This is a genomic window from Pseudomonas fluorescens, from assembly GCF_000730425.1.
GTDB lineage: Bacteria > Pseudomonadota > Gammaproteobacteria > Pseudomonadales > Pseudomonadaceae > Aquipseudomonas > Aquipseudomonas fluorescens_X.
In genome coordinates, this window is record NZ_CP008896.1 from 968,995 (window position 1) to 1,026,665 (window position 57,671).

At 61.1% G+C, this 57,671-nt stretch carries 46 protein-coding genes and 2 riboswitches (2 of these 48 only partly in view); of the genes, 20 read left to right on the forward strand and 26 right to left on the reverse strand.

What is annotated here, in order from left to right:
* The 3 genes in view from HZ99_RS03995 to gnd are tightly spaced (each overlapping or abutting the next) and all read right to left on the reverse strand, a layout consistent with a single transcriptional unit that may run on beyond the window.
* A protein-coding gene (locus HZ99_RS03995) for a Cof-type HAD-IIB family hydrolase (protein ID WP_038441502.1) crosses the window boundary here: on the reverse strand, positions 1-765 show its 5' portion. Its footprint begins 60 nt before the window's first position; 765 of the gene's 825 nt are visible here — the first part of the coding sequence; its start codon is at positions 763-765; its stop codon lies off the left edge, out of view.
* Positions 762-2,285 (reverse strand): glucose-6-phosphate dehydrogenase, encoded by a 1,524-nt coding sequence (gene zwf, locus HZ99_RS04000; RefSeq protein ID WP_038441503.1) that lies wholly within the window; start codon positions 2,283-2,285, stop codon positions 762-764. Before zwf ends, HZ99_RS03995 begins: the two co-directional genes overlap by 4 nt.
* Entirely contained in the window at positions 2,282-3,262 is a 981-nt protein-coding gene (gene gnd / locus HZ99_RS04005; RefSeq protein WP_038441504.1) for a phosphogluconate dehydrogenase (NAD(+)-dependent, decarboxylating), read from the reverse strand. Before gnd ends, zwf begins: the two co-directional genes overlap by 4 nt.
* Positions 3,263-3,540: 278 nt before the next feature.
* On the opposite strand from gnd, the gene HZ99_RS28885 reads away from it, so the two are divergent.
* Together HZ99_RS28885 and HZ99_RS04010 are read left to right on the forward strand one after the other, a co-directional pair.
* A complete protein-coding gene (locus tag HZ99_RS28885) occupies positions 3,541-3,690 on the forward strand; it encodes a DUF6026 family protein (protein ID WP_220273128.1) in 150 nt (49 codons plus the stop codon).
* Positions 3,691-3,878: 188 nt separating this feature from the next.
* Complete coding sequence (locus tag HZ99_RS04010; protein WP_038441505.1) at positions 3,879-5,624, forward strand: phosphoethanolamine transferase CptA; 1,746 nt, start codon at positions 3,879-3,881, stop codon at positions 5,622-5,624.
* 129 nt (positions 5,625-5,753) lie between these two features.
* On the opposite strand, the gene HZ99_RS04015 is transcribed toward HZ99_RS04010, so the two are convergent.
* On the reverse strand, positions 5,754-6,674 hold the full coding sequence (locus HZ99_RS04015) for a LysR family transcriptional regulator (protein ID WP_038441506.1): 921 nt from the start codon (positions 6,672-6,674) through the stop codon (positions 5,754-5,756).
* A gap of 179 nt (positions 6,675-6,853) precedes the next feature.
* On the opposite strand from HZ99_RS04015, the gene HZ99_RS04020 reads away from it, so the two are divergent.
* From HZ99_RS04020 to HZ99_RS04040, 5 genes are all read left to right on the forward strand, one after another.
* On the forward strand, positions 6,854-8,347 hold the full coding sequence (locus HZ99_RS04020; RefSeq protein WP_051903033.1) for an alginate export family protein: 1,494 nt from the start codon (positions 6,854-6,856) through the stop codon (positions 8,345-8,347).
* 152 nt (positions 8,348-8,499) lie between these two features.
* Positions 8,500-9,183: a hydrolase gene (locus HZ99_RS04025; protein ID WP_038441507.1), complete on the forward strand. Its 684-nt coding sequence runs from the start codon at positions 8,500-8,502 to the stop codon at positions 9,181-9,183.
* Between the two features lie 87 nt (positions 9,184-9,270).
* Positions 9,271-9,519 carry a XapX domain-containing protein gene (locus HZ99_RS04030; RefSeq protein WP_038441508.1) on the forward strand — a complete coding sequence of 83 codons (249 nt, stop codon included), beginning with the start codon at positions 9,271-9,273 and terminating at the stop codon, positions 9,517-9,519.
* Positions 9,520-9,587: 68 nt separating this feature from the next.
* Positions 9,588-11,483: an amidohydrolase gene (locus tag HZ99_RS04035; RefSeq protein ID WP_038441509.1), complete on the forward strand. Its 1,896-nt coding sequence runs from the start codon at positions 9,588-9,590 to the stop codon at positions 11,481-11,483.
* Between the two features lie 165 nt (positions 11,484-11,648).
* Positions 11,649-11,870, forward strand: coding sequence for a hypothetical protein (locus tag HZ99_RS04040; protein ID WP_038441510.1), 222 nt, complete (start codon positions 11,649-11,651; stop codon positions 11,868-11,870).
* A gap of 98 nt (positions 11,871-11,968) precedes the next feature.
* On the opposite strand, the gene HZ99_RS04045 is transcribed toward HZ99_RS04040, so the two are convergent.
* The 8 genes from HZ99_RS04045 to HZ99_RS04080 form a co-directional block, all read right to left on the reverse strand.
* Positions 11,969-12,460, reverse strand: coding sequence for a GNAT family N-acetyltransferase (locus HZ99_RS04045; RefSeq protein ID WP_038441511.1), 492 nt, complete (start codon positions 12,458-12,460; stop codon positions 11,969-11,971).
* Between the two features lie 151 nt (positions 12,461-12,611).
* Positions 12,612-13,718 (reverse strand): cell division protein ZapE, encoded by a 1,107-nt coding sequence (gene zapE, locus HZ99_RS04050; protein ID WP_038441512.1) that lies wholly within the window; start codon positions 13,716-13,718, stop codon positions 12,612-12,614.
* The gene (pepN, locus tag HZ99_RS04055; protein WP_038441513.1) at positions 13,715-16,372 is read right to left on the reverse strand and encodes an aminopeptidase N; all 2,658 of its coding nucleotides are present in this window, start codon (positions 16,370-16,372) and stop codon (positions 13,715-13,717) included. The genes zapE and pepN overlap by 4 nt, the downstream gene beginning before the upstream one ends.
* Positions 16,373-16,385: 13 nt before the next feature.
* Complete coding sequence (locus tag HZ99_RS04060) at positions 16,386-17,216, reverse strand: DUF2797 domain-containing protein (protein WP_038441514.1); 831 nt, start codon at positions 17,214-17,216, stop codon at positions 16,386-16,388.
* Positions 17,213-17,473 (reverse strand): YeaC family protein, encoded by a 261-nt coding sequence (locus tag HZ99_RS04065; RefSeq protein WP_029291449.1) that lies wholly within the window; start codon positions 17,471-17,473, stop codon positions 17,213-17,215. The genes HZ99_RS04060 and HZ99_RS04065 overlap by 4 nt, the downstream gene beginning before the upstream one ends.
* A gap of 30 nt (positions 17,474-17,503) precedes the next feature.
* Positions 17,504-18,373 (reverse strand): rhomboid family intramembrane serine protease, encoded by an 870-nt coding sequence (locus HZ99_RS04070; RefSeq protein WP_038441515.1) that lies wholly within the window; start codon positions 18,371-18,373, stop codon positions 17,504-17,506.
* Complete coding sequence (locus HZ99_RS04075; protein WP_162473194.1) at positions 18,370-19,344, reverse strand: metallophosphoesterase; 975 nt, start codon at positions 19,342-19,344, stop codon at positions 18,370-18,372. The genes HZ99_RS04070 and HZ99_RS04075 overlap by 4 nt, the downstream gene beginning before the upstream one ends.
* Positions 19,341-20,231: an NAD(+) kinase gene (locus HZ99_RS04080; protein ID WP_010210870.1), complete on the reverse strand. Its 891-nt coding sequence runs from the start codon at positions 20,229-20,231 to the stop codon at positions 19,341-19,343. The genes HZ99_RS04075 and HZ99_RS04080 overlap by 4 nt, the downstream gene beginning before the upstream one ends.
* Before the next feature lie 154 nt (positions 20,232-20,385).
* Between HZ99_RS04080 and HZ99_RS04085 the strand changes: the two genes are divergently transcribed.
* Positions 20,386-21,333: a DUF1853 family protein gene (locus tag HZ99_RS04085; RefSeq protein ID WP_038441517.1), complete on the forward strand. Its 948-nt coding sequence runs from the start codon at positions 20,386-20,388 to the stop codon at positions 21,331-21,333.
* A gap of 112 nt (positions 21,334-21,445) precedes the next feature.
* Here the strand turns inward: HZ99_RS04085 and HZ99_RS04090 are convergent, their stop codons facing one another.
* From HZ99_RS04090 to cobW, 4 genes are read right to left on the reverse strand one after another with little or no spacing between them, the layout of a single operon-like run.
* A complete protein-coding gene (locus HZ99_RS04090) occupies positions 21,446-22,048 on the reverse strand; it encodes a vWA domain-containing protein (protein ID WP_038441518.1) in 603 nt (200 codons plus the stop codon).
* A gap of 53 nt (positions 22,049-22,101) precedes the next feature.
* On the reverse strand, positions 22,102-23,100 hold the full coding sequence (locus tag HZ99_RS04095; RefSeq protein WP_038441519.1) for an ATP-binding protein: 999 nt from the start codon (positions 23,098-23,100) through the stop codon (positions 22,102-22,104).
* On the reverse strand, positions 23,100-26,861 hold the full coding sequence (gene cobN, locus HZ99_RS04100) for a cobaltochelatase subunit CobN (RefSeq protein WP_038441520.1): 3,762 nt from the start codon (positions 26,859-26,861) through the stop codon (positions 23,100-23,102). Before cobN ends, HZ99_RS04095 begins: the two co-directional genes overlap by 1 nt.
* A 3-nt stretch (positions 26,862-26,864) precedes the next feature.
* On the reverse strand, positions 26,865-27,926 hold the full coding sequence (gene cobW / locus HZ99_RS04105) for a cobalamin biosynthesis protein CobW (RefSeq protein WP_038441521.1): 1,062 nt from the start codon (positions 27,924-27,926) through the stop codon (positions 26,865-26,867).
* Between the two features lie 92 nt (positions 27,927-28,018).
* Positions 28,019-28,221, reverse strand: a riboswitch (cobalamin riboswitch).
* Between the two features lie 72 nt (positions 28,222-28,293).
* A riboswitch (cobalamin riboswitch) is annotated at positions 28,294-28,499 on the forward strand.
* 96 nt (positions 28,500-28,595) lie between these two features.
* Between cobW and HZ99_RS04110 the strand changes: the two genes are divergently transcribed.
* The 4 genes from HZ99_RS04110 to cobM all read left to right on the forward strand — a co-directional run bounded on the left by HZ99_RS04110 (position 28,596) and on the right by cobM (position 30,702).
* On the forward strand, positions 28,596-28,784 hold the full coding sequence (locus HZ99_RS04110; RefSeq protein ID WP_027606475.1) for a CbtB domain-containing protein: 189 nt from the start codon (positions 28,596-28,598) through the stop codon (positions 28,782-28,784).
* 11 nt (positions 28,785-28,795) lie between these two features.
* Entirely contained in the window at positions 28,796-29,497 is a 702-nt protein-coding gene (locus HZ99_RS04115; RefSeq protein ID WP_038441522.1) for a CbtA family protein, read from the forward strand.
* Positions 29,494-29,886, forward strand: coding sequence for a cobalamin biosynthesis protein (locus tag HZ99_RS04120; protein WP_038441523.1), 393 nt, complete (start codon positions 29,494-29,496; stop codon positions 29,884-29,886). The genes HZ99_RS04115 and HZ99_RS04120 overlap by 4 nt, the downstream gene beginning before the upstream one ends.
* Positions 29,887-29,955: 69 nt before the next feature.
* On the forward strand, positions 29,956-30,702 hold the full coding sequence (gene cobM / locus HZ99_RS04125; RefSeq protein ID WP_038441524.1) for a precorrin-4 C(11)-methyltransferase: 747 nt from the start codon (positions 29,956-29,958) through the stop codon (positions 30,700-30,702).
* A gap of 173 nt (positions 30,703-30,875) precedes the next feature.
* Here the strand turns inward: cobM and nfuA are convergent, their stop codons facing one another.
* On the reverse strand, positions 30,876-31,460 hold the full coding sequence (nfuA, locus tag HZ99_RS04130; RefSeq protein ID WP_003190728.1) for a Fe-S biogenesis protein NfuA: 585 nt from the start codon (positions 31,458-31,460) through the stop codon (positions 30,876-30,878).
* 164 nt (positions 31,461-31,624) lie between these two features.
* The gene (locus HZ99_RS04135) at positions 31,625-33,931 is read right to left on the reverse strand and encodes a fatty acid cis/trans isomerase (RefSeq protein WP_038441525.1); all 2,307 of its coding nucleotides are present in this window, start codon (positions 33,929-33,931) and stop codon (positions 31,625-31,627) included.
* Positions 33,932-34,096: 165 nt separating this feature from the next.
* Between HZ99_RS04135 and metH the strand changes: the two genes are divergently transcribed.
* Positions 34,097-37,807 carry a methionine synthase gene (gene metH / locus HZ99_RS04140; RefSeq protein WP_038441526.1) on the forward strand — a complete coding sequence of 1,237 codons (3,711 nt, stop codon included), beginning with the start codon at positions 34,097-34,099 and terminating at the stop codon, positions 37,805-37,807.
* Positions 37,808-37,932: 125 nt separating this feature from the next.
* Here the strand turns inward: metH and HZ99_RS27360 are convergent, their stop codons facing one another.
* On the reverse strand, positions 37,933-44,976 hold the full coding sequence (locus tag HZ99_RS27360; protein ID WP_144243150.1) for an NEL-type E3 ubiquitin ligase domain-containing protein: 7,044 nt from the start codon (positions 44,974-44,976) through the stop codon (positions 37,933-37,935).
* Between the two features lie 136 nt (positions 44,977-45,112).
* Here HZ99_RS27360 and HZ99_RS04155 point away from each other — a divergent pair, with 136 nt between their 5' ends.
* Positions 45,113-45,328 carry a DUF2970 domain-containing protein gene (locus HZ99_RS04155; RefSeq protein ID WP_038441527.1) on the forward strand — a complete coding sequence of 72 codons (216 nt, stop codon included), beginning with the start codon at positions 45,113-45,115 and terminating at the stop codon, positions 45,326-45,328.
* A 6-nt stretch (positions 45,329-45,334) separates the two neighbouring features.
* Here the strand turns inward: HZ99_RS04155 and HZ99_RS04160 are convergent, their stop codons facing one another.
* Positions 45,335-46,414, reverse strand: a complete 1,080-nt coding sequence (locus HZ99_RS04160) for an ABC transporter substrate-binding protein (RefSeq protein ID WP_038441528.1) — start codon at positions 46,412-46,414, stop codon at positions 45,335-45,337.
* Positions 46,415-46,867: 453 nt separating this feature from the next.
* Here HZ99_RS04160 and HZ99_RS04165 point away from each other — a divergent pair, with 453 nt between their 5' ends.
* Both HZ99_RS04165 and HZ99_RS04170 read left to right on the forward strand, forming a co-directional pair.
* Entirely contained in the window at positions 46,868-48,526 is a 1,659-nt protein-coding gene (locus HZ99_RS04165; protein ID WP_038441529.1) for a nitrite/sulfite reductase, read from the forward strand.
* On the forward strand, positions 48,510-49,004 hold the full coding sequence (locus HZ99_RS04170) for a DUF934 domain-containing protein (RefSeq protein ID WP_038441530.1): 495 nt from the start codon (positions 48,510-48,512) through the stop codon (positions 49,002-49,004). The genes HZ99_RS04165 and HZ99_RS04170 overlap by 17 nt, the downstream gene beginning before the upstream one ends.
* Positions 49,005-49,206: 202 nt before the next feature.
* On the opposite strand, the gene HZ99_RS04175 is transcribed toward HZ99_RS04170, so the two are convergent.
* Positions 49,207-49,764 carry an NADPH-dependent FMN reductase gene (locus HZ99_RS04175; protein WP_038441531.1) on the reverse strand — a complete coding sequence of 186 codons (558 nt, stop codon included), beginning with the start codon at positions 49,762-49,764 and terminating at the stop codon, positions 49,207-49,209.
* A 217-nt stretch (positions 49,765-49,981) separates the two neighbouring features.
* On the opposite strand from HZ99_RS04175, the gene HZ99_RS04180 reads away from it, so the two are divergent.
* Positions 49,982-50,206: a hypothetical protein gene (locus HZ99_RS04180; protein ID WP_038441532.1), complete on the forward strand. Its 225-nt coding sequence runs from the start codon at positions 49,982-49,984 to the stop codon at positions 50,204-50,206.
* Positions 50,207-50,298: 92 nt separating this feature from the next.
* Positions 50,299-51,189 (forward strand): LysR substrate-binding domain-containing protein, encoded by an 891-nt coding sequence (locus tag HZ99_RS04185; RefSeq protein ID WP_038441533.1) that lies wholly within the window; start codon positions 50,299-50,301, stop codon positions 51,187-51,189.
* 54 nt (positions 51,190-51,243) lie between these two features.
* Here HZ99_RS04185 and HZ99_RS04190 read toward each other — a convergent pair whose 3' ends face one another.
* From HZ99_RS04190 to dnaQ, 3 genes are all read right to left on the reverse strand, one after another.
* A complete protein-coding gene (locus tag HZ99_RS04190) occupies positions 51,244-51,807 on the reverse strand; it encodes a GNAT family N-acetyltransferase (RefSeq protein ID WP_080727657.1) in 564 nt (187 codons plus the stop codon).
* Between the two features lie 8 nt (positions 51,808-51,815).
* Positions 51,816-54,071 carry an Orn/Lys/Arg decarboxylase N-terminal domain-containing protein gene (locus HZ99_RS04195; protein WP_038441535.1) on the reverse strand — a complete coding sequence of 752 codons (2,256 nt, stop codon included), beginning with the start codon at positions 54,069-54,071 and terminating at the stop codon, positions 51,816-51,818.
* A gap of 209 nt (positions 54,072-54,280) precedes the next feature.
* Positions 54,281-55,021 carry a DNA polymerase III subunit epsilon gene (gene dnaQ / locus HZ99_RS04200; RefSeq protein WP_181883255.1) on the reverse strand — a complete coding sequence of 247 codons (741 nt, stop codon included), beginning with the start codon at positions 55,019-55,021 and terminating at the stop codon, positions 54,281-54,283.
* Positions 55,022-55,219: 198 nt separating this feature from the next.
* Here dnaQ and HZ99_RS04205 point away from each other — a divergent pair, with 198 nt between their 5' ends.
* A complete protein-coding gene (locus HZ99_RS04205) occupies positions 55,220-55,525 on the forward strand; it encodes a DUF2388 domain-containing protein (RefSeq protein WP_038441537.1) in 306 nt (101 codons plus the stop codon).
* Between the two features lie 19 nt (positions 55,526-55,544).
* Positions 55,545-56,486 carry a glycerophosphodiester phosphodiesterase family protein gene (locus tag HZ99_RS04210; RefSeq protein ID WP_080727658.1) on the forward strand — a complete coding sequence of 314 codons (942 nt, stop codon included), beginning with the start codon at positions 55,545-55,547 and terminating at the stop codon, positions 56,484-56,486.
* Between the two features lie 3 nt (positions 56,487-56,489).
* Here HZ99_RS04210 and rnhA read toward each other — a convergent pair whose 3' ends face one another.
* Entirely contained in the window at positions 56,490-56,942 is a 453-nt protein-coding gene (gene rnhA / locus HZ99_RS04215; protein ID WP_029291380.1) for a ribonuclease HI, read from the reverse strand.
* A gap of 85 nt (positions 56,943-57,027) precedes the next feature.
* Positions 57,028-57,671 carry the 3' portion of a class I SAM-dependent methyltransferase gene (locus HZ99_RS04220; protein ID WP_038441538.1) on the reverse strand. It continues 115 nt past the right edge of the window, so the window shows 644 of its 759 coding nt (coding positions 116-759); its start codon lies off the right edge, out of view — the gene reads right to left on this strand; its stop codon occupies positions 57,028-57,030.

A 57,671-nucleotide genomic window follows, 5' to 3' on the forward strand; every position in this document is an offset into this window, starting at 1 on the left:
GGCGGTGACCACATCGGCCTGGCGCTTGACCGCTTCTTCGGCCTGCCCCATGGCAATCGACAACCCGGCCACCTGAAACATCGCCGGGTCATTGCCGCCATCGCCGATGGCCGCCGTCTGCTCCAGCGCCACCCCCAGATGAGCGGCCAGGGTTTTCAGGGCATCGCCCTTGTTGGCCTGCATCGCGGTGATATCGAGATAGACCGGCTGCGAACGCGATACCTGAGCCAAACCTGCGACCTTGGGCTGCAACTGGGCTTCCAGTTCGACCAGCAACTGGGTATTGGCGCTGGCGGCGACGATTTTGTCGATCCGCCCCAGAAAGGGCTCGAAACTCTCCACCACCACCGGGGCATAACCCAGGCCATGCTGCTCCCGAGGCACCATGGGGCCCTTGGGGTCACGCAGCAGCCAATCGCCATCGGCAAACACCCAGACTTCCACCTCCGGTTGTTCGCACAGCAGCGCCAAAGCGATCAGCGCCGCCTCTGCCGGCAAGTGGTGTGCGACCAGGATGCTGCCATCCGGGTTGACCAGGGTGCCGCCATTGAACCCCGCCGTGGGCACGTCGACGCCCAGGGCTTCGATCTGCTGCAACATGGCCCTGGGCGGTCGCCCGGTGGCCAGGCTGAAAAACACCCCGGCCTCACGCAGCGCCCGCACGGCATCAATGGTGCGTTGGCTCAGACTGTGATCGGGCAACAACAAGGTGCCGTCCATATCACTCAACAAAAAACGGATGGGTTGAATCGCTTCTTCACTCATCCGAGGCGATGCCAGGCGCGACCATCACGGGCCAGCAACTCGTCTGCCGCTGCCGGGCCGTCTTCGCCGGCCTTGTAGGCCTGGATCCCGTCGTCTTCCTTCCAGACATCGAGGAACGGCTGCACCGCACGCCAGCCATTTTCGATGTTGTCGGCACGCTGGAACAGCGTCTGGTCACCCGTCAGGCAGTCGTAGATCAGGGTTTCGTAGCCGGTGGACGGCTGCATCTCGAAGAAGTCCTTGTAGGCAAAGCCCAGCTGGATGTTAGCCATGTCCAGGGTCGGCCCGGGCTTTTTCGCCAGCAGGTCGAACCACATGCCTTCATTGGGCTGGATCTGGATCTTCAGGTACGTCGGCTTGAGCTCGTCGACGTCGGTGTCGCGAAACTGCGCATAGGGCGCCGGCTTGAAGCAGATAACGATCTCGGTGTCGCGCACACTCATGCGCTTGCCGGTACGCAGGTAGAACGGCACGCCGACCCAGCGCCAGTTATCGATCATCACCTTGAGCGCCACGAAGGTCTCGGTGCTGCTGTCCGGTGCCACGTTGGCCTCTTGCCGATACCCAGGCAGCGCCTTGCCGCCGATCTCGCCGGTGGTGTACTGGCCACGCACCGAGTTGGCCCGTGCGTCCTCCAGGGACCAGGGGCGCACGGCACCAATCACCTTGGCTTTCTCGCCACGCACCGCGTCGGCGCCAAAGGCGGCCGGCGGCTCCATGGCAATCATCGCCAGTAACTGGAACAGGTGATTGGGCACCATGTCCCGCAGGGTACCGGTGTTCTCGAAGAAGCTGCCGCGGGTTTCCACACCGACGGTTTCCGCGGCGGTGATCTGCACGTGGTCAATGTAGTGGTTGTTCCAGAACGCTTCGAACAACACATTGGAGAAACGGCTGATCAGGATGTTCTGTACCGTTTCCTTGCCCAGGTAATGGTCAATGCGGTAGATCTGCTTCTCGCTCATGACTTTGAGCAGGCACGCGTTCAGCGCCTCGGCGGTCGCCAGGTCGGAACCGAACGGCTTTTCGATCACCACGCGGCGGAACGCCTCAGGGCTTTCCTCCAGCAGGTTGGCCCGGCCCAGGCGCTGCACCACTTCACTGAAGAAGCGTGGCGCGGTAGCCAGGTAGAACACTGCGTTGCCGGTGCCGCTGTCAGCGATTTTGCTGGCGATGTCGGCATAAGTGCCCTCATCGAGAAAATCGCCCTGCACGTAGCTGATGCCCTTGGCCAACTGGGCCCACAACTGTGGGTCCAGTGCATGTTCGGCATTACCCTTGACCTTGCTCGCAGCTTCGGTGCGGATGAAGTCTTCGAGTTTCTTGGCGAAGTCAGCATCGCTGATAGCGTTGTGATCCACTCCGACAATCCGCAGCCCCTCACCCAGCAGGCCATCGCGACTGAGGTTGTACAGCGCCGGCATCAGCAGACGCTTGACCAGGTCGCCATGGGCGCCGAACAGGAACAAGGTAGTGGGTGGCGCAGGTTCGGCCTTGGGTTTCTTGCCGTTAGCCGTCATTTTTTGGAAGTCTCCACATGGCCGCCGAAGCCGAAGCGCATGGCCGACAGCAGCTTGTCACCGTAAGTGCTCTGCTGGCGCGAGCGGAACCGCGCGAACAACGAGTTGGACAGCACCGGCACCGGCACCGATTGCTCCATGGCTGCTTCGATAGTCCAGCGCCCTTCGCCACTGTCGGCCACGGAACCGGAGTAACCGTCGAGCTTGGGGTCGGTTGCCAGGGCATCGGCCGTCAGGTCCAGCAACCAGGAAGAGACGACGCTGCCGCGACGCCAGACCTCGGCGATATCCGCCACATTGAGGTCGAAACGCTGTTCTTCCGGCAGGTTCTCCGAGTTCTTGGTCTTGAGGATGTCAAACCCTTCGGCAAAGGCCTGCATCATCCCGTACTCGATGCCGTTGTGGATCATCTTCACAAAATGCCCGGAACCGGCAGGGCCCGCATGGATATAGCCACGCTCGGCACGATCGTCAGTGGCGGTACGGTCCTTGGTGCGCGGGATATCGCCCAGTCCCGGCGCCAGGGTGGCGAAGATCGGGTCCAGGTGCTTGACGGTCTCGGCGTCGCCACCAATCATCATGCAGTAGCCACGCTCCAGGCCCCAAACGCCACCAGAGGTCCCGACGTCGATGTAGTGCAGGCCTTTTTCCGCCAGGGCCTTGCCGCGACGCACGTCGTCCTTATAGAACGTGTTGCCACCGTCGATGATCACATCGCCTGGCTCCATCAGCTCGCTCAGGTCGTTGATCGTGGTTTCGGTGGGCTCGCCCGCCGGCAGCATGACCCAGACGGCCCGCGGCTTTTGCAGGCCTGCAACCAGGGCGGCCAGATCGGCAACGCCGGTCGCGCCCTCTTCGCTCAAGCCTTTGACGAATGCTTCATTGCGGTCGTAGACCACGGTGGTATGCCCATTGAGCATCAAGCGGCGCGCAATATTCCCGCCCATGCGGCCTAGTCCGATAATCCCCAGTTGCATGTATTGATGCTCCCAACTACAAATAAAAAATGTGTGACACAGTTTATAGCGCAATGACGAATTAGTCCGGCGCCAATCGCACTAGTTTCATCAGAAAAAGAGGCCATCGTTTCACCATCATTGGCTGAAAAGTCACAACGACCATAAAAAATAAAAAAGTTCCCTTGAGCAAAAAAAGAAATCAGAATCGCCCCCGACTCCTGCCAGGGCTTCGATTCAAACACTCTGGCACCGCGATACACCGGCTATTTGCGAGGTAAGCAATGCGCACTGCCCAGATGACACGCCCGCCACAGACCCTTTACGTCACCATCCGCCGCGACGAGTTGCGCCAATTGAAAGACGAACGTGAGCAGTTGCAACAGGAAGTCATCCGCTTGCGTGCGCAATTGCAGGCCCAGCTAACAAACCAAGCCATTACCTGCTGATCCGTTGCAGGAGCCGGCTAGCCGGCGATGAAGGCCGTGGGATCGACGCCGGACTTGTAGGCCTTATCGCCGGCAAGCCGGCTCCTACAGATCCAACTCACAAACTTTTCACCAGCCCTTCCTGATAATCCCCCGCCAGAACGCCGCCCCAGGCATGGGCGGTGGCAATTATTGGGTTGGAGCGCTGCATGGCGATGTTCAAACGCGGCACGAAGTCTGCAAAAGGGTTTGATTGGGCCGGCCTTGGCTGGATGTTCCTGTTTTTCTGGTACTTCTCAGGAATTACCCAACTGCTGATCCAACTGACCGGCACCTCCGGCTTCAGTGGTTTCCGCCAGGCGTTCTTCATGAGCGCACTGTGGTTGGCGCCCATGCTGCTGTTCCCGCGGCGAGTCCGGCTGCTGGCTGCGTTGATCGGCGTGGTGTTATGGGCCTGTTCCATGGCCAGCCTGGGCTATTTCTTTATTTACCAGCAGGAATTTTCCCAGAGCGTCATCTTCATCATGTTCGAGTCGAACATCTCTGAAGCCGGCGAATACGCCACCCAATATTTTGCCTGGTGGATCGTGCTGGCCTTTATCGCCCACACCGCCCTGGCGATTTTCCTCTGGACCCGCGTGCGCCCAGTCTATCTGCCCAAGGGCCGGGCAATCGTCGCGGCGACGGCGATTGTGCTGGCGATTGTCGGTTATCCGCTGGTCAAGCAGATTGCTACCAATGACACCCTGGAGCAGGCCATCGATGGTTTCGAAACCCGCGTCGAACCTGCAGTGCCCTGGCAGATGATCGTCGCCTATCGGCGCTACACCCAGCAGTTGAACAACATGCAGGGCATGCTCGATAACGCCAGCAAAATCCCGCCCCTGAGCAACTTCAAAGACAGCATGGCCGGCCAACCGTCGACCCTGGTGCTGGTGATCGGCGAGTCCACCAACCGCCAGCGCATGAGCCTCTACGGCTACCCACGCAAGACCACCCCGGAGCTGGACAAGCTGCGCGACCAATTGGACGTGTTTGATAACGTCATCACCCCACGCCCCTACACCATCGAGGCGCTGCAACAAGTGCTGACCTTCGCCGACGAAGAGCACCCGGACCTGTACCTCAAGACCCCGTCCATCGTCAGCATGATGAAACAGGCCGGCTACAAGACCTTCTGGATCACCAACCAGCAGACCATGACCAAGCGCAACACCATGCTCACCACGTTCTCCGAACAGGCTGACGAGCAGGTGTACCTCAATAACAACCGCAACCAAAACGCCCGCCAATACGATGGCGACGTGCTGGAGCCGTTCTCCAAGGCCCTTGCCGACAAGGCCGAGCGCAAGCTGATCGTGGTACACCTGCTGGGTACCCACATGAGCTATCAGTACCGCTACCCACCGAGTTTCGACACCTTCACCGATCGCCAGGGCGTCCCGGCCGGCGTGCGTGACGACCAACTGCCGACCTACAACAGCTATGACAATGCGGTGCGTTACAACGACTTCGTGGTGTCGAGCCTGATCAAGGACTACGCCAAGACCGACCCCAATGGTTTCCTGCTGTACCTCTCCGACCACGGCGAGGACGTGTTCGACTCGGCGGGCCACGAAACCCTGGGCCGTAACGAAGGCAAGCCGACGGCGCCGATGTACACGATTCCCTTCATGACCTGGGCCTCGCCGAAGTGGCGCGCTACCCACGACTGGAATATGCAAGGCGACTTGCAACGCCCCTACAGCAGCTCGCAGTTGATTCACACCTGGGCTGACCTTGCCGGCTTGAGCTTCGACGAACTGGACCGCAGCCGCAGCCTGGTCAGTGACAGCTTCAAGCCGCGGCCCTTGCTGATCGGCGACCCCTACCAGCGCCCGCAGAAGGCCTTGATTGACTTCAGTTTGATCAAGCCCAAGGCCAACCCCACCCCGGCCGGCGTGGTATCGAAGTAACGGTTGAAGGCTCGGGCTCCAGGTGTGCAATGCACGGCAGTCCGAGCCTCTAATCCTTAATGAACACAAGGGGCATGCCCACCGATTTCTCCCGCATAACCGGACCCTACCACCACCTTCTCGCGGTCTTCATTCGGCACTGCGTGCCCACGGCTCTTGGGTAAACCGCTTCGCCAGGTATTCGATAAGGGCTTGTACACGCGCTGGCCGACTGCGCCCTGGAGGCGTCACGATGTGCAGTGCAATGGGCTCCACTTCCCATCCCTCCATGACAGTCTCCAGGGCTCCCGACTGCAGGTCCGACCAGACCAGGAACTCGGGCTGTAGCGCCACGCCCAGCCCAGCCAATAATGATGGCGTCAATGCCTCGGCATTGTTCACAGATAGGTTGGACAGCATGGTCTGCGTGTACGCGCCATGCCGCTTATGGTGGAAGTGCCACGTCATCCCGCTGCGTGAATACGCATATTGCATCGCCTTGTGCCTGGCGAGATCGCTCGGGTGCCGCGGTCGGCCATGCCGCTCAAAATAGGCCGGCGAACCTACCAGCAGGATCCGCACGCGGCACAGACGGCGTGCCAATAGGCTGGAATCGACAAGGTTGGCGATTCGCAGCGCCAGGTCAAACCGATCCGCCACCAGGTCCACCTGCTTGTCGTTGAATTGCACGTCCAACTCCACATCGGGATTCGTCTGCATGAAATCCGGCAGGATCGGCGCAAGTCGAGAGATCCCAAACGACATCGGCGCCGAAACCCGGATCAAGCCCCGCAGGCTATTGGACTGCTCTGTGACTTCGGCCTCGACCGCTTCTCCTTCTTCAAGAATACGAGAAGCACGCTCCAGTGCCGCATATCCACTTTGCGTCAACGTCATGTTACGAGACGTGCGATGAAACAACATGGCCTTCATGCGTGTTTCCAAGCGTTTGATAGCCTTGGAAACTGTCGCCTGGGACAAAGAAAGCTCGTCGGCCGCCCGGGCAAAAGAGCCCGCTTGCGCCACTTTGGCGAATATTGCCCAAGCTTCCAGATCAGGTAATTTTTTCATCGCAACTTCCGAAATGATTAACCTCGATAAGTGAATAACTTTACTAGTTCCGCCGCTCAAAGCGTGCCCCATAAGGCACCAAAAATGGAAAAGGTGGAATTCCACTTGTTCTATATCGACAGCCCCAAGGCCTCTGTAGCCTCCCCCGACGCCAAACTTTTTTCGCCTTGGGAAGATGTATGCGGCCTACTCCAGACAACTCCGAGACCGCCGACGAGTCCCTGCGTGCGCAATCACGATGGCCCCTGGCCTACGGCCAGACGCGCAAATGTCATAACACGTCCCTACGGCATTCCGGCCTGATCCCGCTGCTGCTGGCATCGTTCGTCACACAGGCTCAGGATGCACGCCCCGCATTCGCAAAAACCCGCTATAGCGAAGACTGGTCGTTCCTGCGTGATCCTGGGCAAAGAACCGATGCTCTGGATAGTTTGAAATTCATCGCGCTGAACGCCGATGGCAGCCATTGGCTTTCGCTGGGCGGCGAAGTGCGCTGGCACTATGACTACACCCGTAACCCGGCGTGGGGCGACGACCCACAGGACCCGCGAGGAGTACTGCTTCAGCGTTACCTGTTACATGGTGATTTGTATCTGGGCAAACGTCTGCGTCTGTTCGGACAACTCTATAGCGCCCAGGAAAGCGGCAGGGCCGGTGGCACGAACCCTATAGACGAGAACCGCCTGGATCTGCAACAGGCCTTCGCCGACATCGCGCTCAGCGATGGCAGCGATTACAAGCCGGTACTACGGGTCGGCCGCCAGGAAATGGCCTACGGTTCGTCTCGGCTTATTGACGTGCGCGAAGGCCCCAATGTGCGCCGTACCTTCGAGGGCGCTCGCCTGCTGATCCAGGCCGGAACCTGGCGCATGGATGCTATCGCCACGCGGCCGGTGCGCGCCCAGGTCGGCAATTTCGACGACCGCATCGACCGCGATCAGGCACTGTGGGGACTGTATGCCTCGCACCCGGCATCGACGCAGTTTCCATTGGGCAGTGCGTTGGACGTTTACTACCTCGGCTATCGCCGCCAGTCGGCACGCTTCGACCAAGGCATAGCCGATGAGCAGCGGCATACCCTCGGCGCACGCCTATGGGGGGCGCGTCTTGGCTGGGACTGGAATGGAGAACTCATCGCCCAGGGCGGGCGATTTGGCAAGGGCCGCATCGCCGCCTGGAGTCTATCGGCCGATACCGGCTACACCTGGTCGAACGTCAGCAGTCAGCCGCGTCTCGGGCTGTCGGTCAACGCCGCCAGCGGCGACAAGAACCCGGACGATAAGGACCTGCAATCGTTCAATGCGCTGTTTCCACGCGGCAACTACTTCTCCGAACTGGCGCTGCTGGGGCCGCGCAATTTCGTCAATCTGCATCCGAGCATCAGCTTCCAGCCGACCGCCTCAGTCACGATGACCGCAGATGTCGATTTTTTCTGGCGCTTGCAGACCCGGGATGGGGTGTATACGCCCGGTAGTGCCCTGCTGCGCAGCGCTCAGGGCAGCGACGCGCGCTTCGTCGGCACAGAACTGTCGCTCAATACCCGATGGGATATCAGTAACCGGCTGTCTTTGACAGGGATCTATTCGCACTTTTTCTCCGGACGTTTCATCCGCGAAACCGGGCCTGCAAGCGATATCGACTATGTTGAATTCACCCTGCAAGCCAAGTTCTGAGCGTCGATGACTATCGCACAGGTCCCAGCTTGTTTATGAAAGAGTGATTAAAACTACCCTGTCAAAAATGGAAAGCGTGCAATTCGATCTGCCTGATTCCGGATGAAAAACCCAAGGCCTAGACTCGGGCAATCAACGGGAGGAAAAACATCATGTCCAACAAGTACCTCGAATTGCTGACCCCACAGAACAGCCAGATCATTTTTATCGACCAGCAGCCGCAAATGGCCTTTGGCGTGCAGTCGATTGACCGTCAGGCCCTGAAGAACAATGTCGTCGCGCTGGCCAAGGGTGCCAAGGTGTTCAAGATCCCGACCACCATCACCACGGTGGAAACCGAAGGTTTTTCCGGCAATACCTACCCGGAACTGCTGGCGGTGTTCCCACAGAACAAGATCCTGGAGCGCACCTCGATGAACTCCTGGGACGATCAGAACGTGCGCGACGCGCTAGCCGCCAATGGTCGCAAAAAGGTCATCGTCTCGGGCTTGTGGACCGAAGTGTGCAATACCACGTTTGCCCTTGAGGCCATCCGAGACGGCGACTATGAAATCTACTTGGTGGCCGACGCTTGCGGTGGCACCTCCACAGAGGCTCACAAGTACGGCATCGACCGCATGGTGCAGGCTGGTGCAGTGCCTGTGACCTGGCAGCAAGTGGTATTGGAATGGCAGCGCGACTGGGCTCGCAAGGAAACCTATGACGACGTGATGGCCTTGGTCAAAGAGCATTCTGGCGCCTACGGCATGGGCGTAGACTACGCCTACACCATGGTTCACAAGGCTCCCGAGCGCGTCCAGCACGGCGAGCGTATCGGCCCCAACCCGGTCAAATAGGGCGCGGGGTTAAGACCGCCGCCCGATGTTTGATACTTGCATAGCCTCAGGTTTGCTGTGCATCTCACTCTCTGGTCGGAAGTGAATATGAAGCTCTATGCATTGTCTCTGGGTGCCGGTTTGCTCGTTGGCATCATTTACAGCCTGTTGAGTGTCCGCTCTCCTGCACCGCCGCTGGTGGCACTGGTTGGCCTGCTCGGTATCCTGATTGGCGAGCAGGTCATTCCGGTCGGCAAGCAGCTGTTGGGCAGAACGACGCTCAGTACAACCAATGAAAAGCCCCAAACCGCCGCCCCCACATTAACCCAGTTGCCCGATCGCCATGGGAAGGACTAAGCAGGCGAACACAGACAGGCCTGATCGACTTCGCCATTTCGCAGTGCCCAATCCAAGGAGCATCCACCGTGTCCAACGCCTATCCTGACGCTGTCTTTTTCAACGGCCAGATCACCACACTGGACCGCAGCAAGCCAATTGCCAGTGCCGTGGCCGTCCAGGCAGGCCGATTTTTGGCCGTCGGCGACGACCAGGAAATCCTGGCGCTGGCCGGTGATCGTACCCGGCACATCAACCTCCAACGCAAGCCTGTGCTCCCCGGCCTGTTCGACAACCATACTCACATGGTGCGCGGCGGTCTGAACTACAACCTGGAACTGCGCTGGGACGGTGTGCGCTCGCTGGCCGATGCGCTGGAGATGCTCAAACGCCAGGTTGCCATCACTCCGGCCCCACAATGGGTCCGCGTAGTGGGGGGATTCACCGAGCAGCAGTTCGTCGAAAAACGCCTGCCGACGCTCGCCGAGATCAACGCCATCGCTCCGGATACCCCGGTTTTCCTCCTGCATCTGTACGACCGCGCCCTGCTCAATGGCGCCGCACTACGCGCCACGGGCTATACCAAAGACACCCCAGCGCCCATAGGTGGCGAAATCGTCCGCGATAGCAACGGCAATCCCACCGGCCTGCTGCTGGCAAAACCGAACGCAACCATCCTTTACTCCACGCTGGCCAAGGGGCCAAAGCTGCCGCTGGAATACCAGATCAACTCAACCCGTCACTTCATGCGCGAACTCAACCGCCTGGGCGTGACCGGCGTAATCGACGCCGGCGGCGGTTCCCAGAATTACCCCGAGGACTACGAAGTCATCCAGAAGCTGGCCGATAACGACCAGATTACCGTGCGCCTGGCCTACAACCTGTTCACCCAGAAACCCAAAGAGGAGAAAGAAGACTTTCTCAACTGGACTAAGTCTGTCACCTACAAACAGGGTGACGACTATTTCCGGCATAACGGCGCAGGCGAAATGTTGGTGTACTCGGCTGCCGACTTCGAGGATTTTCGCGTCGAGCGCCCGGACATGCCTCCACAAATGGAAGGCGAGTTGGAAGAAGTCGTACGCATTCTGGCGCAGAACAAGTGGCCCTGGCGCCTGCACGCTACTTATGACGAGACCATCTCTCGGGCGCTCGACGTGTTCGAGAAGGTGAACCAGGACATCCCCTTGCAAGGTATCAACTGGTTTTTCGACCATGCCGAGACCATCTCCGAGGATTCCATCGACCGCATTGCGGCCCTGGGCGGCGGCATCGCTGTACAGCACCGCATGGCCTATCAGGGTGAATACTTCGTTGAGCGCTACGGTTCTCGGGCCGCCGAGGCGACCCCACCGATCAAGCGCATCCTGGAAAAGGGCGTCAAGGTCTCGGCCGGTACCGACGCCACCCGCGTGGCCTCGTACAACCCGTGGGTGTCGCTGTCATGGATGATCACCGGTAAGACGGTCGGTGGCCTTGGTCTTTATCCTCGGGCCAACCTGCTCGACCGCGAGACCGCGCTACGCATGTGGACCGAGAACGTCGCCTGGTTCTCCAATGAAGAAGGAAAACGCGGTCGCATTTCGGTGGGCCAGTTCGCCGATTTTATCGTGCCTAGCAAGGACTTCTTCGGTGTACCCGAGGATGAAATCTCGTTTCTGACCTCACACTTGACCGTTGTCGGCGGCCGTGTGGTCTATGCCGAGGGTGAGTTTGCCGAGCATGACGACAACCGGCTGCCGCCGGCAATGCCTGACTGGTCGCCAACCCGTACGTTCAAGGGCTATGGCGCCTGGGGCGAGCCGGACGGCGCCGGCAGGAACTCGCTGGCGCCGTTGCACGCACAGGCGGTTGCCTCCTGCAGTTGCGCCAGCGCCTGCGGCCTGCACGGGCACGACCATGCACGTGCGTGGGGCTCGAAGACGCCAGTGTCCGATCTCAAGGGGTTTTTCGGCGCCCTGGGTTGCTCCTGCTGGGCAGTATGAGAATGGTGTGACCAATAGCAAACTGGCTGACCCGTGCAGCCAGTTTGCCGCCTATTTGCTGGAGGATCACGTTAACTCCCACTTAATAAGCCTCCTACAGACTATTCCCATAAATCTGATCAGGGACAGTGCAGATACCGATCACTTTTAATGGGAATACATGCGATGAAACTTTCAACCTTGATGCTTGCCGGCCTATTGGGCCTGACCTCGACTGCGGCCCTCGCCGAAGGCGGCGCGGAGCGCGTGAAGGAATACTTTGACAGCTTCAGCTTCACCCTGAAGCCAATCAACAGCGACGCCGAACAGACTGCGGCGGTCGATGCCAAGGACAAGGAATCAGACTGCGCCGAACACGCGCGGGAAGCCAGGCAACCCAAGAGCTGATGCGCTAAGCAATACCCGGCACCATTGTGCTCCGATGGTGAAGGTCAATTTGGCGCCCGGTATCGGGCGCTTTTTTTTGCGAGCAGTACTGCATTAGCCTAGAGCGCCTTGCTCCAGAACAGCATGCGGCCATGGGCCGGGTCGAAGATTGAGTCATCGAAACCAAACTTGCGGTACGACGCCTGCGCCACCGGGTTTCCTTCCAGCACTTCCAGGGTGATCTTGCAGCAACCGCGCTGGCGGGCAATTTCCTCGACCTTTTGCAGCATTTTCTGGCTCAGGCCCAGGCCACGGAACTGTTCCATGACCACCACATCATGCACGTTGACCAGCGGTCGGCAGGCAAAGGTGGAGAAACCTTCAAAGCAGTTCACCAGGCCCGCCGGCTCCCCGCCGACAAAGGCCAGCACGCTAAATGCATGGGGACGCTTGGCCAGTTCGGCCGGCAGTTGTTCCAGCAGGTCGGCGGACAAGGCGCTGCCCCCGCCCACGGGGTCTTGTGCATAGTGATTGAGCAACAGGCCAATGGCCTCGGCCTGTACAGGGTTGCTGTAGCTGGCTTGCAATATCAGTATTTCTGCGGCTTCCATTTCCTTCCTCGATAGCAGCTAGGCAGGGATCACGTCCCCGCAAAAACTCGATTGTAAGCGGGCTGTAGGTCATAGATGAAGGAGATTAACTACATGATGGTGCATGAAAGTGCGATCAGGTTTTGGGGCGACAAAAGATGGCTCAAGGCCATTATTTACCAAAGCGCTGTAGCTGCATTTCTTGCAGGCGACTGAGGGTCCGTCGGAATGCAAACTCCAGGTAACCCTCGGTATAAAGCAAGACCAAGGGCACCTTGGCTTCGATGTACAACGGTACTTTGCGGTCGTAACACTCATCGACCAGCGCAATAAAACGTCGCACGCTGTCGTCGTGCACCGACAATTGCGGCAACTCACGATCCCCCGCATCCACGCGCTGGGCACCGTCTTCGGTGCCGCGGGCAATACGACCGGGACGCTGCTGAGCACTCAAGCCAGGGACTTCGCCGAGCAATATGGCGCTATAGCGATCACATAACTGCATGAAATCCATGGCCGCCAGCGGCTGCTCACACAAATCGGCATAGCGGCACCACAGCACCGTTTCGCAGGATTGCACCGTGGCAATACTGCGCGACCCCACGACAACCGGCACCGTGCTACAGGCTTGCCCCGCGCTTAAACGCTCAAATACCTGCGCCAGTGCCTGTGGCTCATCTACCCAGTAGCGCTGCTCAACGGTCCCCGGATGCAAGCGGTGATCTTCGCTCCCTGCTACCGCCACCACCTGCATATGGGCCTTGATCGCCTCGATGGCCGGCATGAAACGTTCGCGGTTGAAACCGTCGGCATACAACTGCTCCGGCGGCTGGTTGGACGTGCAGACCATCACCACCCCTTCGTCGAACATCACCTGGAACAGGCGTCCGAGGATGATCGCGTCACCGATGTCATTGACGAACAGTTCGTCGAAACACAACACCCGCACGTCCCCGGCCATTTCACGGGCCAGGGCCTGCAAAGGGTCGGGGGTGCCGGTCAACTGGAACAAGCGCTGGTGTACCCAGCCCATGAAGTGATGAAAGTGCTGGCGCCGCGCAGGCACCCGCACGCTCTGGTAGAACTGATCCATCAGCCAGGTCTTGCCTCGCCCCACCGGCCCCCAGAGATAAACCCCGATGACCGGCGCCGAGCCGGCTTGGTGCAACGCCTGATGGCATGCCTGCAATGCATCGACCGCCTGGCGTTGTGCCTCGTCTGCCACAAAACCATTGGCCAGGGCCTGCTGGTAGGCGGCCAGTGGGGAGTCAGCCGTCATGCGAGGCTTTTGCTGACCACCTCGAACACATCACTGGACAGCTCGCCCGAACCCCGGATGCGCTCCAGCTCAGCCTTCATCAGCGCCTGGCGGGCGCTGTCGTATTTGCGCCAGCGGGTCAGCGGCGCCAGCTGCCGCGAGGCGATCTGCGGATTGAAGGCATTGAGCTCGATGACCAAATCAGCCAGGAAGCGATAGCCCGAGCCATCGGCGGCGTGGAAGTTGATCAGGTTCTGCCCGGCGAAGGCGCCGACCAGTGCCCGCACCTTGTTCGGGTTCTTGATAGTGAACGCCGGGTGCCGCATCAGTGCCTTGACCCGTGCCAGCCCGCCCGGCAATACGCTAGCGGCCTGGACGCTGAACCATTGGTCCATGACCAGTGGGTTGTCCTTGAAGTTCTCGGCAAACACTTGCAGGGCCTTGGCCTTCTCGGCGTCGAACGGCGAGTTGACCAGTACCGCCAATGCCGTCAGACGCTCGGTCATGTTGTCGCACGCATCGAACTGCTCCAGCGTCGCAGCCAGCACCTCAGGCTTGCCGCTGAGCATCAGGTACGACAGCGCGATGTTCTGCAGGGCGCGGCGGGCAAAGTGCTCGGCCGACGCCACGTAAGGCGTGTTGCGCGACAAGTCGCGATTGGCCTGATAACGCAACCACAGGCCCTCGAACAGGTTGTCGGCCAACTGCTTGCGGGCAAACTCGCGGGCGGCGTGGATCGCGTCGACGTCAGCCACTTCGCTGATTTCGGTAAGGTAGGCCTCGCCCGGCAACGACAACATTTCGGCGACCATGGCCTGGTCCAGGCTTTCGTCGCTCAACACGCTGCGCAATGCGTTGACCAACCGCTGATCCAACACCAGGGCCTGGCCCTGCTGGTGCTGGCCGATCAGGTCCTGCAACACCTGCACCGCCAACTGCTGGCCCGCCTCCCAGCGATTGAAACCGTCGCTGTCGTGCTGCATCAGGAACATCAACTGATCACGGCTGTAGGGAAAGCTGAGCTTCACCGGCGCGGAGAAACCACGCAGCAGCGACGGCAAGGGCTGTTCGGCGATATCGACGAAGGTGAATGTCTGCTCGGCTTCAGTCACCGACAACACCCGCGAGGTACCCGACGCGGCGGCTTCACCGGCCAGGCGCAGCGGCAGGTCGGCGCCGTTGCCATCCAGCAGGCCCAGGGCCACAGGAATCACGAACGGCAGTTTTTCCACGTTGTCCGGGGTTTGCGGGCAGCTCTGGCGCAAGGTCAGGCTGTAGGTTTTGGCTGCGGCGTCGTAGGACTCGCTCACCGCAAGGCGTGGCGTACCGGCCTGGCTGTACCAGCGCTTGAACTGGGTCAGGTCGGCGCCGTTGGCATCTTCCATGGCCTTGATAAAGTCGTCGCAGGTCACGGCCTGGCCGTCGTGGCGCTCAAAGTACAGGTCACTGCCTTTACGGAAGCCATCAGCGCCAAGCAAGGTATGGATCATGCCGACCACTTCCGAGCCTTTTTCGTACACGGTCAGGGTGTAGAAGTTGGAAATCTCGATAAAGCTGTCCGGGCGCACGGCATGGGCCATGGGGCCCGCATCTTCGGCGAACTGGTGGGTGCGCAGGTAAGCCACGTCCTGGATACGCTTGACGGTGGCCGAGTTCATGTCGGCGGAGAAGTGCGAATCGCGAAATACCGTGAAGCCTTCCTTGAGCGACAGCTGGAACCAGTCGCGGCAGGTCACGCGGTTGCCCGACCAGTTGTGGAAGTATTCATGGGCAACGATGGCTTCGACCCGCTGGTGCGCGGCGTCGGTCGCGGTCTCGGCGCGGGCCAGCACGGCACTGGAGTTGAAGATATTCAGGCCCTTGTTTTCCATGGCCCCCATATTGAAGTCGTTGACGGCAACGATCATGAAGATATCCAGGTCGTATTCGCGACCGTAGACCTCTTCATCCCAGCGCATGGACTTCTTCAGGCTGTTCATGGCGTGCTGGCACTTGTCGATGTTTTCCGGCTCGACATAGATCCGCAGCGCGACGGTGCGCTGGCTCATGGTGGTAAAGGTGTCTTCGACACACCACAGGTCACCGGCCACCAGGGCGAACAGGTAGGCTGGCTTCTTGAACGGGTCTTCCCAGGTCGCCCAGTGCCGGCCGTCTTCGCCGGGGCCGCTGGCAATCGGGTTGCCGTTGGACAACAGCACTGGATAGCTGTGCTGCTCGGCGATCACCGTGGTGGTGAACACGCTCATCACGTCCGGGCGATCCAGGTAGTAGGTGATCTTGCGAAACCCTTCGGCCTCGCACTGGGTGCAGAACATGCCGCTGGACTTGTACAGGCCTTCCAGGGCGGTGTTGGTTTCCGGGTGGATGCGCACCGTGGTGTCGACGGTGAAGCTGTCACGGGTCGGCTGCACCGTCAGGTGGCTGTCGCTCAACTGGTAATCGCTGGCGCTCAGCTCCTGGTCGCCCAGGGCCACGCTCAGCAATTCCAGTTGCTGGCCGTCCAGCACCAGCGGCGGAAGGCCGGCACCGCACTCGGGGTTGCGGCGCATCACCAGCTGCGCGTGGACCAGGCTATGGTCCTCGAACAACTCGAAGGTCAGGTGGGTCTCGTCGATCAGGTACTCGGGCGCCTGATAATCCTTCAGGTAAATCATCTTCGGTTGTTCGGTGCGCATGCGTGAAATCCTTCTACTGATGCACGGCGAGCTGGTAGGCCGTGTATTTACGAATATTGATGACGCCGGTATCGAAGATCAGGTATTGGCCCTTGACCCCCAGCAGCGTGCCTTCGGCAATCGGGTTCTTGTCCAGGTTGAAGCTGACGATCTTGGCCGGATATTGCGCCACCGGGTAACGGATTTCGAGGGGTTCGATATCCGTTACCGGTTGGATGGCCTGTAGGCCAAAGCGTTCCTGCAATTGCAGCAGACCGTCGGCGCAGGAGACGAACAGCTCGTCACGCACCTGCTTGAGGTCCACCGCCGCCGCATCCCCCTTGAGCAAAGCGCGCCAGTTGGTCTTGTCAGCCACCTGGCTGCGCAACACATCCTCGACGAAGCCTGATTGCTGGCGCGTGGCCACACGCATGATCGGCAAGGCCTGGCTAGCGCCCTGGTCCAGCCAGCGCGTGGGCAACTGGGTCGCGCGGGTGATGCCGACCTTGATCCCCGACGAGTTCGCCAGGTACACCACATGGTCGGTCATGCAGAATTTTTCGCCCCAGGCCGGTTCGCGGCAGGTGCCGGCATCGAAATGGCAGCGTTCGGGGCTCATGATGCACAGGTCGCACTGGGCCAGCTTGGTCATGCACGGGTAGCAATAGCCCTGGCTGAAGCTGGTCTTGGTCTTGCGTCCGCAGTGGGTGCAGTGGATCGCACCGAGGTATTCCAGGCGCACATGAGTGCCAATCAACGGGTTGACCGGCACCTCGGTATCGCCCAGGCGAAAAGCGTATTGAACGGTCGGCGAACCCAGTTGCGCCGACATCTTGCTGACTGCACCACGGCCAATCTCAATCAATGGATGGCATCCGACTTGAACAGGATATTTTCCACCGGGGTCGACTTCGATTGGCACTCCTGCGGGCCCATATAGCCAGTGCGCTGGTCTTCCGGCAGGTTTTGCAGCTCCCAGGCGATCATCGCCTGCAACGACAGTTCACGCTGTTCGGCAGTGAGCTTGCGGCCATCGGACCATTTGCCGATTTCCACGGCGAGCTTGAGGCTTTGATAGATATCCGGGGTGATGTTTTCGATCATTTCAGCAAAAGAGGACATAAGACTCTTCCTTCAATAATGGGCAGAGATTCAAGCGTTACGTTTATGGCGGCTGTACAACCCGCCGAGCAACCCGGTGATGCAACCGGCCACCAGGCCGCCAACATGGGCCGCATTGGCGATTTCGCCGAAGCCGATCATCGAGACCAGGCCCGACAGGCACAACACCAGCCACACCAGCATCATCACCAACACGCCGCGCGGCAGGCGATAGGCCGGGTTCGGCGCGAGCATCTGGTAGATCCAGCAATGACCCAGCAGGCCGTACAGCACGCCGGACAAACCGCCAAACAGGCCCGGCCCGCCAAAGGTGTATTGCGCGAAGTTGGAAGCCAGGCTGAACAGTAACGTCAGGCCCAGCAGGTTGATGCTGCCCTGGCGCGCCTCGATACGCCGCCCCAGCTCCCAGTACCACATGCCATTCATCGCCAGGTGGAGGATGCCGAAGTGGATCAGCATCGGCGTCACCAGGCGCCACCACTGCCCCGCCGCCAGGCTATCGGCCAGAGGGGTGAAGTACAGGTATTCACCGGCCACCCGGAAGTTCAGGAACGTCAGCCAGCTCATCGCTTGCAGGTTGTCGCCCAGCATCGTGACGGCGCCGACGATCAGGCTCAGCAGCAACACACCGGCAGTCAATGGGCTGTGGCGCAATTGCTGGAGGAAACCGGGACGCGCAGTCACCTGCTCGCGGGGAATATCCAGTTGCTGGTCCGGGTCGCCGGCGGGGAATCGCTGATACAGGCTGCGCACGTCCTCGCTGATCGCGTCCGGCACCCAGAGCACCTGTTCGCCGGCCTCTTCACTGACGCGATGAGGCACCTGCATGCGTTGCAACAGCTTGACGAAGCCGCCCAGGTCCACACTCAGGGGCAAACGCAATACCGCAACGGTACTCATGAAATCACCTCGGGGCGCTCGACATCGACCCAGACGAACTTGTTCGGATCAAGGCGCGTTTCCTGGTCCAGGCGGTACGCCACCAACTTGCCGTACAGCACAGCACTGTAGTCCAGGCAGGCCAGGTTCGAGCGGATCGGCGCCGGTTTGCCGCTGCGCCAGTAATGGCCGACGAACAGCAACGGCTCGTCGACGCCATAACGCAGCAGGGAGTTCTTCTCGCTTGACGACAAAGGCGTGCGCGCCACCGGGTCGGGCAAGGCATCGGGCTGGAACACGATATCGCCGTAGGTTTTCGGGTCATCTTCCCAGAATTTGGTGCGAAAGAACGAGCGGGTCAGGCCATCGCCACCGGTCAGCGTCAACCCGTCCGGCAGGCGCATGTCGGTGCCGCGCAGCAGGCGGTCGAAGGCATTGCAGGCGAAACTGCCCGGCACCGCAGCCGCCTGCAGGAAGTGCTCGTCGATACAGCCGTCCGGGAATTGCCGGCGCAGAGGCTCGATCAGCCCACCGTCCCAGCAGGCGTGCACCACCCGGAAACGCCCGGCGTCGACAAACAACGGCATGTCATAGAACCAACCGAGGAAGTCGTGCCAGTCGCCCGGGTGATGCTCGAATTGGGTCAGGGTCTCGTGGATCAGCCGTGCGTGGCGTGGCGAATGCTCACGCACGTACTGCTTGCCGCTGCCCGGCGGCGCGAGGGTGCTCCAGCCCAGGGCGTTGAACTCATGGTTGCCCATGATGCACAGGGCCTGGCCGGCTTCGGCCATGTCATGGACGATATGCAGCGCCTCGCGAATACGTGGCCCACGGTCGATGATATCGCCCAGGAACACCGCCATGCGTGAAGGATGGCGCCAGGTGCCGCCCTGCTTGTGGTAACCCATCTGGTCGAGCAGGTGCTCAAGGGTGTGAGCGCAACCGTGCACGTCACCGATCAGGTCGTAGCTACGCGCGGGATCGAGCATCAGTCGCCTCCACCCCCCAAGCGGCTGCCCCAGCCCAGCTTGGTGCGGCACACTTCGTAGTAGTTGTGGTCCAGCGGGTGGATCAACCGCAGCTTTTGCGCCTTTTTGCTCACGGTGATGGTGTCACCGGGGGCGCAGGTAAAGTGGTTCTGCCCGTCACAGGAGACTTGCGGGTAGATCTGCATGTCTTTGGAGACCACGATTTTCAGCTCACTGTTGCCATCGACCACAATCGGCCGGCTCGACAACATATGGGGGTACATCGGCACGATCACAATGGCGTCGAGCTTGGGATGCATGATCGGCCCGCCGGCAGACAGTGCGTAGGCCGTGGACCCGGTGGGCGTGGCGACGATCAGGCCGTCGGCCTTCTGGCTGCAGACGAACTGACCGTCGATATACAGCTCGAACTCGATCATCCGCGTCGACTTGCCAGGGTGCAGCACCACGTCGTTGAGGGCATCGCCCTGGCCGATGGCTTCGCCATGGCGGCGCACTTCGGCTTGCAGCAGGAAGCGGTTTTCCACCAGGTAATGGCCGTCCAGCACCTTGGCCACTTCGACTTCCAGGTCATCAGGACGGATATCGGTGAGGAACCCCAGGCTGCCCCGGTTGATCCCCAGCACCGGCACGTTATGCCGCGCCAGGGCACGGGCCGCGCCGAGCAGGCTGCCGTCGCCACCGACCACGATCACCATGTCACACACTTCACCGAGCATTTTGCGCGACGAGGTCTGCAGGCCGTGGCCCGGCAGAATCTCCGCGATGGTGTCTTCGAGGATCACATGCAGGTGGCGCTCAAGCAGAAACTTTTTCAGCCGGCGGACCGTGTCCAGAACCTGGGTACTGCCCAGGCGACCGATGATGCCGATATTGCGAAATTGCTCCATGGGGCTCCTGCGGGGTTTGGGTCTGGCAAAAAGAACGATTATGGGCGAAAGGCCGCTTTAGACAAAATCCTTTGTCGCCGCAAGGCCCAGACGACAACGGTTCTCAACGCCCGACACCGTCACGCGGCGAGTAGGAAACAGCTATGCTCGGAGCATGAATCCGTTTCCCGACCTGCACCACTTGCCCCGTCAGCTGCGCCATCCCGAGGTGCGGGATCTGGCGTGGGTGATCCTCGCCCCGCCGATGCTGCAACAAACACCCTGGCCGCAACGTCACCCCCTGGCCGGCAGCGAGTGGGTGCAGCAGCCTGCCGCACTGGCAAAGTGGCTCCGGCAGCTGGATCAGGACAGCACTGCCCTGCAGCATTGGCTGAGCCTGGCGCGCACCCGGCGCCTGGGCCTGTATTACGAACGCCTGTGGCAATTTGCCGTGCAACACGCTCCCGGCGTGGAGCTGCTGGCGGCCAACCTGCCGATCCGCCAGGCCGGGCACACCCTGGGCGAGTTGGACATGCTGCTGCGCGACCGTGACGGCGTGCACCACCTGGAGCTGGCGATCAAGCTTTACCTGGGCCCGCAAGATGGCAACGGCCGTGATACCGCGCAATGGCTGGGCCCAGGTTGCCACGACCGCCTGGATCGCAAGTTGGCCCATCTGGCTGACCATCAACTGCCCATCTCGGCCAGAGAGCAAAGCCGGGAGGTGCTGGCGGCGTTGGATATCCAACAGTTCGACGCCCATCTGTGGCTGGGCGGTTACTTGCTGTACCCCTGGCCCGCAGAGGCTGATCCGCCCCTTGGCGCCCATCCCCAGCATTTGCGCGGGCGCTGGTTGCATCAGCGTGACTGGCCGGACTTTATCCGCAACAGTCCCGCCGGCCGCTGGCAACCCCTGCCCCGGCATGCCTGGCTCGCGCCCGCGCACTACCCGGCAGAAGACGTGTGGAGTGAAGAACAGATGCAGCGCTGGCTCGCCGACCTTGACCCGATGGCGCCGGCGCAATTATTGGTGCGCATGATTCAGAACGGCGCAGAGTGGGAGGAAGCCGAGCGGCTGTTTCTGGTGGCGGATCTTTGGCCGAATGTGCCAGGGGCAGGTTGATATATCTGGGGGCGGTTGAGGGCCTCATCGCCGGCATGCCGGCTCCTACAGTTGACCGAGCACATCCATTACTGTGGGAGCTGGCTTGCCAGCGATAGCGCCAGGCACAGCACTACAAACTATCAATATGCCAATAATCCACCCGCAACCCGACAGCCAGCTCCCGCGCCCGACCCAAGCGGATCGGCCCACGCTCAATATCCACCAGCAAGCCCTGGCACTCCAACAATGGCAGTGCGCCGATGTCTTTCAACCGGCCATCGGTAATCACCAATAACCGCTGCTGTTCAGCCGGATACCGCTTGCGCCGTGCCACCAGCCAATCCCCAGCCGCGATCAAGGCCGCCAGCAACGGTGTTCCTCCGCCCGCGCCCAGCCCATCCAACCAACGCCCCAGGTCTTTCACCGCTTTCAAGCCTTGGACCTGCCAGCTCGGCACCTGCCCGCTGGCCGTCAGCAGCGCCATGCGCGCGCGCTGTCGATAGGCGTCGTCGAACACCTGTGCCAGCAAGCCCTTGGCATCGCTCAACGCCTGATGCCGCCGCGTGGAGGCTGACGCATCGACAATCACCAGCCACAACTCATGGGCCGAACGGCTGCGCAGGTGGAAGCGCAAGTCTTCACGGGATTGCGGCCTCCCCCCCAACAAGGTACCCGGCCAGTTGACCGAGCCCTGCTGCGCGCTGCGCGACTGGCCCTGGCGGCCTCTGTCCAGTCGCCCCGCCTTGGGACGGGCATCCGCCCCCTTATCAGTTCGGGGGCGGATGCCTAGGGCTTTTTTGGCCAGGCAGGCACTTCCCGGCGAGCGCCCATGGGCAATGCAGGTGCGGGCATTTCACCCCACTGACCTTGGCCTGACGAGTTGCCTGAAGGCTGGGGCGCCTGGCCCTGATCGGGCGTGCTCGCAGGCGAGGATTGCGCCTGGCGACGATGGCGCAGGGCAAACTCGGCCACGGCCTCTATATCTTCCTCAGCGATGGCCGCAGCCCCCCGCCACGCCGCATGGGCCCGCGCCCCGCGCAACCACACCAGGTCGGCGCGCAGGCCATCGACGCCAGCGGCAAAGCAGCGCTCGGTAATCTGCGCCAAGGCCTGGTCATCCAGGGCGATGCTGTCCAGGCGTGTGCGGGCCTGGGTGCAACGCTCGCGCAACGCCGCCTGCTGGTCGGCCCACTGTGCACAAAAGGCGGCAGGGTCGCTGTCGAAATCCAGGCGCCGGCGAATGATCTGCCCACGCTCGGCCGGCACCGTCTGCCCGCTCAGCGCCACATTGAAACCGAAGCGATCCAGCAACTGCGGGCGCAACTCGCCTTCTTCCGGGTTCATCGTACCGATCAGCACAAAACGCGCCGAGTGCCGGTGGGAAATACCATCGCGCTCGATCAGGTTAGTGCCGCTGGCGGCCACGTCGAGCAACAGGTCCACCAGGTGATCGGGCAGCAGGTTGACTTCATCCACGTACAACACACCGCCGTCAGCCTTGGCCAGCACGCCCGGGGAGAACTGCGCGCGACCTTCGGCCAGGGCGGCGTCCAGGTCCAGGGTGCCTACCAGGCGCTCTTCGGTGGCGCCCAGGGGCAAGGTGACAAACTGCCCGCTGACCAACAGGTCCGCCAAGCCACGGGCCAGGGTGGACTTGGCCATGCCACGGGGGCCTTCGATCAGCACGCCGCCGATTTTCGGGTCGATGGCGGTCAGGCACAGCGCCAGCTTCAGGTCGTCGGCGCCGACCACAGCCGACAAGGGAAAATGGGAGGTGTCAGTCATCAGCTGTCTTCTTCTATGTCCAACAACAGGTTTTCCAATGCCTCGCGATACGCCCCCGGTTCCTGCCACATGCCCCGCTGCTGGGCTTCCAGCAGGCGTTCGGTCATGTCGCGCAGGGCACCAGGGTTGTGCTGTTGCACAAACGCCCGGGTATCGGGGTCGAGCAGGTAGGCATCGGCCAGCAAGGCGTATTGATGATCGTCGATCAGCGCGGTAGTGGCGTCAAAGGCAAACAGATTGTCCACCGTTGCCGCCATCTCGAATGCGCCTTTATAGCCGTGGCGCTTGACCCCCTCGATCCACTTGGGATTGGCCGCTCGGGAACGGATTACCCGGCTGAGTTCCTCCTTCAGCGTGCGGATTTTCGGCAGGTCCGGCTGGCTGTGATCGCCATGATAACTGGCCGCCTTGGCGCCACTGAGGGTTTCCACGGCGGCAAGCATACCGCCCTGGAATTGATAGTAGTCATTGGAGTCGAGCAGGTCGTGCTCGCGATTGTCCTGGTTCTGCAGCACGGCCTGCACCTGGCCCAGGCGCTGGGCGAACTGTTCACGGGCGGCGGTGCCTTCGTCAGCACCGCCATAGGCGTAGCCGCCCCAATTGAGGTAGACCTCGGCCAGGTCCTCGCGGTTTTGCCAGAGGCGCCCGTCAATGGCGCCCTGCACGCCCGCACCATAGGCACCTGGCTTGGCGCCGAAAATGCGCCAGCCGGCTTGCCTGGCCGCGGTCTCTTCATCCAGGCCAGACTCAAGCAGCGCGTCGCGCTCGCTGCGCACCTTGGCCGCCAGTGGGTTCATGTCGTCCGGTTCTTCCAGTGCCGCCACCGCCTGCACTGCAGCATCAAACAGGCGGATCAGGTTGGCGAAGGCATCGCGAAAGAACCCGGACACCCGCAGCGTCACGTCAACTCGCGGGCGGTCCAGCACGCTGATGGGCAGGATTTCAAAGTCATCCACGCGCTGGCTGCCCGTGGCCCACACCGGCCGCACGCCCATCAGCGCCATGGCCTGGGCGATATCGTCACCGCCGGTGCGCATGGTTGCGGTGCCCCACACCGAAAGCCCGAGTTGACGCAGATGGTCGCCATGGTCCTGCAGGTGCCGCTCAAGCATCAGGTTCGCGGACTGAAAGCCAATACGCCACGCAGTTGTGGTGGGCAGGTTGCGCACGTCGACGGTGAAGAAATTACGCCCGGTCGGCAGCACATCGAGGCGCCCGCGGCTCGGCGCACCACTGGGCCCCGCCGGCACGAAACGACCGCCCAGGGCATCCAGCAAGCCGCGCATTTCCGCCGGCCCGCAGGCGTCCAGGCGTGGCGCGACAACGATGCGCAGGCTTTCGATCACGGACTTCACCTCTTCCCAGCCGGGCTCCTCAAGCTGTTCGAGCGGCCCTTCCAGCGCCTGCTCGATCAACCGCGCCGCATACAGCTCCAGGCGCTCACGGGTATCGCCAGCGGTGCGCCACAACTGCCCGTCGATCTTCTGCAGCATCTCAGGGCGGCGCCCGGTCCAGGGCTCGGCCAGGGCACAGTCCAGCGGGTCAAAGCCCAGCTCGAAGGCCTTGGCCAACACCCGCAACAGACTCGATTGCGGGCCTCGCCCGTCGCCACGCGGAATGCGCAGCAGGGCCAACAAGGTGTCGATACGCAGACGGCCTTCGGGCGACTCGCCAAACACATGCAGGCCGTCGCGGATCTGCGACTCCTTCAAGTCGCACAGGTAAGTGTCCAGCCGCGGCAACCAGACGGCTGCGTCGGCGTCGTTATCCAGTTCGAGCTCTTGATCGATGCGGGTTTCGCGCACCAGCTTGAGGATGTCCTTTTGCAGCTCCAGGGCGCGTCGCGGGTCGAGCAACTGCGCCTCGTAGTATTCGTCTGCCAACAACTCCAGGTTGCGCAGCGGGCCATAGGTCTCGGCACGGGTCAGCGGCGGCATCAAATGGTCGATGATCACCGCCTGGGTGCGGCGCTTGGCCTGGGCGCCCTCGCCCGGGTCATTGACGATAAACGGATAGATATTGGGCAGCGGCCCCAGTAGCGCGTCGGGCCAGCAGTTCTCGGACAGCCCGACGCCCTTGCCCGGCAGCCATTCCAGATTGCCGTGCTTGCCGACATGGATCACGCCATGGGCGCCATAGGTGTGGCGCAGCCAGAAATAGAACGCCAGGTAAGCGTGGGGCGGCACCAGATCCGGGTCGTGGTAGACCGCGCTGGCATCCACCTGATAACCCCGCGCCGGCTGGATGCCGATAAAGGTCAGGCCCAGGCGCAAGCCTGCGATCATCATGCGCCCGTCACGGCACATCGGATCGTTATGGGGCGTGCCCCAGCGCTCTAACACGGCCTGGCGGTTGGCCTCGGGCAAACGATTGAACAGCGCCTGGTAATCGTCCAGGCCCAGGCTTTGATGACAGGGGCGCAGGTCGAGGCTGTCGAGGTCGTTGCTCACGCCACCGAGCAGGTCGTGGATCAATGCGGTGCCGCTGCCCGGCAACACCGGCGGCAGCGGATAACCCTCGGCTTGCAGGGCACGCAGGATGTTCAAGGCGGCGGCCGGGGTATCCAGGCCCACACCATTGCCGATGCGCCCATCGCGAGTCGGGTAATTGGCAAGGATCAGCGCGATGCGTTTATCGGTATTCGGCAGCCGCGCCAGTTCGACCCAGCGGCGTGCCAGCCGAGCCACAAAATCCATGCGCTCGGGGGCCGCGCGGTAGCACACCACGTCCGACTGACTGCGCTCGCTGCGCCAGGCCAGGTCCTTGAAGCTGATCGGGCGGCTGATGATGCGCCCGTCCAGCTCCGGCAACGCGATGTGCATAGCCAGGTCGCGGGGGCCGAGGCCTTGTTCGCTGGCTTCCCAGCCGGGCTGGTTGTCCTGGGCGCAGATGGCCTGGATCACCGGGATGTTGCGGCGAAACGGCCGCAGATGGGGCGCTTCGGGGCTGGATTGGGCAAAGCCGGTGGTGTTGAGAATCACCGCCGCCTTGACTTCATCCAACAGGTCCTCGACCACCGTCAGGCAGCCGGGCTCTTTCAAACTGGCCACTGCCATTGGCAACGGGTTGAGGCCCGCCGCCTGTAAGCGCTGGCAGAACACATCTATAAAAGCGGTATTGGCCGCCTGCAAGTGCGAGCGATAGAACAGCACCGCCGCCACCGGCCATTCGGCGTTCCAATCTGCCTGCCAGTCGTTGAGGCGGGCATTGGCTGTGCGGGGGTGATAAATCGCTGTGCGCGGCAGCGTCTGCGGCTCGGCCCACGGGTAATCGCGGTTCAGGTAGCTACTGGCCAGGCAATGATAGAAATCCAGTGCATTCCCCAGGCCACCCTGGCGCAGGAAGTGCCACAGGCGCTCGCGCGCCGGCGCACTCACGGTACTCAGGTTGCTGAGCTCAGGATCGGGACGGTCATCCCCCGGCACCAGAATCAACTGCACGCCCTGCCCGGCCAACTCCACCAGGCGCTGGATACCGTAGCGCCAATAGCCGATGCCGCCATGCAGGGATATCAGGATGACCTTGGCGTGACGCAGCACTGCGTCCACATACAGGTCCACCGAGGCATGGTTCTGCACCTGCATCGGGTTGGCCAGGCGCAGGCTCGGGTAGTCGTCGGGCAGTTGCTGGGCCGCTTCGGCCAACAGCGCCAGGCTGGAATCACCGCTGCACAGGATCACCAACTCGGCGGGGGTTTGTCCAAGGTCGGCGATATTGTCGTCGGAGACGAAACCGCCGGGCTGGGTCCTGAGCAGATGCATGGGTTAAACGCTGAGGGCAGCGCGCAATTGCGCTTCGAGGCCTGCGGCATCCAGGTCCTGGCCGATCAGCACCAGGCGCGTGATACGAACCTCGTCGGCGCCCCAGGCGCGGTCAAAGTGCTTGTCGAAGCGGGTACCCACGCCCTGGATCAGCAGGCGCATCGGCTTGCCGGGGATCGCGGCGAAGCCTTTGACCCGCAGGATGCCGTGCTGCACCACCAATTGCGTGAGGGCGTCGAGCAACAGTGCTTCATCCGCCTGGGGCAGGTCGATGGAAATCGAATCAAACGCATCATGGTCGTGATCATCTTCACCTTCGTGGTGATGATCGTGGTGGCTATGGCGCCCGTCGATATGTTCCTCGGAGCCAGCGCCCAGGCCAATCAGTACGTCCAGAGGCAGGCGACCGCTGCTGGCTTCGACGATTTTTACCGCAGGCGGCAGTTCTTCGGCGACTTCCAGGCGCACGCGGGCCAGGTCTTCGGCGCTGATCAGGTCAGTTTTGTTGAGGATCACCAGGTCGGCACTGGCCAGTTGATCGGCGAACAGCTCATGCAGCGGCGATTCGTGATCCAGGTTCGGGTCAAGCTTGCGCTGGGCATCGACCTGGTCCGGGAATGCGGCAAAGGTGCCGGCAGCCACGGCTGGGCTGTCGACTACGGTGATCACCGCGTCTACCGTGCAGGCGCTGCGGATTTCCGGCCATTGGAAGGCCTGGACCAGTGGCTTGGGCAGTGCCAGGCCGGAGGTTTCGATGAGGATATGGTCAAGGTCGCCACGGCGCGCAACCAGCTCACGCATCACCGGGAAGAACTCTTCCTGGACGGTGCAGCACAGGCAGCCGTTGGCCAGCTCGTAGACACGACCGTTGGCCTCCTCTTCGGTGCAACCGATGGAGCACTGCTTGAGGATCTCGCCGTCGATACCCAGCTCGCCGAATTCGTTGACGATCACAGCAATGCGGCGGCCCTGGGCGTTATCCAGCATATGGCGCAGCAAGGTGGTTTTGCCCGAACCGAGAAAGCCGGTGACGATAGTGACGGGGAGTTTGGCCAGTGTTTTCATCGGATACCCTTTGGGGCGGGCATACGGGACGACTGGCCCTGCGGCGGTGCGCAGGCGCTGGATTCGTCACCGGATCACCCCGCCCGGTTGAATTGGAAAATCGGTGGCGAGGCAGGTCTCCTGGCTTGGGGTTTGCCGGCCTTGCGGCTGGCGCTGGCTGCGCCTTCCCGACCGGTACAGGCAGTGGCGTGGCAGTCAGACAAACCCTTTACAGTTGCGGGGGCAGCCGCGGCATCGACCGCGTTCCCTTCTTAGCTTCGGCCTGGGCCGAAGAACCTCGAACGTGCAAGGCTACGCAGTGCCAGAGAGCGGGTCAATTGAAAAGCGGTCGCCGCCTGGATTGACGGCCATCCCGCGGCCATGCTCTCCTACACATCTTGTTTCAGGTGCCCTTCACAGGGTGAAACGGGAAACCGGTGACTCATGCCTGCATGACAGTCCGGTGCTGCCCCCGCAACGGTAAGCGAGCGAAGCGTCACAGCCACTGTGCTTTTGCATGGGAAGGCGATGCTTTCAGGACTCGGAAGAGCCCCCTCGCAAGCCCGGAGACCGGCCCGAAAAAATCAGATAACAAACCCGCGGTGGGCGGGCGCTGTTCAGAACCCTGCGTGCCTGGCTCGCGGGGTTTTCATGCGCTCGTTTCACCCTGCCACTCGAAAGGGACGTGCCATGTCGATCATCAGCAGCACCTCACACACCGCTAGCAGCTCCGCCACCTTGAGCCAACGCCTGACCGCCGCCATCGGGGCATCGATCCTCGGTGCGTGCCTGGTGTATTTCGCCGGGTTCTCCCATATCGAGGCGGTGCACAACGCCGCTCACGATACGCGCCACAGCGCTGCCTTCCCGTGCCATTGAGACCTGCCGCCATGATCAAGCGAATTGCGCAAACCGCAGGTTTCAGCGGCCTGCTGGCCGCCCTGCTGCTGACGCTGCTGCAAAGTTTCTGGGTAGCCCCGCTGATTCTGCAGGCGGAAACCTTCGAAAACGCTCCGGCAGCGACCCAGGGGCATGAGCATGCGGCTGGCGCTGCGGCCCACAGCCATGACGCCGAAGCCTGGGAACCGGAAGATGGCTGGCAGCGCGTGTTGTCCACCACCGGCGGTAACCTGGTGGTCGCCGTAGGGTTTGCGCTGATGCTCGCCGGCCTGTACACCCTGCGCGCGCCAACCCGCACCGCCCAGGGCTTGCTCTGGGGCCTGGCCGGCTATGCCACCTTTGTATTGGCGCCGACCCTGGGCCTGCCGCCGGAACTGCCCGGTACCGCTGCGGCGGACCTGGCGCAACGGCAGATCTGGTGGATCGGTACGGCAGCGTCCACCGCCGCTGGCATTGCGCTGATCGTGTTTGGCCGCAACTGGCTGCTGAAGTTCCTTGGCGTGGCGATCCTGGCGGTGCCCCATGTCATTGGGGCGCCACAACCGGAAGTTCATTCGATGCTGGCCCCCGAAGCATTGGAAGCACAATTCAAGATCGCCTCGCAGCTGACCAACGTCGCGTTCTGGCTGGCTTTGGGGCTGATCAGCGCCTGGTTGTTTCGCCGCAATCGTGACGACCAATACGCGGCATGATTCTGACTGTCGGCCTGGGTTGTCAGCGTGGTTGTGAGGTTGAGGCCTTGCTGGAACTGTTCAACAGTGCGCTGGCCGAGGCCGGTATCGACCCCAGCCAAATCAGCGCATTGGCAAGTATTACTCACAAGTGCGATGAGCCAGGCATAGTCGCCCTGGCCAACGCCTTGAACCTGCCATTGCAGTGCTTTGATGTACAACAACTGCGGCCTTACGAAGGACGATTGAGCCACAGGTCGGCTGTGGTTTTCGCCCATACAGGGTGCTACGGCATCGCCGAAAGTGCCGCTTTGGCATTGGCAGAACAGCTCGCCAATACCCCTGCCCGACTGCTGATCACCCGCAAAAAAGCCGCCAGGGTCACGTTTGCATTGGCCTGCGCCGGCTAAAGTCCGATAATTGCCCCTCTCGATCATGAGCCGTACTCATGCTCGCCCGCTTTTCCACAGGATTTTTCCATGACTGTCTTCTTCATCGGCGCTGGCCCCGGCGACCCGGAACTGATCACCGTCAAGGGCCAGCGCCTAATCCGCAGTTGCCCGGTGATCATCTACGCAGGCTCCCTGGTGCCGGCTGCCGTACTCGAAGGGCATCGGGCCGAGCAGGTGGTCAACAGCGCCGAGCTGAACCTGGAGCAGATCATTGGCTTGATCAAGGTCGCCCATGAGAAAGGCCAGGACGTGGCGCGGGTCCATTCCGGTGATCCGAGCCTGTATGGGGCGATTGGCGAGCAAATCCGTCATTTGCGCGAGCTGGGGATCCCCTTCCAGATCATTCCCGGCGTTACCGCAGTCGCCGCTTGTGCCGCGCTGCTGGAGACCGAGTTGACCCTGCCGGATATCGCCCAAAGCGTGATCCTGACCCGTTATGCGGACAAAACCACGATGCCGGCCGGTGAAGCCTTCGCCAGCCTGGCCAGCCATGGCACGACCATGGCGGTGCACCTGGGGGTCAATCATCTGGAGAGAATCGTCGCCGAGTTGCTACCGCACTATGGCGCGGATTGCCCGATCGCCGTGGTGCATCGCGCGACGTGGCCGGATCAGGATTGGGCCATTGGCACCTTGGCGGATATTGTCGAAAAGGTTGCCGCGAAGGGGTTCAGGCGCACTGCGCTGATTGTGGTGGGCCGGGTCCTGGCCAATGATAGCTTCAGCGAATCCTCGCTGTACCGTGCAGGCCATGCCCACCTCTATCGCCCCTGACAGCACGCCGATCAACAGGTAGGAGCTGGCTTGCCAGCGATGGCGGTGTATCAGCCTCTGGATATGTCGCCTGACACACAGCTATCGCTGGCAAGCCAGCTCCTACGTAGATATGCGTTGTATGAATAAAAAACGGCGCTCACGGGGCGCCGTTTTTATTTGCAGCGAACGCTCTAGTAGTAGGCGTTTTCTTTCTGCGTATGGTCAGTCACATCACGTACGCCCTTGAGCTCGGGGATGCGCTCAAGCAAGGTGCGCTCGATGCCTTCGCGCAAGGTCACGTCCGCCTGGCCGCAACCCTGGCAACCGCCGCCGAACTTGAGCACGGCGATGCCATCATCCACCACGTCGATCAGGCTGACCTGGCCGCCATGGCTGGCCAGGCCCGGGTTGATCTCGGTCTGCAAGTAGTAGTTGATGCGTTCGTTGACCGGGCTGTCAGCATTGACGTTCGGCACCTTGGCATTGGGCGCCTTGATGGTCAGCTGGCCACCCATGCGGTCAGTGGCGTAATCGACTACGGCATCGTCCAGGAAGGCTTCGCTGAAGGCGTCGATGTACGCGGTGAAGCTCTTGAGCCCCAGCGCGGTGTCTTCAGGCTTCTCTTCCCCCGGCTTGCAGTAGGCAATGCACGTCTCTGCGTACTGGGTGCCAGGCTGGGTAATGAAGACGCGGATGCCGATGCCCGGGGTGTTCTGCTTGGACAGCAGGTCAGCCAGGTAATCGTGGGCGGCGTCGGTAATGGTTATGGCAGTCATGGGAACTCCTCACAGGCTTGCTGGCAGTTTACGCCAATCGCCTCGGCGGCACAAAGTCCTAGTATTTTTGTCAGGCAAATGCCTTTGTGGGAGCCGGCTTGTCGGCGATGGTGTCCTCAAGGACCTCATCGCCGGCAAGCCGGCTCCCACAGGGGGCGTATCTATCAGAGGTTTTCGTAGCGGTTCATATCCAGCACACCCTCTTCCACCGGCGTGGTTTCGTGGAGGTACTGCGACAAATCGTGGAAGTACTCCCAGAACTGCGGGTGACTGCGACGAATGCCCCAGCGCTCGACAATCCGCTCAAAACGCTTGGCGTCCCTGGCCAGCTCCATGTCCTCGACGAACTCCGCCACATCCTCGGCCGGCACGTTGAAGATGAAGTTGGGGTAACTGCTGAGCACGCCCGGGTAGATCGTCAAGGTATCCAGGCCCGGCTGATAGCGATAGGCCTCGCCCAGCATAAAGGCCACGTTACTGTGGGCACGGTTGCGCAGCAGGCTGTACACCTCGCGTTTACCGCTGCGGGTCTGGATGCGCAGCAGGGTGGCTTCCGGCAATTGTTCGATCACCTTGAGCCCGGCCGCCGGCCTGGAAGTCAGGCGGCTGAGCGTCTGCTCGGCGTCGCGCAGTTGCGGATCGATACCGGGACGCGAGCAATAGGCGCCAACACAACGGTTGATCGGGTCCGGGCTGGCGTTCAGGTCGCCATAGCGGGCCAGCAGTTGCTTGGCGAAATCGCGTTTCGGGTCCTGGGGGTCAAGCTTCAGGCCGGTGGGTTTGTCGTTGTCGATGGCTTCATAGTCCAGCCACAGCTTGACCTTGCCGCTGTTCTGGTACCAGTCATCGAGGTATCCGTCCCGCGAATCAGCCGGCATCAGGCGCAGGAAGTTCTGTTCGGCGCCGTTGCGGATCAGGTCGAAATACAAGCGGGTCTGCGCCTGGTGCGAGACATTGCCGAACACATCGAAATTGACCGCCAACTGGTAATAGGTGCGCTCCAGCAACGGGTAATCGAACAGCCACATCGTCTGCGGCACTTCGCCAATCAGGCCTTTGGTCACCGAGGCGCTGTCGAAGTGGCGGAAGATGCTGAGCAAGGCGTTGTCATTGCCCTCCCACAGGCTGGACCAGCCAGGCGCCGGCAAGTCCGCGTAGTTGTCACGGCGCAAGGCCTCGTATTCATTGCGCTTGTCGCGATAGGCCAGCCACAGGCTCAACACACTGCCCACGTCATCGTTCTGCCCCGGCATCGCCAGCAACGGCGTGGCCTGGCCACGATAACGGGCATCGGTGATGTAAAGGTCGTGGTCCGGGTCCTGGAACAGCGTCCAGAAGTTGTCGCGGATCACGTCCGTAGCAATCTGCCCCCGGCACACCGGCCCACGAATAAAGGTGCGCACGAAGTATTCGGCGTTATCCAGCATGAACTGGTAGCGCGCCTTGGCCGGGATGGCCTCGAAGGTCTCGAACGGGTTGGCTCGGCGGCCAGGGCCGTAGCCCGGCAGCGCCATGACCTGCCAGTCACCGCTGTAGAACAGCGACTTGACCCGTGCCATCTTCGCCGCGCTGAACGGGTAGGTAATGTGGGTCTTGTGCACGATCACCCCTTGTACCGGCCACAAGCGGTAGTACACCTGGGTGCCAGGATCGTCATTAGGGCGACGGGTGTTGATCAGGTCGATTGGCTGACCGCTGGGCGTGCGCGAGCGCACCCACTGGAAATAATGCCCCGGCTCACCACCTTCAAAATAGATATGGGCGAGGAACAGATGCTCGAACAACCAGCGCGCCACCAGGCTTTCCCGGGCACCGGGCTGGTTCAGCAGGTTTTCCCATTGCTGTACCTGCAAGGCTTCCTGGGCGCTGGGTGCCAGGCCTTGCTGGTCAATCGGCGCACCGGAGGCCAGCCAGCGCTGCAAGGTCTGGTACTGCTGGTCGGTCAGGCCGGTAACCGCCAGGGGCATGCCTTCTTTGGGGTGCGCACCGGCGTAGGCATCGAACTCTCCCGGCAGTGGGCACATGTTCTCGCGGTTCAGGCCCAACACAATCTCATCGGGCAGCTTGGCATTGGGCACCAGTGGGGTTTTATGGCCCAACTCCAGCATCCGTGCCATCAGCGCGGCCTGGGTGCCCTGGGCATCCAGCACCGAGGCAAACCCCTGGCGTTGCCAGGCGGCCTTGCCAAAGGCGTCATAAAACAGCCGGGTCGGCTGCGACGCCTGGCTGCGTTCACCGTCATACACCGGCACCTTGCTCGCCCCGCGTGCCGCGCCCTCGCCACTGCCCAGGTTGAGTTGGCAGGCGGAGTCGTAGCAGGCATGGCAGGCCACGCATTTCTCAGTGAAGATCGGTTGAACATCGCGGGTATAGGAAATCGCCGGGGTGGGGCCATTTGCCGGTAATGGATTTGCCTGCGCAATACAGGCGACCACTGCCAGGACGGCAGTGGTGATGAGGCGAAGTGACATGTATCCGATCTCGATTCAATGCATGCGCTGAAAAATTGCGCTGATTCTACCGATGTCGGCACCCCACCAACATGAGCGATATTCATGCAAAACCTGGAGATGCTCTAAAAGCGCACAGGTTTGTTATGATCCACGCCCTCCGTAATGCCTGATTAGAGTAGTCCCATGTCCGATCGTAGCACTCGCCTGCAAGCCCTCCAGCAAGCCCTCAAGGAACGCATCCTGATCCTCGATGGTGGCATGGGCACGATGATCCAGAGCTACAAGCTGGAGGAAGAAGACTACCGTGGCAAACGCTTCGCCGACTGGCCAAGTGACGTCAAGGGCAATAACGACCTGTTGATCCTGACCCGCCCGGACGTGATCGGCGGGATCGAGAAGGCCTACCTGGATGCCGGTGCCGATATCCTCGAAACCAACACCTTCAACGCCACCCAAGTGTCCCAGGCCGACTACGGTATGGAGGCGCTGGCTTACGAACTGAACCTGGAAGGCGCGCGCCTGGCCCGCCGGGTCGCCGACGCCAAGACCCTCGAAACCCCGGACAAGCCGCGCTTCGTCGCCGGCGTACTGGGCCCGACCAGCCGCACCTGCTCGCTGTCGCCAGACGTGAACAACCCCGGCTACCGCAACGTCACCTTCGATGAGCTGGTGGAGAACTACACCGAGGCCACCCAAGGCCTGATCGAAGGCGGTGCGGACATGATCCTCATCGAAACCATCTTCGATACCCTCAACGCCAAGGCCGCGATCTTTGCCGTGCAGGGCGTGTACGAAGCACTGGGCGTCGAATTGCCGATCATGATTTCAGGCACCATTACCGACGCCTCCGGTCGCACCCTGTCGGGCCAGACCACCGAAGCATTCTGGAACTCCATCAGCCACGCCAAGCCGATTTCCGTGGGCTTGAACTGCGCCCTGGGAGCCCGCGAGCTGCGGCCGTACCTGGAAGAACTGTCGAACAAGGCCGACACCTACGTTTCTGCGCACCCCAACGCCGGCCTGCCCAACGAGTTCGGCGAGTACGACGAGCTGCCATCGCAAACCGCCAAGGTCATTGAGGAGTTCGCCCAGAGCGGCTTCCTCAATATCGTCGGCGGCTGCTGCGGCACCACGCCGGGACATATCGAAGCCATTGCCAAGGCCGTGGCCGGCTACGCCCCGCGCCCGATCCCTGACATTCCCAAGGCCTGCCGCCTGTCGGGCCTTGAGCCGTTCACCATTGATCGCCAGTCGCTGTTCGTCAACGTCGGCGAACGCACCAATATTACCGGCTCGGCCAAGTTCGCCCGGCTGATCCGCGAGGACAATTACACCGAAGCCCTGGAAGTCGCCCTGCAGCAGGTGGAAGCCGGCGCCCAGGTGATCGATATCAACATGGATGAGGGCATGCTCGATTCGAAGAAGGCCATGGTGACCTTCCTCAATCTGATTGCCGGCGAGCCGGATATCTCCCGCGTACCGATCATGATCGACTCCTCCAAGTGGGAAGTGATCGAGGCCGGCCTCAAATGCATCCAGGGCAAGGGCATCGTCAACTCCATCAGCATGAAAGAGGGTGTCGAGCAGTTCATCCATCACGCCAAGCTGTGCAAGCGCTACGGCGCGGCAGTGGTGGTGATGGCATTCGACGAAGCCGGCCAGGCCGATACCGAGGCGCGCAAGAAAGAGATCTGCAAGCGTTCCTACGACATCCTGGTCAATGAAGTGGGCTTCCCGCCGCAAGACATCATCTTCGACCCGAACATCTTCGCCGTGGCCACCGGTATCGAAGAGCACAACAACTACGCCGTCGACTTCATCAACGCCTGTGCCTATATCCGCGACGAACTGCCATACGCGCTGACCTCCGGTGGCGTGTCCAACGTGTCGTTCTCGTTCCGCGGCAACAATCCGGTACGCGAGGCGATCCACTCGGTGTTCCTGCTGCATGCGATCCGCAACGGCCTGACCATGGGCATCGTCAACGCCGGCCAGTTGGAGATCTACGACCAGATCCCCGCCGAGCTGCGCGACGCCGTGGAAGATGTGGTACTCAACCGCACCCCGGAAGGCACTGATGCCCTGCTTGCCATCGCCGACAAGTACAAGGGCGACGGCAGCGTCAAGGAAGCCGAGACCGAAGAATGGCGTGGCTGGGAAGTCAACAAGCGCCTGGAACATGCGCTGGTCAAGGGCATCACCACCCATATCGTCGAAGATACCGAAGAGTCCAGGCAGTCGTTCGCGCGCCCGATCGAGGTGATCGAAGGCCCGCTGATGTCTGGCATGAACATCGTTGGCGACCTGTTTGGCGCTGGCAAAATGTTCCTGCCCCAGGTGGTGAAGTCTGCCCGGGTGATGAAGCAGGCCGTGGCCCACTTGATCCCGTTCATCGAGCTGGAAAAAGGCGACAAGCCGCAAGCCAAGGGCAAGATCCTCATGGCCACGGTCAAAGGCGACGTGCACGATATCGGCAAGAACATTGTCGGCGTGGTGCTCGGTTGCAACGGCTACGACATTGTCGACCTGGGCGTAATGGTCCCGGCCGAGAAGATCCTGCAGGTGGCCAAGGAGCAGAAGTGCGACATTATCGGCCTGTCCGGGCTGATCACGCCGTCCCTGGACGAAATGGTGCATGTGGCCCGCGAGATGCAGCGCCAGGACTTCCACCTGCCGCTGATGATCGGTGGTGCTACGACCTCCAAGGCCCATACGGCGGTGAAGATCGAGCCCAAGTACAGCAACGATGCCGTGATCTACGTGACCGATGCCTCGCGTGCGGTGGGCGTGGCCACCCAGTTGCTGTCCAAGGAGCTGAAGGCCGGTTTTGTCGAGAAAACGCGCCTGGAATACATCGACGTGCGGGAACGCACCTCGAACCGCAGCGCCCGCACCGAGCGCCTGAGCTACGCCGCGGCCATCGCCAAGAAACCGCAGTTCGACTGGAGCACCTACACCCCGGTCAAGCCGACGTTTACCGGGGCCAAGGTACTGGACAACATCGACCTCAAGGTGCTGGCCGAGTACATCGACTGGACACCGTTCTTTATCTCCTGGGACCTGGCCGGCAAGTTCCCGCGCATCCTCACCGATGAGGTGGTGGGTGAAGCGGCGACCGCGCTGTATGCCGATGCCCAGGAAATGCTCAAGAAGTTGATCGATGAGAAACTTATCAGTGCCCGCGCGGTGTTCGGTTTCTGGCCGACCAACCAGGTGCAGGAGGATGACCTGGAAGTCTACGGTGACGATGGCCAGCCGATTGCCAAGCTGCATCACCTGCGCCAGCAGATCATCAAGACCGATGGCAAGCCGAACTTCTCCCTGGCCGACTTTGTTGCGCCCAAGGACAGCGGCGTGACCGACTACATCGGTGGTTTTATCACCACCGCCGGCATCGGCGCCGAAGAAGTGGCCAAGGCCTACCAGGACGCTGGCGACGACTACAACTCGATCATGGTCAAGGCCCTGGCCGACCGCCTGGCCGAGGCCTGTGCCGAATGGCTGCACCAGCAAGTACGTAAAGACTACTGGGGGTATGCCAAGGACGAAGAGCTGGACAACGAAGCACTGATCAAGGAGCAGTACAGCGGTATCCGCCCTGCCCCCGGCTACCCGGCGTGCCCGGATCACACCGAGAAGGCCCAGTTGTTCCAGTTGCTGGACCCCGAGGCCCGCGAAATGCACGCCGGGCGCAGCGGCGTGTTCCTCACCGAACACTACGCGATGTTCCCGGCGGCAGCGGTCAGCGGCTGGTACTTCGCCCACCCGCAGGCGCAGTACTTTGCCGTAGGCAAGATCGACAAGGACCAAGTGACGAGCTACACCGCCCGCAAAGACCAGGACCTGGCCGTGACCGAACGCTGGTTGGCGCCCAACCTGGGTTACGACAACTGAGGGCTCCTACAGGGGGGCTCACCAGGGCACGGAATCCTGGACCCGCCACATACCGAATGTAGGCGCTGGCTTGCCAGCGATAGCGCCCGTGCTGTCGCTACATCACTACCAGACACGCCGCCCCCCTATAACCTCAATTCCGCCCGCTCCTGCCGGGTCAGGCGGATTGCCAGCGCTACCCGTTGCTCCTTGCTCCAGGTGCCCAATACAGCGTATTCACGCAGGTAATCAGAACCATCATCGGGGTAGCGCGCATCCAGGCTGTCAGTTTTGCGCTCCAGTTCACGGGCCAGGGCCGAGAAGTCCGTGGCGTATTTTTTCTTCAGGTAATTGAGCCAATACTCAAGGCCCACCAGCCTTTCATCGAAGCCAGGGGTGTTTTCACGCTCCAGAACAGCTGTATACGCACGATCAAGGTCAGCCTGGGTAATCTCTGACAACTCGCTGTACAGCATGCCGGACGGCTGCCTGGGCAGCTCCAGGCGCTGTGCAAGGCCTATGCGCAAGGCCAGGCGGATCTCTGCCGGGTCAATGTCCGGGCGACTTTCGCTGATCGCCTGGGCGATGCCCTCTACTGCCTCCAGGCGGATCATTCCACGGGCGAACTTCAGCAGCGCAGCTCCGTCCTGTCCGTGCTCGGCCATTCTCAGCGCATCGAATTCCAGTACACGCCTTTCAAACTCGTTGAACATCAGGATTCGCCCATCCCCACAGGTCACCTCCGGCATCATTGCCGTCGCCCGGGCAAACAGGTCCCGCCTCATGGCCGGGTTGCTGCCGATCGCCTCCAGCACCGACCACACTCGTTGCGTCAGCTCAGCCGGCGCTTCAAGGAAATCATCGGTATTGCGCAGTTGCGACAGGGTGTAGAAAAAATCGCTGCTGCCTTCTTGTGCACTGAGGTCATCCCAAAGCCGGTGTCTTGGCGATGAGGGCGGCGTACCGCCAAACCACCGGGCCTTCTGTATCTGGGGCGCTTCAACATCAGGATGGCTCAAAGAGTAATCAGGGGAGTCGAAAGCCCCCCTCTCATCGCGATCCCGATGCCCTCGAATCATGTTCTCCAACTGTTCGTCGGTGAACCCCAGGCCATTGCCGGTATGGGCCAGGTAGGCTTGCAAGTCCTCACAGCTTTGTTGCCCAAGCCGGTTACCCGCCAGGTTGGTGCCCGCCATCAATTGACGATGTTGCGGCTCGAATGCAGTGGGGGGCAGTGTTTCGATCCAGTTGTCGTGCAAATCCAGGGTACGCAAGCGTGGCAGTTCAAATAGCCCCATGGGCCACTCATCAAGCAGATTATTCTGCAGATACAGGGCATCGAGCCGGACCTGGCCCCTGAGGTCCAGTTCGCTCAGGACATTTTCGCTGAGGTCCAGCCGTCTCAACGCGTGAAACTCGGCGATTGCCTCAGGTAAAGCGTGCAGCCCGTTGTGACTGAGCGTCAATGTCTGCACGTGAGTGAAGGCCCGCAGGAACTCGTTGGAGCCCTGGGCCGTCAGCCTGACACGGCTCAGGTTCAATTCCGTGACATGCGTGAAATGCATGGGCACTCTCGGCATATCTCCCAATGACAGGCCAGAGAAGTCCAGCACGCCAACGCCATTCAACCCGGCAATGGGGGGCGTGGGGCGCAGGGTGTGACGCCAGCTCTCCAGCAACCGGTCCGCCGCGCGCCGTCGGTCCAGCGCACTGATCCAGCCACCGTCCAGATACCCATGCACATCGATCCACTCATTGAGCACCGCCACCCACTGCCCGTACTGCCCTTCCCATTCATCGAGCCGGGCCTCGACCTGCCGTGTATCGAGACCACTGGCGCGCAGTTCAGCAATCCTTGCCGTCGCCTGCAGATCGTCCAGTGCCGGGGCCAGGCGTTGCAGGCGCGCGGCCAGGGCCAGCGGCACGGCGTTGGCGCCAGTCACTGTCGCCAGCGCCACCAGCAAATCGGGACGTCGCAGCATATCCTCGGAAAAATACTCAGGCTCACCTCCCGTCTGACCTTGGGCAAGCAGTTCACGGGGGATACCCAAGGGGGTTTCCAGTGGCCCTGACGGGGATTGCGCCCCATAGCGTCGCGCATACATCCGGGCATCGGCACGCGCCATCAGGCTGAGGCGGCAACCGCGTAAGTGGGTAACGGATAGCAACCGCTCATGCCCGCTCAACACCGCGTCAGGGATCGCGGTCACTGCGCTGTGGCTCAAATCCAGGCGCTGCAACGCCTCCAGCTCAAGCACACCCTGCGGCCAGTCCGAGATCGCGCTGTGACTCAGGTCCAGGATCTGCAATTGGTGAAGCCCGCTGACATCCAGACGACTGATTGGGTTGTACTGCAAGCGCAGGGATGACAGGCCGCTCAAACGGCTCAGGCGCGCCTGTATCGCGGGCGTCATGACCAGCCAGTTGTGGGACAGATCAAGGTGGCGCAAGGAGGAGTGCCCAAGCAGTGCCACAGGCAGTTCGGTCAGGTTGTTGCGGGCCAGGCTCAACGTGTCGAGCTGGGGGAAGTGACCCAGCCAGCCATTGATGCCTTCGAGTGACACACCGATATCGTCCAGATTCAAGCTGCGCACGTGGGCAAACCCGCTGGCCGGCACCTGTGGGAAATCAATCAGGTTGGCGCCAGACAGGTCCAGAGCCCCGGCCACAGGCGCCGCCCCGACAAGACGCTGTGCCAGGCCCTGGCGCCAGCATTCCATCAGGCGCTCAGAGGCGACCTGGCGCTCCACCTCAACCCTGCCGATGCTCGAGTCGCGATCCGACCACTGCTCAAGTTCACCGATCAGCCTGCGGTACTCCTCCTGCACGGCGCCGACCCTCTCCAGGCGCTGGCGAGAGGTCAACCCCTGTGTTCTGAAGCCAGCCAAGACGTTGTCGACAAATGCCTGGGCGCCGGGTCTCAAGCGGCCCAAGGCACCTTCGCAGTAGGCCTGCACCAGTCGCTGCTCATCGACCAGATGGGCCGGGTTGTCATGCAGGTATTCATAAACCCGCATGAAATCCTCGGGCTCATACGCAGACCAGTTCATATGCAAACCGCGCCACAAGCGCTGATGCCCGACAAACATCTCGGCTGGCACGCTGTGCAACTGGGTCCGGGCGAGGTCGAGAAATTCAAGATGTTCAAGGGCCTGGAGCCCTGTGGGCCAGGTTTGGAGCGTTCCGGATACCGTCAACCGACGCAAGGCCGTCAGCCCGCTGACATCCAGGTTTTCCAGGCTGCCCGCCAGGGATAATTGCTCAAGCCAAACCATGCGATTCAGAGCAAGCAGCACTTCGGGGGAATAGCTCAGCAAGGGCCCCGTCAGTGACAGTCCAGTAATACCCTGGAAATTGGCCAACCGTTCAGCCACCGCGCCGAGGTGGCCAGGGAGCACGTAGAGTTCCAGATGCTGCACCCGAGGAAATGGCTGGAGCAACCCTGCGGCGTCCTGGGCCAGCAATCTGGCCCCAGACAGATTCAAGGATCGCACATGGGAAAAGTCGGCCTGCAGCTCAGGGAGTGCCTGCTCTCCCCGTAGACTCAACGTCGCATGGGGCACTTGGCCGCGGTCACAACCCAGGCGCCAACAGTCGATGACATCACCCATCGAACGCATGCGTTGCTCATCGGCGCCTGCCCATTGATCAAGCGTCGTACGCAGTGTCATCAACTCACGTCGACGGTTAGCAAATAGCCGCCAGATCTGCTGAGTGCTTTCACCGTCACGCCGTCTGGCCCATACCCGTTCCTGTGCCTCGGCTTCACTGATATTGGGGTATACGCTGCGTACATGGGCGATCAGGCGGGCATCGTCTGCAAAAGGCCCGCCTCGGCCCGACAACTCATAGCCCAGGCGTCCGCTTGGCAGGCGTACCGCGGGCCTGGACCGTGGCGCACGCAACTTCAAGATGTCATGGCCGATCATGTCGCGGTGACGCCTGGCATAGGCAGCCAACGCTTGCTGCAAGCCCACCCCATCGCTAGCCAGCAATCGACGCGCCGGGTCGGGCAAGGCGTCGACGATTGCCTGCAATAGGTTGCAGCCCTGGGCGGGCGTGCTATTGAGCAAGTTGCCAGCCACATCCTGGGCCTGGAAGCTATCGCCACGTTTGACCAGGTACCTGCGCAGGGGGGCGTGCTCGTCGCCGATGCTGTCGAGCAAGGGCCCTTGGATGCTCTCTATACGCACCTCCAGGCGCAGGCCTTGGGGCCATCCGGGCAGGCGCTCCAGGCAGTGCAAGGTGACTCGGTCACCGTCAGCGCTGGCGAGCCCATCGCGATACAGCCCACTGAGCGCCCGGCTCAAGCGCCCTTGCTGCACACTGATCCGGGCCCGCAGGTCCAAACGCTCGCTGACACGCCCGTGGTCGTGCAAATGCTCAAGTTCCTGGGGGCTGGCGGTATTGAGCAACTCATCCTGGGCGCGCCTGGACAGCGAGGGAAACCGTCGTTGCAACGGCCCTGTTTGGATAAGGGGCCTGCCAGTGCCGCGTAACAGGGCGTCAAACAACGCCGACTGCCTTTGCCGTGCATAGTCGGCCAGGCGCTCGTTGAACACCTGCGCCCCCGGCGTTCCGCCCCAGCTTGAAGTACTGCCTAACAAACCGCGGATTTCTTGCTCATTCAGACCCTCCAGCACCACCTGGGCAAGCCGGCCTTGCTGCAAGTCGAGGCGGCTGATTTTCACCGATGGGCGGCTGTCATGCTCGGGCGCCGGGGCACCATAGCGAATGGAGTGCCCTGCCGGCTCCCAGCGGCCGTCGACCCACTCCTCTGTCACTGGGATGCCAGGCTGACCGCCTCGCCCGGGCGTGCCCAGCAAACGCTGCGCCTCATCCTCGCCCAGTCGCGCCGCCTCACGTGCGGCCCCGACAAAAACAACGTCCTCGAAGACCTCCAATGCCCGCCCCAATGGCCAACCGGGCATTTGCACCGCAAGGGGCAAGGCGTGCTCGTGATGGCGCTCCAGGCCGGCGCCACGACGAAGCCGCCCGATCAGATCACCGACGTCTTGATCGACCCTGAATCGCTCCAGTGTATCGGCCAGCACCGCTGGCACCGGCAATCCATCCAGATGAACTTTGCGCAGCACGTCATCACTGACACCACTCACGTCGCCGATACCCCTCAAGGTCTCATCCGAAAAGCCGTCGGTAATCGGGCCCAATCGACGAAGCAAGGTCAGGCGATCCCATGCCAAGGGGCGCTCATGGCTATGGCGCCAGGCACCTGCCCGGTTGTGTTCGAGGATCGGCCGGTACGCCAGGGGGTCGCGAGGGTGCTTGATTCGCCATTTATCGAGCTGCGGATCAAAGGTCTTTTCGTAGAGCGCGTTATCGAGGCGAACGTGCAACTGGCCGTCGACCTCATATTGCCCCAAGGCATTGGGCCGGCTTGCGGGTACAAGGGTGATGTCTTTTTTGTAGGACACAAGGTCAGGTCTCCACAAACGCACCTGACCATCAGCTAGCTTCACGGGCTCCAGTGCTTCGATAACCGGCTCAGGTTTTAGCCTGCGCAAGGCAACCCCTGCGCCCGCCGTCAGACCGAGCAAGGCAAGGTTTTGCGCAAGGTCGATCAAGTGTGCCCGGGCGGCCTTGCGATCACCCTCGCTCCACTCCTGCGTCGCCTCGAATGCCTCTTTCAGCAATTGCCCGGCCATCATTGCCATCGTGATCTCCCCCAGCACGGGCACGAACCCTGCGACCGCATTCAGGGCGAACATCTCGATATTGAGCAGCAACGCCAGTTTCTGTTTGCGCACCCTGGCATCCACATTCGCGGTGGGCACTGCATGGCTGGCCGCATCAGTGATGCACTTGTGTCGATGCCGCTCATACAGGTAGGTCCACAGATCGATTTTGTCGCTGCCAAACACCTGGCCTTTGAACGCCAGCGCCCGAGGCGCCAGAGAGGGATCCGGGTTCGCCACCTGTGGAGCCAACGGCAAGGGTGGGAAGCCTTTCAACCGCAAAGGTGTCAGCTTGCTGAGCAACTCGTAGAGTTGCCCTATGCCCGGGAAATTGGAGCCGATCCTCTCGCGCAAGGTGGCATCGGGCGCATCCTGGGTGAACTGACTGAAGTAGTGAGGGCGATCGGCATAGTCGACGAACTGGCTGAAAAAATGCTGGTACGCCGTCGGGCCGGTTATCCGCTCGGTGGGCGAACCTGGCGTTGTGAACCGTCGCTTGAGGGTCGCCAACAGCTGTGCATGATCGTCATAGCGTTTCAACGGGTGATACGGATCATGGGGTATGTAGAGGATGGGGGAGTCAAGGTGGGCATCATCAAAGGCCAGGAACAGCACGCACCCCGTCATGCGTAATCCCATCAGAGCGAGATCGCATATCCAGACCGGCTGCCCTTCCATCTGCGGCGAGCGCTCGCCGTTGATCACCGACAACACCAGGGTGTAGTCGTCCTCGGTAATGTCCTGGCATAACCGTGCCAGCTCGGCCGCCGCCCTCATTGCCGCCTTTTGACTGGCAATGAATTGTTCGCGCAGGGTGGTGTCGACCGTGGAAAAAAAATCGCTGATATAGGCTTGGTACTTTGCACCCAGGTCCAGGCTGCGGCATAACCCCAAGAATTCATGGACCTTGAGGCGACCCAACCGTACGGGTAGCAATGAGTCAGTGGATGACGCGCGCGAAGACGTCACTTTCCAGCGAAAGCCGGACGACGGGTGAAAGGCCCCCTCTTCGCATTCAGACGCCTCAAAGTTGTGCAGCGCTGCCTGCAATAGGTCCAGCTTCAGAAAATCGTAGGTTCGCGCCTCGATCTTGAAGTCACTCACCAGCAAGGACTTCCTGAGACTCAGCCACGTGGCAACCTTGGGTGCCAGGGTGACGCCGTACTGCTCTTTAAGCGCGTTGGCCAGCAGTGGCCGGGCAAAATCTTCGACCCCTTGCAAGGCAGACAGCGTCTGGTCCACCGCCGTCTGTGTGGTGAAACTTTGAACAAAACAGTCGTGCAGGCACTGGCGTTGCTCAGGTGTCGCACGCCAGTAGGCCGGCGGCAGCGCTGCGTCGAAGTGCTTGAGCGCCAGGCGGCGCTGGGCAGTGCTCTGGATCAGCCATTGCGGCGTGACGCTGATCAATAACTGTCGATGGATACTGGGCGTTGCAGGCCGCCACGGTACCGGCTCGGGCGGCACAGGCATGGGCATTGCGGGAGAGTCGTTCATGATAGGGCTCCAGGAGAAAGAGCCTGAGCACATCACAAGGACCATTGCCGTTCGTGGTAACTATGCCTCCACATTCGCCCGGCCTTGGCTATCCTGTTGGGAGCAACAACGTTACCCAGACCTCGCAGGAGGACTCATGGACGCACCGGACAATAAACCGCCGACCTTCTGGCAAATGCTTCATAGCGTGATGGCAGCCGCTTTCGGCGTACAGAGCGGCAAGAATCGCACCCGGGACTTTACCCATGGCAAGCCCAGCCATTTTGTGGTGCTGGGGATTGTGTTTACTGCGGTCTTTGCCCTGACGCTCTTTGCCATCGTCAAATTGGTGCTGCACCTGGCCGGGGTGTAGGCACGGTTACTTCAACAGCATCTGCAGGCTGAAGGGATACTGATAGTCCGCGGGCTTGCCCTGGGCCGACAGCGCGCGAAAATTCACGCTGTCGCCCTCATGACCACGCATGTCCAGCAACTGCTGGGCCTGGGGTCCGTCAATCAGCTGGAACAACTTCACCTGACGCTCGCGACCACCATGGCGCTGGATGTCCACGCCGTTGGCATCGTCGAGCAGCAACACCATGGCCCAGCCCCCCACCGTGAAATGCCCGGCCACCAAGGCGCTGACCCGCCCTTGCAGGCGCGCTTGAAGGACGTCGGGAGAACTGTTGATTGCGCTGAACAAGACCTCCTTGCCGGGGGTGCGCCCGCTGCCATCGAGGGCCTGCATAGCCCCCAGAGCCATTTCATCATTGGCCGACCAGACCAGTGTGGCCTGCGGGTAACGCTTGAACATCTGGGTCGCTTGATCAAATGCGCGCTGGCGGTTCCATTCGCCATAGACAAGCTGGCGCAGATGGACTTCAGGATGTTCGCGCAAGGCACGCTGCAGTCCCTGCTCGCGCGCCTGTGCGGTCGGTGTGTGCTTCGCTCCGGAAAACGCCAGCAAGTCCAGGCGCGCACCGGCCGGGACAGGGCCGTGTTGGCGCAGCAGCTCCTTGAGCATCAGGTAGCCGCCTTCCTCATCGTTGGCAATGATGCTGCCCATCCAGTTGGGGTATTTGCCAGCATCCAGCAGTTGTACCTGGCCTGGCGTCAGGGCGTTATTGACGATCATCAACTTGACCGGGCTGCCCTGGGCCATCCGCAAAATCTGCGGGGCGATGTACTGCTCGTTGACCACCACCAGATAATCCGGGCGCTGTGGGCCTAGTAGTGCTTCGCGGGCTTGTAGCAGGGTGTTTTGCGGGTCGCGCTCCGAATACCGCACACGCAAATCCAGGCCGAGGTCCTTGGCCGCAGCCTGCATGAATTGCGCATAGCTGACCCAGAAGGTTTCCGTGGACATACCGGGGTTGAGAAACACCACCGACGTGGCATGTGCCATCGTGCCGAACGCCATCCCCACCCACCACAAGCACCCGCAGAGAACCTTCAACATTACTGCCCGAGCCCCAGAAATTGACAGATCATGATAGTGGCAATAAGCCTTTTGATCTTGGCTATTTATCAGCAGGTCGGACAGTTTTCTGGCGATCAGTTCCGCTTATTGATGGCTGACCCAGAACACTGCGGTTGAAACCACCAGGATAATCAGAAACAAAATCGCCCAGGCGTCCACGGTACTGTCAGGTTTACGGGCTTTGGTTGGATTGCTCATCGGCATCGCCTCTTGTCGGTTTTATGGCTGATTGCACTAAGACTCGTCCACAGTAAAGTCGATGATTGCCCGCATGACAAATGTGGGTATCGCGATAACCGTTCTCATTAGTCGATTTGGTTCTTTGCATATACTAAAACATCACTTTTGCGCATAAACGCAAGCTGGTATCGTGCGCCGGCTCCGTTGGGAGTGCGCGGCCGTGCGCGCAGATTTGCCGAGAACAGGACCTATATGTACGTATACGACGAATACGATCAGCGCATCATCGAGGACCGCGTCAAGCAGTTCCGGGATCAGACCCGACGCTATCTGGCAGGTGAACTGAGCGAAGAAGAGTTCCGCCCTCTGCGCCTGCAAAATGGCCTTTATGTTCAACGCTTTGCGCCGATGTTGCGGGTGGCCGTGCCTTACGGCCAACTGACCTCGCGCCAGATGCGCATGATGGCCAAGATTGCCCGTGATTTCGACAAAGGCTACGCCCACATCAGCACCCGCCAGAACGTGCAGTTCAACTGGCCGGCCCTGGAGGACGTGCCGGACATCCTGGCTGAACTCGCCACTGTGCAGATGCACGCCATTCAGACCAGCGGTAACTGCCTGCGCAACGTGACCACCGACCAGTTCGCCGGTGTTGCCGCCGATGAAGTGATCGACCCGCGCCCATGGTGTGAGATCGTTCGTCAGTGGACGACGTTCCATCCGGAATTCGCCTACCTGCCGCGTAAATTCAAGATCGCCATCAATGGCTCGACTTCCGACCGCGCCGCGATCGAAGTCCACGATATCGGCCTGGAGCCGGTGTACAACGCCGCCGGCGAACTGGGCTTCCGCGTCCTGGTGGGGGGTGGCCTCGGACGTACTCCGGTGGTCGGCGCGTTCATCAATGAATTCCTGCCGTGGCAAGACCTGTTGAGCTATCTCGACGCCATCCTGCGCGTGTACAACCGCTATGGCCGCCGTGATAACAAGTACAAGGCGCGCATCAAGATCCTGGTCAAGGCCCTGACTCCCGAGGTGTTTGCCCAGAAGGTCGACGCCGAGATGGAACACCTGCGCGGCGGCCAGACCACCCTGACCGAAGCCGAAGTACATCGTGTGGCCAAGCACTTCGTCGACCCGGACTACAAGGCCCTGGGCAACCAGGTTAGCCAATTGAGCGCGCTCGACCAGCAGCACCCAGGCTTTGCCCGCTGGCGCACCCGCAACACCCTGGCGCACAAGCAGCCGGGCTATGTCGCGGTGACCCTGTCACTCAAGCCGACCGGCGTAGCGCCTGGCGATATCACCGACAAGCAACTGGACGCCGTCGCCAACCTGGCCGACCGCTACAGCTTCGGCCAACTGCGCACCTCCCACGAGCAGAACATCATTCTCGCGGACGTTGAGCAGAGCCAACTGTTCGCCCTGTGGGGCGAGTTGCGCGAAGGGGGTTTCGCCACACCGAACATTGGCCTGCTGACCGATATCATCTGCTGCCCGGGTGGTGACTTCTGTTCCCTGGCCAACGCCAAGTCAATTCCCATTGCCGAATCGATCCAGCGCCGTTTCGACGACCTGGACTACCTGTTCGACATCGGCGAGCTGGACTTGAACATCTCCGGCTGCATGAACGCCTGTGGCCACCACCACGTTGGCCACATCGGCATCCTCGGGGTGGACAAGAAAGGCGAAGAATTCTACCAAGTGTCCCTGGGTGGCAGTGCCAGCCGCGATGCGAGCCTGGGCAAGATCCTCGGCCCATCCTTTGCCCAGGAAGCCATGCCCGATGTGATCGGTAAGTTGATCGACGTCTACGTCGAGCAGCGCACCGAAGATGAGCGCTTTATCGACACCTACCAGCGCATCGGCATCGACCTGTTCAAGGAGCGCGTCTATGCAGCGAATCATTAAGAACAACGAAGTCGTCGACGAAACCTGGCACCTGCTGCCCAAGGATGCGTCGTTCGATGGCATCTCCAACTGCGACGACTTGATCGTGCCGCTGGCTCTGTGGCGTGAACACGGGCACGCCCTCAAGGCCCGCGATGGCGGCCTGGGTGTGTGGCTGGACGCTGATGAAGAGGCCGAAGAAATCGGTGAGGACGTGCAACACTTCCAGGTCATCGCCCTGAACTTTCCGGCCTTCACCGACGGGCGCAACTACTCCAATGCGCGCCTGCTGCGTGATCGTTATGGCTACAAGGGCGAACTGCGGGCAATCGGTGACGTGCTGCGCGACCAGTTGTTCTACCTGCACCGCTGCGGCTTCGATGCCTACGCCTTGCGCGCTGACAAAGACCCGTATGAGGCGCTGGAAAGCCTCAAGGACTTCTCGGTGACGTACCAGGCGGCTACGGACGAACCGCTGCCGCTGTTCCGGCGTCGCTAAACCTGCCCATTAAAGACCGGGTTAGAACGCTGATCCCCGACACCCTGCGAGCGTTACGCTTTCGCAGGGTGTTTTGTTTTCGCCGGCCCTCAGACTCATTAGTGGCGCTGAAGTGACCCAGGCAGTCCCCGGATAGATTCGTTGCAAACTGCGCGGACTGTTCCAAAAGACCCAGCCGCTACGGCTGAGCCTTGCTGATCTGTCAGCCCTTCTGCTTCGCTACCCACCGACCATAGGCATCGATAAACGCCTGCAGGAACAGCTTGGTTTTCTCCGACAGCTTGCCCGACTCATCGAACACACTGCCTGCGCCCCCCAGGTAGGCTTCCGGCTGCTGCATGCAAAGCACATCCAGAAACACCAGGGACTGGCGCAAATGGTGATTGGCGCCGAAGCCACCAATGGCCCCTGGCGAAACACTGATCACCGCACCTGGCTTGCCGCTCCAGACGCTCTGACCGTATGGGCGCGAGCCCACATCAATGGCATTTTTCAAGGCGGCCGGCACCGAACGGTTGTATTCAGGGGTCACGAACAACACGCCATCGGCCGCTGCCACCTGCTGGCGGAATGTTGTGTAGGCCGCAGGCGCCGTTGCGCTATCAAGGTCTTCGTTATAGAGCGCCAATTCGCCGATTTCGACGATGCTCAGCTTGAGGTTGGCCGGCGCCAACTGCGCCAATGCCTGGGCGACCTTGCGGTTGATCGACTCTTTTCTCAAGCTGCCGACCAGTACGGCAATCGTGTACACCTTGCTCATGGGGCTTTCCTGACATCTGACTAAAAGGAATTAGTAGTTATAGAGCCTTCGCCGACCTATCACCAGCAGGTAGTAGCCAATCGGCGGATGTTTTTGTTTGTAGGAAAAATAAGCGGGATATCAACGAATAGTATTTTTTCTATGTAGGTAAACTACCCATCTTAATGACGGTCTACAGAACCGCAAATCGGTGTTTTTCTCCAGAGGTTCTAAGCAGATGGCAGCAGTACTTGTCGGACAATTCCATGCCCGCGACGCGGAAGGCCGCGTTTATTCCGTGCATGAATTCCAGGAGTCCACCTCGTCAGACGGCGGTGCAGAACCGGTAATTTCCTACAAACTGGCGATTGGTGACCGGGTCAACAAGGTCGATGACAACACCTTTGTATTGGTTCAATCGCAGGTCTCCCTGACCCGCGAACCCGAAAACACGCCTGTTTGATAAGGCTGTGCCTCCAGGCAGAAGTCATATGAGCGGACTTGGGTTAGGATTCACCCGGTGAATCCCTTACCTGCTGAACATGGACTTCATGCATGCGTTTACGTCATATCGAAGTGATTCAAGCCATTTTGCAGACCGGACACCTCGGCACCGCCGCCGAATGGTTGCAACTGGCTGTGCCCGATGTGGACGCCACCCTCAAGGACGCTGAACAACAGTTGGGATTCATGCTGTTCGCCAGCGTCCGTGGGCGGTTGCAGGCCACCCGTGAAACCCTGGCCATGCAGGCGCAGATCGCCCACCTCTACGAAGCCCTGGAACCCATACAGCGCCTGGCCAGCAGCCTCAAGCACCATCATGCCCCGCCGCTGCGCACGCTCTGTACCCCCCCTTTGGCCAACCAACTGCTGCCGCAAAGCATCGCGCTGTTGCGCCGTCGCTTCCAGGACACTCCGTGCAACCTGTCCAGCCAACCGACCCGCGACATCGTCAAGAGCCTGTTGCTGCACGAGGCCGATGTGGGCCTGAGCCTGCATGACCCCGAACACCCGCAAATCACCAGTACTGTACTGGGCCAGGGCAAGTTGCAACTGCTGGCGCCCCATGGCTGGCTCAAGCCACGGCAAAAATACATCGCCCTGCAAGAACTGGCCGGCCAGTCGATAATCGGCCTGGAGGGGCAAGACCCATTGAGCCAGTTGTTGGACAGCAAGTTGCAGGCGCTGCGGCCGTTGCCGGTGATCCAGACGCGGGTGCAGACTTACCAGATGATGCGCAGCATGGTCGAGGCCGGCGAAGGGTTGGCGGTGGTCGATCCCTTTACCGCCAGCGGCGCGCGGGAGGCCGGGCTGGATACTTGTCCGCTGTCGCCGCCGATTCTGGTGAGCCTGTATGGACTGACGGCCAAGGACAATACCCCGAGCCCGGCGCTGAATGCATTGCTGGAGATTGTCACGCAGAAGGCCCAAGACCTGTTGCCTTGATCAACTGTAGGAGCCGGCTTGCCGGCGATAGCGTTCGCAGAACGCCACAGGGCGTCAGCTAAACAAGCGGTACCAGAAAATCGCCACTTCTCGCGTCTGCGGATCAATCCCGCGATAACGCAAGCGGTCGATGCCGCCCATGACATAACCGCTGCGCTCATACAGCCGGCACGCCCCCAGATTATTGTTCTGAGTCTCCAGCATCATTCCCGGCAAGTTTTTCTTGCGGCTCCAGAACTGCGCCACATCGAGCAAGGCCTTGGCCACGCCGTGCCGGCGGGCCGCAAGCACCACCGCCAGCTCGTCGACATGGGCATAACCGTTCCAATTGGTACTGACGACGATATGGCCAACCGGCCGGTCATCCAGGTAAGCCATGAATACCGCGCTGTCGTTGGCATTGCGGTAGCTGGCGAACTCCGCGGGGTCGATGCCGTAGCATTTGCGGTAAGGCAATATCTGCTCCACCGCCCATTGGTCGACAGGCTTGCCTAGCTCCGGCGTGCCATACACGCACACCTCGAAGCTGAAATCATTGCCCCATACATAGGCGTCAAATCCCTCGTCGGCGACTCGCACACTGAGTCCCGGGTACTTCGGATTCATTACAGCTTGCATAACCTTCCTTAACACCTGATGCAATCGACGGTGTAACAACGACCGTTGCCGTCGTCTTCGTGTTGTAAGCCATGCACATCGGCGACAAACCCAGGGAAACTGTTATCGAACTCCCGGGCAAAGGCCAGGTAGTCGATAATCGAGCGCGTCGATTCAGTAAAGCGCTCCCCCGGCATGATCAGCGGAATGCCTGGCGGGTAAGGCACCAGCATCACAGCTGCGATACGCCCTGGCAAAGCATCGATGGACACCGCCTCGACTTCACCGCGTACCAACTGATCATAGGCATCGGCTGGTTTCATGGCGATTTCCGGCAGCACCGTGTACATGCGCTTGAGGTGCTTGGCCGTGGCATTGCTGCGATAGCAACCGTGCAACTGGTCACACAGGTCCTGCAAACCCATGCCCTGATAGCGCGCCGGGCCTTGCTGGAACACTGATGGCAGACAGTTGGCCAGGCTGGTATTGGCGTCGTAGCTGCGCTTGAACTCCAGCAGTTCCGTGAGCAGGGTACTCCACTTGCCTTTGGTGATGCCCATGGAGAACAACACCAGGAACGAATACAGCCCGGTTTTTTCCACCACCAGGCCACGCTCCCAGAGGAATTTACTGACTACCGCCGCCGGGATGCCGCAATCACTCAAGGCACCGCCCGCTGTCAGGCCGGGCATGACCAAGGTGACTTTGATCGGGTCGAGCAAAACGTAGTCTTCGGCAATGTCACCAAAACCATGCCAGTCAGCCTCGGGCTGCAGCAACCAATCAGCCGTCGCCACCCGGTCGATACCCGCCACCGAAGGCGGTTGCCAGATGGAAAACCACCAGTCGTCAGCGGCGATATGCTGGCGCAAATTGGCCAGGGCCCGGCGAAAGCTCAGGGCCTCATCGAACATTTCCTGGAGCAGCGAACGCCCTGCTGGCCCTTCCATCATGGCTGATGCCACGTCCAGGGAAGCCATGATGCTGTACTGCGGCGAGGTGGAGATATGCATCATGAAGGCTTCATTGAAACGATCACGATCCAATTGCCGCGCCCCGCCGTCCTGCACATGAATCATCGACGCCTGGCTGAATGCCGCCAGCAACTTGTGGGTCGAGTGCGTGGTGAACACCAGCGGGCTGTCGGACGTGCGCGAGGTCCCCATGCCATAGCGCCCGGCAAAAAACTCGTGGAAAGCTGCGTAGGCGTACCAGGCCTCGTCAAAGTGCAACACTTCGACACTGTTGCCCAATTGCTGCTTGATCAACTCGGCGTTGTAACACAGGCCGTCATAGGTCGAGTTGGTCACCACCGCCAGCTTGACCCTGGGTTCGCGACCACGGGCCAAGGGGCTGGCCGCGATCTTCGCGCGTATCGACTCGCGGCTGAACTCCGTCAGTGGAATCGGGCCGATGATCCCCAGCTCATTGCGCTCAGGGCATAAGTACAGCGGGATCGCCCCGGTCATGATGATCGAGTGCAGCACCGATTTATGGCAATTGCGGTCCACCAGCACCAGGTCGTCGCGCCCGACCATGGAGTGCCAGACGATCTTGTTGGCAGTGGAGGTGCCATTGATCACGAAGAATGTGTGGTCGGCACCAAAGTTGCGCGCCGCGCGGGCTTCGGCTTCGGCCAAGGGCCCGGTGTGATCCAACAGCGAGCCCAGTTCCGGCACCGACACCGACAGGTCCGAACGCAGGGTATTTTCCCCAAAGAACTGATGAAACGCCTGCCCTACCGGGCTCTTGCGATAGGCAACGCCGCCGCCGTGGCCGGGGGTATGCCAGGAATAATTGGAATCGGCAGTGTGTTGCACCAGAGCCTTGAAGAAAGGCGGCAACAGGCCATCGAGGTAGGTACGCGCCGCGCGGGCCACCTGCCGGGCCAGGAACGGCACCGTGTCTTCGAACAGGTAGAGAATGCCGCGCAGTTGGTTGAGTTCGCTCATGGCATCGGCCGGGGCATTTTCCAGGGTGACTTGCTCGCCCAGTGCAAAGATCGGCAGGTTGGGCGCACGCAGGCGTGCCAGTCGGATCAGTTCCACCATGTTCTGCAACAGATGGGTATTTTCCCCGGCGCCTTCAGCAGCGATCAGCATGCACGCCAGGCCGTGATGGGTCGAGGCCACCAGCCGGCCTTCGGCATAGTCCACGGCGGAAAAAATACTGAACCCCTCTTGCTCCAACTCCCGGGCGATGCCCCGGACCCGATCACCCGCGACAGTGTCGGCCTTGATGTCACGGTGCACGATCAGGATGGGGAACTTCAGGTCTTTGTACATGGGGGCTTGGCGTCCTGAGGGCGATTTACTCAGGGTAGAAGCTGGGAGTGAATGTGGCGAATGAAGATTTCACGGGCAACGAATAACTAATGTGGGAATGGGTTTGTGTGGCAGCGGGCTTGCCCGCGATAGCGGTGGATCAGTAACGAATGCGCTGACTGTCACACCACAATCGCGGGCAAGCCCGCTCCCACATTTTTTGACCGCAGTTAGTGCTGGGTCAGTTGGGTCCACAACGCCGGCGCCCCCGCCGATTTGGCGATGGCTTCCAGGCGCGCCGCATGTTCGGCCATATCCTGCTCGCTGGCACGGATGATGGTGGTGGGTATGCGGTCAGCCGGCAGGCGACGAATCTCCGAAGGCCGGTTGCCTGAGCCTTCTGCTGAACCATTGCCATCGGACGCGTTGCCGGCCAGGGACAGGCTGGTCTGCCCGCCCGTCATGGTCAGGTAGACGTCGGCGAGGATCTCGGAGTCGAGCAAGGCGCCGTGCAGTTCACGGCCGGAGTTGTCGACCCCATAGCGTTTGCACAAGGCATCGAGGCTGTTGCGCTGGCCCGGGTGGCGTTCACGGGCCATCATCAGGGTGTCGAGGATCGAGCAGTGACGGGTGATGTCTGCGCGATCTGTCTGGCCCATCAACGCGAATTCATTGTTGATGAAGCCGACGTCGAACGCCGCGTTATGGATGATCAGTTGGGCGCCGTTGATGAACTCGAAAAACTCATCGGCGACTTCCGCAAAGCGCGGCTTGCCCACCAGGAATTCGTTGGTGATGCCGTGCACGCCAATGGCGCCTTCGTCACTTTCCCGGTCCGGTTGCAGATACACGTGGAAATGGCGGCCGGTGAGGCGGCGGCCCATCAACTCGACACAGCCGATTTCAATGATCCGGTGGCCATCGGTCACCGGCATGCCGGTGGTTTCGGTATCGAGTACAACAGATCGGATGGCCATTAGGGTTCAGCTCTCAACGGTGTGTATTTCAAGGGGCGGGATATTAGCACGCTCTGAAACCGAAGCGACCCACCCAGAGTTACCACAGGCTCTCGCCCCACAGTTTTTTACAAGGTTTAGCAAAGCTTGCGCAGTTTGCCATCCCCCCTCTTGGTAGCCTGCGCCGCTCCTTGCAACGCGTAGAAACCGCCCATGTCAAAACCCAACTATCTGCTCGCCCTGTGCCTGGTCGGCGCCGCCAATGCCCAGGCCACTAGCTTTGTAATGACCACCGATGCCCTGGTCAGCCTGTCGATGAGTGCCACCAAGGGCACCAGCAGCAGTTTCAAGGATGACAAAATCGTATTGGCTGCAAAGGCCGACGCAGCAGCATTTGTCGCTAGCCAAGGCGAGCTGCGCGGTGTTCAATTGGAGTCTGCATTGCAGCACATTCGTCGCACCCTGCCGGAGTTACGCGAGACTGACGAGCAACTCGCCCGTGCGATCCTTATCCTGTGATAGATGAGCGCGAACGCCCATGATTGATACCCGATATACCCTTGCACTGCTGACCACCGGCCTGTTTTTGACAGGTTGCGCGTCCCAACCCGTCGCCACTGGCCAGTTGCCGCAGATCGTCGCCCATCGCGGGGGCACAGCGGACTTCCCGGAAAACACGTTGCTGGCTATCGATAATGCCCTGGCCAATAACGTGGATATGCTGTGGCTCACGGTACAGTTGAGCCAGGATCAGGTTCCCGTGCTGTATCGGCCGACGGACTTGAGTGCCAATACAGACGGCACGGGCGCAGTGGCGGGGAAAACCCTGGCCCAACTGCAACAGCTCAATGCCGGCTGGCAATTCAAGCAGGATGGGGCCAATGGCCAGGTAACCTACCCCTACCGTGCCCATCCCGTGATGCTGCCTTCATTGCAACAAGCATTGGCAACAATCCCGGTCACGACCCCGATCATCCTCGATATGAAAGCCCTGCCCGCCGACACCCAGGCCAAAGCCGTAGCTCAGGTACTGGAGCAAAACAAGGCCTGGGACCGGGTGTTGATCTACTCCACCGATGCCAGCTACCAACAAGCGTTTGCGCAGTACCCCCAGGCCCGCCTGTTCGAGTCCAGGGATCGGACACGCGACCGCTTGGCCAATGTAGCCCTGGCTCACAGCTGCCAGCCGGCCCCCCAAGCGGGGAGTTGGGTGGCGTTTGAGTATCAGCGCAAGGTTGAACTGGTGGAAACCTTTACTCTTGGAGAAGCACGCTCACCGGTCAATGCCAAGCTGTGGACAGCGCCGGCCATCGACTGCTTCCAGTCCAAGGGCAAAGTGCATATCCTGGCGATCGCCATTAACAACGAAGACGACTATCGGGCGGCGGCATGCCGCAATATCGACGCGGTACTGGTGGACTCGCCCCGCACGATGCGAGGCGTGAAGCAGCGGCTCGAATGGCCACTGCGGTGTGACTGACGCTTAGCTCTGCTTGTAGCCGCGCACTTCATCCACGCCACGATTGGCCAGTTGGTCGGCCCGCTCGTTGCCTGGATGGCCGATATGCCCGCGCACCCACTTCCAGGTGATGTTGTGGCGGTTGCACTGTTCATCCAGCAACTGCCACAGGTCGGCGTTCTTCACCGGCTCCTTGGCAGCGGTTTTCCAGCCGCGCTTTTTCCAGTTGACCATCCACTCGTTGATGCCTTTCATAACGTATTGCGAGTCCGTCACCAACAACACATCGCAACGGCGCTTGAGCTCTTCCAGGCCGCGAATGGCGCCCATCAGTTCCATGCGGTTATTGGTAGTGTTGGCTTCACCGCCCCACAACTCTTTCTCCACGCCCTTGCACACCAGCAAGGCGCCCCAGCCGCCGGGACCAGGATTGCCCTTGCAGGCGCCATCGGTAAAGAGTTCTACGCTATCGGTCATTACGCTATCCATCAAAGCGGGTTGCCGGCAATCGACCGGCAGTTCCCGAGGTCGAACACTGCGACCTGAATTCCAGAAAAGTGATTTATGGCTCGCTGGAGCGACGGTTGACCTTGGCCAGGGGCATCGGTACCAGCTTGCCCATGGACTCTCGCCGTACCTGGCTCACCGGCCGCAGCCCGACCACGATCTTGCGGGCCACCAGTAGGTAGAAACCGCCACCGGACAACTGCCAGGCCCCAGCCCGGCGCTCCCAGCCAGCCAAACGGCCCTGCCACTTGGGCGAGGCAAGCGGCGGACGATAGCACCCGAAGCGGCGTTTCTCCAGCGCGAAGCCCAGCAGGTTCAACCAGTCGCTGACCCGTGAGGGCGCAATGCAGCGGGCCTGGCGTAGCGCATCATGGGCGAACACGTGCCGCAGCCCCCATGAACTCCAGGGGTTGATACCCACAATCAATAAATGGCCACCCGGGCGCACGGCGCTGGCCGCCTCACGCAGCAAACCATGGGGAGACAGGCAGAAATCCAGGCCGTGCTGCATCACCACCACATCGGCGGCGTGCTCGCTCAAAGGCCAGGCCTGTTCCTCGCAGACAATCTCGACCCCCGGCAACGGCGCGCCCAGGCGTACATTGCGCTGCACCTGGGGCGCAGACGGCGGGTTCTGGGCCGAAGGGCCGTAATGCACCAGGTAGCCGCCAAAGAAGCGCTCCAGCTCTTCCTCGAGCA

Bases quoted from the DNA above. Each gene is read 5' to 3' on its own strand.
- HZ99_RS04010 (WP_038441505.1), top strand. From the start codon at position 3,879: ATGGCGATGTTCAAACGCGGCACGAAGTCTGCAAAAGGGTTTGATTGG.
- HZ99_RS04160 (WP_038441528.1), bottom strand. From the start codon at position 46,414: ATGTTGAAGGTTCTCTGCGGGTGCTTGTGGTGGGTGGGGATGGCGTTC.
- HZ99_RS04020 (WP_051903033.1), top strand. From the start codon at position 6,854: ATGCGGCCTACTCCAGACAACTCCGAGACCGCCGACGAGTCCCTGCGT.
- HZ99_RS04070 (WP_038441515.1), bottom strand. From the start codon at position 18,373: ATGAGTACCGTTGCGGTATTGCGTTTGCCCCTGAGTGTGGACCTGGGC.
- HZ99_RS04085 (WP_038441517.1), top strand. From the start codon at position 20,386: ATGAATCCGTTTCCCGACCTGCACCACTTGCCCCGTCAGCTGCGCCAT.
- HZ99_RS04195 (WP_038441535.1), bottom strand. From the start codon at position 54,071: ATGTACAAAGACCTGAAGTTCCCCATCCTGATCGTGCACCGTGACATC.
- HZ99_RS28885 (WP_220273128.1), top strand. From the start codon at position 3,541: ATGACACGCCCGCCACAGACCCTTTACGTCACCATCCGCCGCGACGAG.
- HZ99_RS04135 (WP_038441525.1), bottom strand. From the start codon at position 33,931: ATGTCACTTCGCCTCATCACCACTGCCGTCCTGGCAGTGGTCGCCTGT.
- gnd (WP_038441504.1), bottom strand. From the start codon at position 3,262: ATGCAACTGGGGATTATCGGACTAGGCCGCATGGGCGGGAATATTGCG.
- HZ99_RS04210 (WP_080727658.1), top strand. From the start codon at position 55,545: ATGATTGATACCCGATATACCCTTGCACTGCTGACCACCGGCCTGTTT.
- metH (WP_038441526.1), top strand. From the start codon at position 34,097: ATGTCCGATCGTAGCACTCGCCTGCAAGCCCTCCAGCAAGCCCTCAAG.
- HZ99_RS04170 (WP_038441530.1), top strand. From the start codon at position 48,510: ATGCAGCGAATCATTAAGAACAACGAAGTCGTCGACGAAACCTGGCAC.
- HZ99_RS04120 (WP_038441523.1), top strand. From the start codon at position 29,494: ATGATTCTGACTGTCGGCCTGGGTTGTCAGCGTGGTTGTGAGGTTGAG.
- HZ99_RS04030 (WP_038441508.1), top strand. From the start codon at position 9,271: ATGAAGCTCTATGCATTGTCTCTGGGTGCCGGTTTGCTCGTTGGCATC.
- HZ99_RS04190 (WP_080727657.1), bottom strand. From the start codon at position 51,807: ATGCAAGCTGTAATGAATCCGAAGTACCCGGGACTCAGTGTGCGAGTC.
- pepN (WP_038441513.1), bottom strand. From the start codon at position 16,372: ATGCGCACCGAACAACCGAAGATGATTTACCTGAAGGATTATCAGGCG.
- HZ99_RS04095 (WP_038441519.1), bottom strand. From the start codon at position 23,100: ATGACTGACACCTCCCATTTTCCCTTGTCGGCTGTGGTCGGCGCCGAC.
- HZ99_RS04080 (WP_010210870.1), bottom strand. From the start codon at position 20,231: ATGGAGCAATTTCGCAATATCGGCATCATCGGTCGCCTGGGCAGTACC.
- HZ99_RS04045 (WP_038441511.1), bottom strand. From the start codon at position 12,460: ATGGAAGCCGCAGAAATACTGATATTGCAAGCCAGCTACAGCAACCCT.
- HZ99_RS04015 (WP_038441506.1), bottom strand. From the start codon at position 6,674: ATGAAAAAATTACCTGATCTGGAAGCTTGGGCAATATTCGCCAAAGTG.
- zwf (WP_038441503.1), bottom strand. From the start codon at position 2,285: ATGACGGCTAACGGCAAGAAACCCAAGGCCGAACCTGCGCCACCCACT.
- HZ99_RS04185 (WP_038441533.1), top strand. From the start codon at position 50,299: ATGCGTTTACGTCATATCGAAGTGATTCAAGCCATTTTGCAGACCGGA.
- HZ99_RS04065 (WP_029291449.1), bottom strand. From the start codon at position 17,473: ATGTCCTCTTTTGCTGAAATGATCGAAAACATCACCCCGGATATCTAT.
- HZ99_RS04115 (WP_038441522.1), top strand. From the start codon at position 28,796: ATGATCAAGCGAATTGCGCAAACCGCAGGTTTCAGCGGCCTGCTGGCC.
- HZ99_RS04025 (WP_038441507.1), top strand. From the start codon at position 8,500: ATGTCCAACAAGTACCTCGAATTGCTGACCCCACAGAACAGCCAGATC.
- HZ99_RS27360 (WP_144243150.1), bottom strand. From the start codon at position 44,976: ATGAACGACTCTCCCGCAATGCCCATGCCTGTGCCGCCCGAGCCGGTA.
- cobM (WP_038441524.1), top strand. From the start codon at position 29,956: ATGACTGTCTTCTTCATCGGCGCTGGCCCCGGCGACCCGGAACTGATC.
- HZ99_RS04040 (WP_038441510.1), top strand. From the start codon at position 11,649: ATGAAACTTTCAACCTTGATGCTTGCCGGCCTATTGGGCCTGACCTCG.
- nfuA (WP_003190728.1), bottom strand. From the start codon at position 31,460: ATGACTGCCATAACCATTACCGACGCCGCCCACGATTACCTGGCTGAC.
- HZ99_RS04155 (WP_038441527.1), top strand. From the start codon at position 45,113: ATGGACGCACCGGACAATAAACCGCCGACCTTCTGGCAAATGCTTCAT.
- zapE (WP_038441512.1), bottom strand. From the start codon at position 13,718: ATGACGGCTGACTCCCCACTGGCCGCCTACCAGCAGGCCCTGGCCAAT.
- cobW (WP_038441521.1), bottom strand. From the start codon at position 27,926: ATGAAAACACTGGCCAAACTCCCCGTCACTATCGTCACCGGCTTTCTC.
- HZ99_RS04205 (WP_038441537.1), top strand. From the start codon at position 55,220: ATGTCAAAACCCAACTATCTGCTCGCCCTGTGCCTGGTCGGCGCCGCC.
- rnhA (WP_029291380.1), bottom strand. From the start codon at position 56,942: ATGACCGATAGCGTAGAACTCTTTACCGATGGCGCCTGCAAGGGCAAT.
- HZ99_RS04175 (WP_038441531.1), bottom strand. From the start codon at position 49,764: ATGAGCAAGGTGTACACGATTGCCGTACTGGTCGGCAGCTTGAGAAAA.
- cobN (WP_038441520.1), bottom strand. From the start codon at position 26,861: ATGCATCTGCTCAGGACCCAGCCCGGCGGTTTCGTCTCCGACGACAAT.
- HZ99_RS04180 (WP_038441532.1), top strand. From the start codon at position 49,982: ATGGCAGCAGTACTTGTCGGACAATTCCATGCCCGCGACGCGGAAGGC.
- HZ99_RS04110 (WP_027606475.1), top strand. From the start codon at position 28,596: ATGTCGATCATCAGCAGCACCTCACACACCGCTAGCAGCTCCGCCACC.
- HZ99_RS04165 (WP_038441529.1), top strand. From the start codon at position 46,868: ATGTACGTATACGACGAATACGATCAGCGCATCATCGAGGACCGCGTC.